The 57671-nt window shown below is 67.0% G+C and carries 43 protein-coding genes (2 of these 43 running past the window's edge); 18 read left to right on the top strand and 25 right to left on the bottom strand.

Annotated elements, in window-relative coordinates:
• From JI745_RS21640 to JI745_RS21570, 15 genes are all read right to left on the bottom strand, one after another.
• A protein-coding gene (locus JI745_RS21640; protein WP_201811696.1) for a glycosyltransferase family 39 protein crosses the window boundary here: on the bottom strand, positions 1–36 show its 5' portion. The gene continues 1260 nt to the left of window position 1, outside the view; only the first 36 of its 1296 coding nucleotides appear in the window; the start codon lies at positions 34–36; the stop codon falls past the left edge of the window.
• Between the two features lie 29 nt (positions 37–65).
• Positions 66–1502 (bottom strand): UbiA family prenyltransferase, encoded by a 1437-nt coding sequence (locus tag JI745_RS21635; RefSeq protein ID WP_201811694.1) that lies wholly within the window; start codon positions 1500–1502, stop codon positions 66–68.
• A complete protein-coding gene (locus JI745_RS21630) occupies positions 1499–1876 on the bottom strand; it encodes an EamA family transporter (protein ID WP_236675084.1) in 378 nt (125 codons plus the stop codon). The genes JI745_RS21635 and JI745_RS21630 overlap by 4 nt, the downstream gene beginning before the upstream one ends.
• Positions 1877–1881: 5 nt before the next feature.
• Positions 1882–2889, bottom strand: a complete 1008-nt coding sequence (locus JI745_RS21625; RefSeq protein ID WP_236675083.1) for a glycosyltransferase family 2 protein — start codon at positions 2887–2889, stop codon at positions 1882–1884.
• Positions 2886–3749, bottom strand: a complete 864-nt coding sequence (locus tag JI745_RS21620) for a polysaccharide deacetylase family protein (RefSeq protein ID WP_201811690.1) — start codon at positions 3747–3749, stop codon at positions 2886–2888. Before JI745_RS21620 ends, JI745_RS21625 begins: the two co-directional genes overlap by 4 nt.
• Positions 3746–4594 (bottom strand): WecB/TagA/CpsF family glycosyltransferase, encoded by an 849-nt coding sequence (locus tag JI745_RS21615; protein ID WP_201811688.1) that lies wholly within the window; start codon positions 4592–4594, stop codon positions 3746–3748. The genes JI745_RS21620 and JI745_RS21615 overlap by 4 nt, the downstream gene beginning before the upstream one ends.
• A 5-nt stretch (positions 4595–4599) precedes the next feature.
• The gene (locus JI745_RS21610) at positions 4600–6204 is read right to left on the bottom strand and encodes an amino acid adenylation domain-containing protein (protein WP_201811686.1); all 1605 of its coding nucleotides are present in this window, start codon (positions 6202–6204) and stop codon (positions 4600–4602) included.
• On the bottom strand, positions 6204–6455 hold the full coding sequence (locus JI745_RS21605; protein ID WP_201811684.1) for a hypothetical protein: 252 nt from the start codon (positions 6453–6455) through the stop codon (positions 6204–6206). Before JI745_RS21605 ends, JI745_RS21610 begins: the two co-directional genes overlap by 1 nt.
• Positions 6456–6484: 29 nt before the next feature.
• Positions 6485–7348 (bottom strand): diiron oxygenase, encoded by an 864-nt coding sequence (locus tag JI745_RS21600; protein WP_201811682.1) that lies wholly within the window; start codon positions 7346–7348, stop codon positions 6485–6487.
• 81 nt (positions 7349–7429) lie between these two features.
• A complete protein-coding gene (locus tag JI745_RS21595; protein ID WP_201811680.1) occupies positions 7430–8554 on the bottom strand; it encodes a hypothetical protein in 1125 nt (374 codons plus the stop codon).
• Positions 8523–9560, bottom strand: a complete 1038-nt coding sequence (locus JI745_RS21590) for a glycosyltransferase family 2 protein (protein ID WP_201811679.1) — start codon at positions 9558–9560, stop codon at positions 8523–8525. The genes JI745_RS21595 and JI745_RS21590 overlap by 32 nt, the downstream gene beginning before the upstream one ends.
• Positions 9557–10555, bottom strand: a complete 999-nt coding sequence (locus JI745_RS21585; protein WP_201811677.1) for a glycosyltransferase family 2 protein — start codon at positions 10553–10555, stop codon at positions 9557–9559. Before JI745_RS21585 ends, JI745_RS21590 begins: the two co-directional genes overlap by 4 nt.
• Positions 10552–11787, bottom strand: a complete 1236-nt coding sequence (gene ccrA, locus JI745_RS21580; RefSeq protein WP_201811675.1) for a crotonyl-CoA carboxylase/reductase — start codon at positions 11785–11787, stop codon at positions 10552–10554. The genes JI745_RS21585 and ccrA overlap by 4 nt, the downstream gene beginning before the upstream one ends.
• A complete protein-coding gene (locus JI745_RS21575; RefSeq protein WP_201811673.1) occupies positions 11784–18302 on the bottom strand; it encodes a type I polyketide synthase in 6519 nt (2172 codons plus the stop codon). The genes ccrA and JI745_RS21575 overlap by 4 nt, the downstream gene beginning before the upstream one ends.
• A 70-nt stretch (positions 18303–18372) precedes the next feature.
• Positions 18373–23055, bottom strand: coding sequence for a MupA/Atu3671 family FMN-dependent luciferase-like monooxygenase (locus JI745_RS21570; protein WP_201811671.1), 4683 nt, complete (start codon positions 23053–23055; stop codon positions 18373–18375).
• A gap of 318 nt (positions 23056–23373) precedes the next feature.
• Between JI745_RS21570 and JI745_RS21565 the strand changes: the two genes are divergently transcribed.
• Positions 23374–24345 (top strand): hypothetical protein, encoded by a 972-nt coding sequence (locus tag JI745_RS21565; protein ID WP_201811669.1) that lies wholly within the window; start codon positions 23374–23376, stop codon positions 24343–24345.
• Between the two features lie 10 nt (positions 24346–24355).
• Here the strand turns inward: JI745_RS21565 and JI745_RS21560 are convergent, their stop codons facing one another.
• On the bottom strand, positions 24356–25225 hold the full coding sequence (locus tag JI745_RS21560) for a sialate O-acetylesterase (RefSeq protein WP_201811666.1): 870 nt from the start codon (positions 25223–25225) through the stop codon (positions 24356–24358).
• Position 25226: 1 nt separating this feature from the next.
• Positions 25227–26315, bottom strand: a complete 1089-nt coding sequence (locus tag JI745_RS21555) for an acyltransferase (RefSeq protein ID WP_201811664.1) — start codon at positions 26313–26315, stop codon at positions 25227–25229.
• A 203-nt stretch (positions 26316–26518) separates the two neighbouring features.
• Here JI745_RS21555 and JI745_RS21550 point away from each other — a divergent pair, with 203 nt between their 5' ends.
• Positions 26519–28477: an acyltransferase family protein gene (locus tag JI745_RS21550; protein ID WP_201811662.1), complete on the top strand. Its 1959-nt coding sequence runs from the start codon at positions 26519–26521 to the stop codon at positions 28475–28477.
• Positions 28478–28484: 7 nt separating this feature from the next.
• On the opposite strand, the gene JI745_RS21545 is transcribed toward JI745_RS21550, so the two are convergent.
• Together JI745_RS21545 and JI745_RS21540 are read right to left on the bottom strand one after the other, a co-directional pair.
• On the bottom strand, positions 28485–29756 hold the full coding sequence (locus JI745_RS21545; RefSeq protein ID WP_201811660.1) for a right-handed parallel beta-helix repeat-containing protein: 1272 nt from the start codon (positions 29754–29756) through the stop codon (positions 28485–28487).
• Positions 29757–29878: 122 nt separating this feature from the next.
• Positions 29879–31648, bottom strand: coding sequence for a right-handed parallel beta-helix repeat-containing protein (locus JI745_RS21540; RefSeq protein WP_201811658.1), 1770 nt, complete (start codon positions 31646–31648; stop codon positions 29879–29881).
• A 547-nt stretch (positions 31649–32195) separates the two neighbouring features.
• On the opposite strand from JI745_RS21540, the gene epsI reads away from it, so the two are divergent.
• The 13 genes from epsI (at position 32196) to JI745_RS21475 (ending at position 46976) form a co-directional block, all read left to right on the top strand.
• Positions 32196–32888 carry an exosortase-associated protein EpsI, B-type gene (gene epsI, locus JI745_RS21535; protein ID WP_201811656.1) on the top strand — a complete coding sequence of 231 codons (693 nt, stop codon included), beginning with the start codon at positions 32196–32198 and terminating at the stop codon, positions 32886–32888.
• A 190-nt stretch (positions 32889–33078) separates the two neighbouring features.
• A complete protein-coding gene (locus JI745_RS21530) occupies positions 33079–33999 on the top strand; it encodes an EpsD family peptidyl-prolyl cis-trans isomerase (RefSeq protein WP_201811654.1) in 921 nt (306 codons plus the stop codon).
• The gene (gene epsE / locus JI745_RS21525) at positions 33996–34841 is read left to right on the top strand and encodes a polysaccharide export protein EpsE (RefSeq protein WP_201811652.1); all 846 of its coding nucleotides are present in this window, start codon (positions 33996–33998) and stop codon (positions 34839–34841) included. Before JI745_RS21530 ends, epsE begins: the two co-directional genes overlap by 4 nt.
• A 6-nt stretch (positions 34842–34847) precedes the next feature.
• Positions 34848–36296: a chain length determinant protein EpsF gene (epsF, locus tag JI745_RS21520; RefSeq protein WP_201811650.1), complete on the top strand. Its 1449-nt coding sequence runs from the start codon at positions 34848–34850 to the stop codon at positions 36294–36296.
• Positions 36296–37198: a chain length determinant protein tyrosine kinase EpsG gene (gene epsG / locus JI745_RS21515; protein ID WP_201811648.1), complete on the top strand. Its 903-nt coding sequence runs from the start codon at positions 36296–36298 to the stop codon at positions 37196–37198. The genes epsF and epsG overlap by 1 nt, the downstream gene beginning before the upstream one ends.
• Positions 37195–38091 (top strand): exosortase B, encoded by an 897-nt coding sequence (xrtB, locus tag JI745_RS21510; RefSeq protein WP_201811646.1) that lies wholly within the window; start codon positions 37195–37197, stop codon positions 38089–38091. Before epsG ends, xrtB begins: the two co-directional genes overlap by 4 nt.
• Positions 38092–38093: 2 nt before the next feature.
• The gene (locus JI745_RS21505; protein WP_201811644.1) at positions 38094–39668 is read left to right on the top strand and encodes an O-antigen ligase; all 1575 of its coding nucleotides are present in this window, start codon (positions 38094–38096) and stop codon (positions 39666–39668) included.
• A 22-nt stretch (positions 39669–39690) separates the two neighbouring features.
• On the top strand, positions 39691–41055 hold the full coding sequence (locus JI745_RS21500) for an oligosaccharide flippase family protein (RefSeq protein WP_201811642.1): 1365 nt from the start codon (positions 39691–39693) through the stop codon (positions 41053–41055).
• A 16-nt stretch (positions 41056–41071) separates the two neighbouring features.
• Positions 41072–41956, top strand: a complete 885-nt coding sequence (locus JI745_RS21495) for a DUF5672 family protein (protein ID WP_201811640.1) — start codon at positions 41072–41074, stop codon at positions 41954–41956.
• A 14-nt stretch (positions 41957–41970) separates the two neighbouring features.
• Positions 41971–43074, top strand: coding sequence for an acyltransferase family protein (locus JI745_RS21490; RefSeq protein ID WP_201811638.1), 1104 nt, complete (start codon positions 41971–41973; stop codon positions 43072–43074).
• A 163-nt stretch (positions 43075–43237) separates the two neighbouring features.
• Complete coding sequence (locus JI745_RS21485) at positions 43238–44653, top strand: MBOAT family protein (protein ID WP_201811636.1); 1416 nt, start codon at positions 43238–43240, stop codon at positions 44651–44653.
• 2 nt (positions 44654–44655) lie between these two features.
• The gene (locus JI745_RS21480; protein WP_201811634.1) at positions 44656–45777 is read left to right on the top strand and encodes a hypothetical protein; all 1122 of its coding nucleotides are present in this window, start codon (positions 44656–44658) and stop codon (positions 45775–45777) included.
• 17 nt (positions 45778–45794) lie between these two features.
• Entirely contained in the window at positions 45795–46976 is a 1182-nt protein-coding gene (locus JI745_RS21475; RefSeq protein ID WP_201811632.1) for a glycosyltransferase family 4 protein, read from the top strand.
• Between the two features lie 64 nt (positions 46977–47040).
• Here the strand turns inward: JI745_RS21475 and JI745_RS21470 are convergent, their stop codons facing one another.
• Together JI745_RS21470 and JI745_RS21465 are read right to left on the bottom strand one after the other, a co-directional pair.
• Positions 47041–48411, bottom strand: coding sequence for a right-handed parallel beta-helix repeat-containing protein (locus JI745_RS21470; RefSeq protein ID WP_201811630.1), 1371 nt, complete (start codon positions 48409–48411; stop codon positions 47041–47043).
• A 247-nt stretch (positions 48412–48658) separates the two neighbouring features.
• A complete protein-coding gene (locus tag JI745_RS21465; protein WP_201811628.1) occupies positions 48659–49588 on the bottom strand; it encodes a glycosyltransferase family 2 protein in 930 nt (309 codons plus the stop codon).
• Between the two features lie 234 nt (positions 49589–49822).
• Here JI745_RS21465 and JI745_RS21460 point away from each other — a divergent pair, with 234 nt between their 5' ends.
• Complete coding sequence (locus JI745_RS21460; protein WP_201811626.1) at positions 49823–51169, top strand: UDP-glucose/GDP-mannose dehydrogenase family protein; 1347 nt, start codon at positions 49823–49825, stop codon at positions 51167–51169.
• 3 nt (positions 51170–51172) lie between these two features.
• On the opposite strand, the gene ubiE is transcribed toward JI745_RS21460, so the two are convergent.
• Both ubiE and JI745_RS21450 read right to left on the bottom strand, forming a co-directional pair.
• A complete protein-coding gene (gene ubiE / locus JI745_RS21455; protein ID WP_201811624.1) occupies positions 51173–51904 on the bottom strand; it encodes a bifunctional demethylmenaquinone methyltransferase/2-methoxy-6-polyprenyl-1,4-benzoquinol methylase UbiE in 732 nt (243 codons plus the stop codon).
• Positions 51905–51918: 14 nt separating this feature from the next.
• Entirely contained in the window at positions 51919–52320 is a 402-nt protein-coding gene (locus tag JI745_RS21450; RefSeq protein ID WP_201811622.1) for a gamma-butyrobetaine hydroxylase-like domain-containing protein, read from the bottom strand.
• Between the two features lie 101 nt (positions 52321–52421).
• On the opposite strand from JI745_RS21450, the gene JI745_RS21445 reads away from it, so the two are divergent.
• Positions 52422–53603, top strand: a complete 1182-nt coding sequence (locus JI745_RS21445; RefSeq protein WP_201811620.1) for a serine hydrolase — start codon at positions 52422–52424, stop codon at positions 53601–53603.
• Here the strand turns inward: JI745_RS21445 and JI745_RS21440 are convergent, their stop codons facing one another.
• Entirely contained in the window at positions 53604–54077 is a 474-nt protein-coding gene (locus JI745_RS21440) for an HIT family protein (RefSeq protein WP_201811618.1), read from the bottom strand.
• A 62-nt stretch (positions 54078–54139) separates the two neighbouring features.
• On the opposite strand from JI745_RS21440, the gene JI745_RS21435 reads away from it, so the two are divergent.
• Positions 54140–55117 carry a tripartite tricarboxylate transporter substrate binding protein gene (locus tag JI745_RS21435; RefSeq protein ID WP_201811616.1) on the top strand — a complete coding sequence of 326 codons (978 nt, stop codon included), beginning with the start codon at positions 54140–54142 and terminating at the stop codon, positions 55115–55117.
• Here the strand turns inward: JI745_RS21435 and JI745_RS21430 are convergent, their stop codons facing one another.
• Positions 55118–57671, bottom strand: partial view of a DUF3683 domain-containing protein gene (locus JI745_RS21430; RefSeq protein WP_201811614.1) — the 3' portion only. Its footprint extends 1334 nt past the window's final position; only the last 2554 of its 3888 coding nucleotides appear in the window; its start codon lies off the right edge, out of view; the stop codon is at positions 55118–55120.

Raw genomic sequence — 57671 nt, 5'->3', positions numbered from 1 at the left:
GGCGGGAAAGGCGATGGGCGTCGAAGAGGCGGACATGGGGCGGTGGCGTGGTTGTTCGTGGTGGTTCAGTGCAGCGTGGCGACCCAGAGCACGGCGGCCAGCACGAGCGCGACACACCAGCTCTGGCGGTCGGTGGCGGCAAACACCACCGGGTCGTCGTGCAACTCGCCGCGGTGGGCCTTCATCCACACGCGGCTGATCCAGTACAGCATGGGCGGCAGGATCATCCACAGCGCCCAGACGTTCGAGTAGAGGCTGCCGAGGTCGGGGCTGTTGACGTACAGCGCCAGGATCAGGATGGCGTTGAAGCCGGACGCCGAGCCGAGCGCGAGCAGCACCGGCATGTCGCTCGTGTAGTAGCCGCGGCCGGCGGCCTGCTGCTTGTTGTTCTGCACGGCCACGAGCATCTCGGAGTAGCGCTTGACGATCGCCAGGCTCAGGAAAATGAACATCGAGAACGCCAGCAGCCAGAACGACGGCACGATGGCCGTGGCCGCCGCCCCCGCGATGATGCGCATGGTGTACAGCGAGGTGAGCATCATCACGTCGACCACCACCTGGTTCTTGAGCCAGAACGAGTAGAGGCAGGTGAGCAGGAAGTAGCACGCGAGGGCCAGCGCAAAAAGGATCGGCAGCTGGGTGCACAGCAGCGCCGAGCCCAGCAGCAGCACCGGCACCATCACCACGCCTTGCCAGATCGGGATCACGCCCGACGCGAAGGGCCGGTTGCGTTTGCGGGCGTGCAAGCGGTCGGACGGGAGGTCCAGCAGGTCGTTGATGACGTAGACCGCCGAGGCACACAGGCCGAAGGCAAAGAAGGCCAGCACCGCGGCCAGCGTTTCGCCACCTGCCGACACCTTGTGCGCCGCCAGCAGCGGCACGAACACCAGCAGGTTCTTGAGCCACTGGTGCAGGCGGATGGCCTTCACGTACGACTTCAGCGTCGCCGCACCCGGCCGGATGCTTTGCACGAGAGGCGCGCGCTTGGCGGCGGCCTCGTTGAGCGAATCGGAATTGCTGACGACCACCGCGCCGCCGCTCGCCGCCCACACCGGCAGGTCGGTCGTGCTGTTGCCCGCATAGACGAACCCGGCGCGACCGTAGATCTTCTCGAGGTGCTCGGCCTTGTGCTGGCCCGACAGGTTGACCTCATCATCGGTCGCTTCGACCCGGTCGAAGAGCCCGACGTGCTCGGCCACCTGTTCGGCCTGGCGCCGCGGCGACGCGGTCACCAGCACCGTGGTCCGCCCTTCCGCACGCGCCTGGCGGACGAGGCTGATCACTTCATCGTTGTACGGCAGGCGCGATGCGTCGAGCTGCACACGCTCCGACAGCCGCTGTTTCAGGTAGGCCTTGCCCCGCAGCAGCCAGAACGGCAGACGAAACACGGTCAGCCACGACGACTTCAGCAGCAGGAAGACCGATTCGTGCAGCAGGTCGCTGCGGATCAGCGTGCCGTCGCAGTCGACGCACAGCGGAAGCGGGGCCTGCGCGGCGCTCATCCGCCCCTCGCCACCAGCGCGACACCCGCCGTGATCAGCAAGGTGCCCATCACCCGCTGCACGTTCAGTGCGTCGTTGAGGAACCACCACCCCAGCAGCATCGTGATCACGAAGCCGAGCCCGACGAAGGGGTAGGCCAGGCTCAGTTCGACCTTGGCCAGCACCAGCAGCCACACCGCAGCGCCGAGCACGTAGAGCGACAGCCCGGTCACCACCCAGGGGTTCACGACCAGTTGCTGCACGAGGCTGCCCCACTGGCGCCCTTCGACTGCAGCACGGACGGCGGCATGGCTCATGCCGAGCTTCAGCAACAACTGGGCAGAGGTGGCCATGGCCACGCTGCTGAGGATGAGGAAAAAGGTACCGAGGGACATGTACTTCATTTGTATTCAATCAAGCGGGCGGTGCGGCCGGACAGCCGCAGGCCCACGAATTTCAACTGGCCCGCGGCTTCGGCGAACTTGCCCATCACCATGAACGCGGCACGTGCGGCCCGTGCGCGGAACGGGCCCTGGAAACCGGCATACAGCCTCAACACCTGCAGCGGGTAGACGAGCAGGATCAGCAGCAGCCACGGGCTCACCACCAAGGCACCGAGCACGGCGGCGATCGGCAGCGCAAGGCCCCAGATCCAGGCGCGGCGTGACTCGACCACGCGGTGGCGCTCAGGCGGCCGCCCATGCAGGTGGACGCCTTCGGCAAAGGTGTAGCCCGCGCGCATGGAACGCTTCCACCACTGCCCGATGCGCATCATCGCGGCGTCGTGCAGCGTCATTTCGGCATCGAGCCGCCACACCTTCCAGCCTTGTGCACGAAGCCGCACGCACAGCTCGGGCTCTTCGCCGGCGATGAGGCGGGGGTTGTAGCCACCCACCGCCGCAAGCGGAGCGGCACGCATCATCACGTCGCCACCGCAGGCCTTGGTCTGACCCGGTGCGGCGGCACCCCATTCGAGGTCGCAGAGCTGGTTGTAGATGGAGCGCTCGGGGTAGCGCTCACGCCGCCGACCGCAGACGGCCGCGACGTCGGGCCGGCTCACCAGGAAGTCACGCGCGGTCTGCAACCACGCCGGGTCGACCGCGCAGTCACCATCGACGAACTGCACGAATTCGATGTGCGGTGCCAGCTCCAGCACGTGGCGCCAGCCCGCGTTGCGTGCCAGCGCCGCGGTGAAGACCACGTCGCTCGGGAGCACCACCACGTGCACGCCGAGAGCCTTGGCCATCGCCACCGAATCGTCGGTGGAACCGGAATCGACATAGACCACGCACTCGGCCGACTGGACCACCGAATGCAGGCAGGCGCGCAAGCGTTCACCTTCGTTGCGGCCGATCGCGACGACGGCCACGCCGGGCAGGCCAGCGGTCTCTGGGGTCGCCATGGTCATGCCCGCTGTTCTGCCGCCGCCGGGCGCTGCAGTTTCCACAGCGTGTCGTCGACGAGCTTCCAGCCGTCCATGCCGCCGCGGCACAGCAGTTTGAACATCCACATGCGGTCGCCGCCTTCGACCTTCACGCGCGGCAGGCGCGCGAGCGGCGCACCTTTGCGAAGGATGCCGTGCTGCGCGATGAAGATGCTGTGGTAGCCGCACTCCGACAGCACGCGCGCCGTGGTCTCGCTCTCGTCGGTGCGCATGCCGAAGGGGTAGGCAAACGACTTCACCGGCACGCCGACGTGCTGCTCCAGCAGCGCCTTCGAGCGGCTGCCTTCTTCGCGGATCTCCTCAGGCGTGAGCTTGGCGATCGAGCGGTGCATGTGGGCATGCGAGCCGATCGTGAGACCGGCCTTCGACAGCTTGGCCACCTCGTCCCAGGTGAGGTAAGGCTCGCCCGAGATGCTGGTCGTGCCCACGAAGCTCGTCGTCACGTAGGCCACTGCAGGAATGCCATGGCGCTGGAGGATGGGTGCGGCGATGTGCAGCCAGCTGCTGAAGCCATCGTCCATCGTGACCAGCACCGATCCATTGGGCAGGTCGATCTCGCCACGCGCGAAACGCTCCACCTGCTCGAGCGACACAGCGAGCTTGTGCTCGGCCAGCCAGCGCATCTGTTCTTCGAAGGCGGCCGCGCTCACGCACCATGGGTCGCGCACGGCATCACCGAAGCGGTGGTAGGTGATCACGCGGATGGTCGTGGTGCCGCGGCCGGCCAGGCGGCGCAGCGCGAGTGAGCCACTGACAAAACTGCCCAGCACCATCGCGGTCCGGGCAGTCTTCTTGACGATCCAGCGGAGCGTGGAGATGGTCATGGGAGTCGTGTGCGGTCGTGGCGCTTGTCATGGCGGAAAAGCCAGCTGCGCACGATGCGGCCGAGGAACTTCGGGTTGCCGATCAGGTAACGGCCCGCCTTGTGCGGCTGGCGGCTCAGCAGATGCAGCCACTCGTAGCCCAGCTTGCGCACCCACTTGGGCGCACGCACCAGGTCACCCACCCAGTAGTCGAAGAGGCCACCGGTCGCGAGGCACAGCGGTACCGTCAGCTGGTCGAGGTGGTCGTGGATCCACTGCTCCTGCTTCGGGTTGCCCATGCCGACGAGCATCAGGTCGGCGCCCGAGGCGTTGATCTTCTCGATCACCTTGGCGTGGTCGTCCGGGCCGAGGTAGCCGGTGTGATAACCCGCGAGCGTCCAGCCCGGGAACATTTCCTGGGCGCGCTTCGCGGCAATGGCGATGCGCTCAGGTGTGTTGCCCAGCAGGAAGTAGCGCAGCCCTCGGTTGGCCCAGCGCGAGAACATCAGCGGCACGAGGTCGGTGCCGTTGACGTTGTCCTTCAGCGTCACGCCATGCAGGATGCGCGAGGCCCAGCGCACTCCGGTGCCGTCGCCGAACACACGGTCGGCCGACTGCAGCACGTGGCGGTAGCCGGGGTTGTCGCAGGCGTTGTTGAGGGTGTGCGCGTTGACGAAGTAGACCGAATGCGCGCGACGCGGCTGCTCGTAGAGCATGTTCTGCAGGAGGCCGAGCGCATGCTCCATCGTCACGTCGGTCACGGGCACCCCGAGCACCGGCAGGATGCTGCTCTCGGCCGGCGGCGGCGCCGGCACGAAGACCGGTGACAGCGCACCGGGCACCGTGGCGATGTCGTGGGGGCTCATCGGGTTCATGCGACGGCGGCCGGTTGTGCGAGCGAAGCCAACAGCGCCTTGCGGTCGACCTTGCCGTTCGCGTTGAGCGGGAATTCGGAGACCAGCCGCAGCTCGCTCGGGTGCATGTAGGGCGGCAGGCGCGAGATCACGCGCTCGCGGATGGCGTCGACGTCGGCACTGTCTGCGCCAAGGAAGCCGACGACGCCATCGGCACCGCTCGCGTTCACCGGCCAGCCGATGGCGATCGCCACGTCGACACCGGCCTCCTGCCGCATCACGGCTTCGATCTCGCCGAGCTCCACACGGTAGCCCTGGATCTTGATCTGGTTGTCGATGCGGCCGAAGTAGACGAGCGGCTGGCCCGGCTGCGGGCGGCGCACGCGGTCGCCGGTGCGGTAATAGACCTCGCTCTGGCCTGGCGGCACGACGAAGGCGGCGGCCGTGCGGTCGGCGTCCTTGTAATAGCCGAGCGTGAGTTGCGGGCCCGTCATCAGCAGCTCGCCGGCAACGCCTTCGGCCACTTCGCGCAGCTGCTCGTCGGCCACCAGCACCTTCATGCCGGGATACGGCTCGCCGATGGGCACGACGCCCATCTCGGCCTGCGCGGGAGACGTCTCGTTGTTCCAGCGATAGAGCGTGCAGGCGATCGTGAGCTCGGTCGGGCCGTAAAGGTTCTCGAGGATCGATTGCGGCGCAGCCTCGGCCCACTTCTGCACGATCTCGACCGGCAGCGCCTCGCCGCAGAAGAGGCTGAAGCGCAGGCCCGGGTACTTGCCGGGCTTGAGCATCTTGAGCTTATTCATGAGCACCGCGGTCGACGGCACCGAGAACCACATCGTGATGCCGCAGTCGGTGATGTACTTGCCCGGGAACATCTTCTGGCCGTTCGTCGGCGCGCACAGGCAGGCACCGCGCTCCCAGCAGACGAACATGTCGTGCACCGAGAGGTCGAAGGTCAGGTCGAAGGTCTGCGAGAAGCGGTCGTGCTCGGTGACGCCGTAGCGCTCGACCATCGCATCGACATACGGCACCGCGTTGCGGTGCGCCACCATCACGCCCTTGGGCTGGCCGGTGCTGCCCGAGGTGAAGAGCAGGTAGGCGATGCCGTTGGGGTCGACCGGCCCTTCGGTCCAGCCTTTGCCATCGACCAGGTCGGCCTTGCCGAGGAAGCAGTGCTGCGGCCACAGCGCGGCGAGCGCGCTCACGTCGTCATGCTCGGGCAGCAGCAGCACCAGCGGGCGCTCCACGCCTTGCAGCACCTCGCCGAGCTGCGCCGCGCCATGCGTGTCGACGATCAGGCTCTGGCATTCCGAGCGGATCAGCATGCCGCGGGTGCGGTCGGTCGGGAAGCCGGGGTTGAGCGGCACATAGCCGTGGCCGCGAAAGAGGCCGCCAAGCACGCCCGCATAGGCCGTGATCGAGCGGTGTGCGAACACGGCCGTCAACGCAGGTTCGCCGGCCGGCGCATGCTTCTGCAGCGTCTGCGCCAGCGAGGCCGCACGCGCCCGCAGCTCGGCGTAGCTCAGCACCACCCCGTCGAGCTGCAGCGCCGGCCGGTCGCCGTGCTGGTCAGCCGACCGGAGGAAGCCGCTGCGGAGGCTGCGTGCGTCGTGGGGCATCAGGCCACCTGGGTGAAGAACGCCGTGTACAGCGTGTTGATGCTGGTGAAGACGGCCGGCTCGATGTCGTCGGTGTCGATGTCTTCGCCGCGCAGGCTTTCGATGAAGAGCACGAACTCGACGATGTCGAGCGACGACAGGATGCCCTCCTCGAGGATCTTGGTGTCGTCGCTGAAGTTCGCCTTGCCCTGGGCCTTGGAGTGCTTGACGATCCAGTCGCGCAGCTTGGCCCTGACTTCTTGTTCTTGCATGTGCTTGAGGTCTGTTGACGTGGCCGCGTTCAGAACGCCGGCTCTTCGGCCAGCAGGCCGTTCTTGATGAAGTAGTTGACGACCTTCGACGAGGCCTTGCGGCGGAACTCGGCGCACACCGGGTGGCTCATGGCCATCTGGCGCAGCTCGTAGGAGTCGGCCAGGCCGGCATCGCGGTACATCGTCGGGTTGTAGTAGTCGCCCCAGGAGGCGCGCAGGTAGTCGCCCAGCCACTGGCGGAAGCCGGCCAGCGTCTCGGCCGACCAGGCGGGTGCGAACTTGTTGAAGAGCTCGGCCAGCTGCACGCGGCCGAAGGCCAGGTGGCGCGCTTCGTCGATGTGGTGCACCTTGTTGATCTCGCGCACCAGCGGGTCGCAGCGCTCGTCTTTCTCGATCGCGAGGTTGTAGAAGTCGCCGAGCTCCTCGACGACCATCACCTTGCAGTAGAAGGCCACCTCTTCCTCGCCCTTGGCGTACTCGCGCGGCAGCACGATCTTCTTCTCGGGGTACACCTTGCCGACGTAGCGGTTGCAGAACTCGCCGAACATCACCATGTGCTTGTTCTCTTCGTCGACGAAGTGGTGCAGGTACTCGTTGACGGAGGTGGTGTTGCCCTTGGCGTAGAGGCGGTCGACCAGGCCCGCCACGAGCGGGCGCTCCCCCTGCAGGACCAGGCTGAAGAAATTGCCGAGTTCGTAGAGGCTCAGGCGCTTCTGCTGTTCTTCGGTGAGGGATTCCCACGCGGGCGTGCCGTAGATGGAGATCAGCTCGGGCGGCATGTACCAGACGTCGGCCTGCAAGGCCTCGGGCCATTCGACGAAGTTGTAGACGTCCCAGAACTTCTTGCGCGAGGCCTTGGTCAGGCGGACAGCGAGTTCAGATGCGGTTTCCATGACAGCGTCTCGGGTAACAAAATTTGAGCCGAAAGTATCGGCACGAAGTCAAGTCAAAAGCAATCCCGCGAAGCCGGGACGCTACAGGGCCATCGGCCCGTGACCGTCCATATTTGTCAGATGCAGGCCCTTTGACACTTCCGTGAAAGGGGCCAGGGCTTCCTGGAGCTGGGGAGACATCGCAAAGAGGCGTTTGTCGGGCAACACGGCGTAGCCATTCTGGGCAAAGCCCTTGGCCCACTCGGGATGGGCCTGGTTGGAGACCACGATGTCGACCCCCTTGGCCACCAGGTGCCGGGTCGCAGCGTGCACCACCTCGCCAGCCTGGGACGGCAGCGCCAGGGTGTCGACGATGGAGCCGACGTGCAGGTCGCCGAAACGGTGCTCGCCCTGCATGCGGGTGTCCATGACGAGCGCCCAGCCGATGACCTGGCCGTCGCGCTCGACCTTCAGCCGGGTGACCGGCGGCCAGGCCCCCTCGGGCGCCAGGGCGTTCATCGACGCCGCGTCGCGTACTGCAATCGCCTTGTAGCTGCCTTTGCAACGTTCCCACAGCGCATCTGCCCAGGGGCCAAAGTTGGGGACTTCCATCGCCCTGGACTTGAAGCCGCCGCCACCGGCGCGCAGCTTCAGCCCCAGGTGAAGGAGCTTCAGGCCCAGCCAGCCGAGGCCGGTCCAGGCGCCGAGGTCGAGGAGCAAACGGCGGGCCGGGGTCTGGCGCAGGAGGGCATTGAGACGCAGGAAGCGGAACGGCTTGGCCACCAGCAGGCAGAACGGCGTGGGGTGCAGCAGCCAGTTCATCTTGCGCAGCATCTGCACCACCGGCTGGTCGTCGCCGCCATGGCCCCAGCTGTAGAGCAGCGGGCGCTTCTTCAGCATGTCGCGGATCATGCGCAGCCCCAGCATGCCGTGCCGGGGGTCGATCACGCCTTCGGAAAACGGGCCCTGCCAATCGGTCACGACCTGGACCTGGCCGTTGATCAGCCAGTCCTGCGGCTTCAGCGCAAAGCAGCCCCGCACCGCTTCACCGTCTTCCACCGCCAGGTGGTACTCACGCCAGACGTTCTGGCCGTCGCGCGGCGGGATCCAGTCGGGCACCGGGTCGACGTAGAAGCTCCAGCCGGAACCGCCCGCTCGCATGCGCTCGTTGAAGGCTTCGACGGCATTGCGCCACTCAGCGCTGTGGGGAACGATCTGGATGGCCATGGTCGGGAGACGGCGAAACGGCCGCGTTGAAGGGCAGGCCGCGGTGGAACAGGGCGGAATGGCGCAGGAAGTCGCCGAGGAAGTGCGGAGGGTACTCGCCCGATTTGCGCTGGACGACGCTGCGCAGCTTGTAGGTGAGGAAAGCCAGCACCCAGAGCAGGTCGGTCGCCGCCGCGTAGAACCAGCCGTGGTTCTTGACCCAGTAGCGGCGGCGCGACTCGAACCAGTAGGACGGGCGGCGCTTCTTCGCCGCATGGTGGCCACTCACCTGCGTGCTCTGGCCCACGAGGTGCAGCACCACGCTTGCCGGCACGTGCCAGGTCTGCCAGCCGGCGCGGCGGGCTGCAAGGCAGAAATCAGTCTCCTCGAAGTAGAGGAAGTAGCCCTCGTCCATCAGGCCGATGGTCTGGAAGACCTCGCGGCGTACCAGCAGGCTGGCGCCGGGAAGCCAATCGGCCTCGGCCGGCGTGTCGCCCATCGGCCGCAGGCCGGCGCGGTGCTTCAGCAGGCGGGCGACCAGGCTCAGGCGCAGGCCGCCCGCGAGTTCGCTCCAGATGCTGGGAAAATGGAAGGCGTAAGGCCAGGGTTCGCCGTTTTCGAGCAGGAAGCGGCTGCCGGCGATGCCGGCTTTGGGATGGGCGTCGAGGAAGTCGACCAGGGTGCGCAGGGCACCCGGCCTGATGCGGGTGTCGGGGTTGAGCAGCCAGTAGTAGGCCGGGCCGTTGGCGTCGTTCAGCGTCGGCCGCACCGCGTAGTTGTTGCCGTAGGAGAAGCCGCCGTTGACCGGGGCCGGCAGCAACCGGGCCCAGGACGACCAGCCTTCGGCTTCGATCGCCTGGCCGATCACCTCGACCGAATCGTCCCCAGAACGGTTGTCGACCACCGTGACGACGGTGCCCGGCACCGCGGCCACCTCGTCGACCAGCGAGCGCAGGCAGTCGACCGCAAGCGGGCCGGTTCTGTAGTTGACGATGACGACCTGCACCCGCACGGGCTGCGTCGTCATGTTTCCGCTCGCCGCAGCTGGAGCGGCCCGGGTTCACCCTTCACGACCGCGCTGTGGCGCACGAAGTCGGCGATGAAATGCGGCGCGTGGCGATTCGGCTTGCGACGCAGCGCATCCAGCAGGCGGCCGATCGGATAGGCGAGCACGACCCCGATGTCGGCCAGCGCCGTGTACAAGCGCCCGTGGTGCAGCACGAAGTAGCGCCGACGCGAATCGAACCAGTAGCCTGGCACCCGCTTCTTCGGCGCATTGCGCACCGTCACGCCGCTCGACTGGCCGACCAGGTGCACGATGCGCGCCTGCGGCACGTGCCACACCTCCCAGCCCGCCAGTTTGGCGCGGCGGGTGTAGTCGGTCTCTTCGAAATAGAGGAAGTAGGTTTCGTCCATCAGGCCGATCTGGTCGATGACCGCCTTGCGGATCAGCATGAACGCGCCCGAGACCCAATCGACCGGCACCGGCTGCTGCGGGATGCCGATGCGCGTGAGACGCTTGGCGAAGAGCCGGTCGAGCGCGCCGATGCCGAGATAGCCCAGCACCTCGTTCACCGCGTTGGGGAAACGGAAGCAGCACATCTGCGGCGTGGCATCGAGGTCTTCACTGCGGCCGCCGGCGATGCCGACCTTGGGGTGCGCCTCGATGAAGTCGAGCAGCGTGCGCAAGGCGCCGGGCCGCACGAGGGTGTCGGGGTTGAGCAGCAGCACGTGATCGGCGTCCTGCCGCTCGCGAATCGCGATGTTGTTGCCGGCGGCGAAACCGTGGTTGCCGGGAGCGCGGATCAGCGTCGCCCAGGCGCCCCAGCCGTTTTCGGCAATCGCCTGCGCCACCCGATCGGCCGCGCCGTCGGGTGAAGCGTTGTCGACCACGAGCACCCGCATGCCGGGCACCGAGGGCAGCTCGGGCTCGATCGAGCGCAAACAGTCGATGGTGAGATCGGCGCCCTTGTAGGCCACGATCGACACCAGGAACTTCGGTGTGGCAGCGCTCCCGCTCATGCCCGCGCGTTGACCCGGATCGCCAGGTTTCCCGACGGGTGGGTGTTGGTGTGCAGCAGCTGGTGCGCCTTGCCCACTTCGTCGAATTCGAACACCCGCGCCAGCGCCGGATCGACCAGCCCGTCGATCACCATGTCGTTCAGCGCCTTGCACTGCTCGGTGTTGGCGAAGTGCGAGCCCTGCAGGCGCTTCTGGCGCATCCAGAGATAGCGCAGGTCCACGTCGGCGTTGTAGCCGGAGGTGCCGGCGCAGATCACGACCATGCCCGCGTTGTCGCACACGAGGATGGAGGTCGGGATGGTCGACTCGCCCGGGTGCTCGAGCACGATGCGCGGGCCCTGGCGCGAGCCGAGCACCTCCGACCACTTCTTGCGGAAGGCGTTGGCGCCCTTCATCCACTCGGCATAGGCCGTCGCATCGGCGGTGTCGGGCAGGCGGCCCCAGTGGGTGAACGCCGGGTCGGTGCGGTTGATCACGCCGTGCGCGCCGAGCTTGCGGCAGTGCTCCATGCGGCTTTCCGACGAGACCACGGCGATCGGGATGCCGCCCTTGGCCTTGACGATCTGGATCGCCATCGAACCGAGCCCGCCCGAGCCGCCCCAGATCAGCACCGGGTCGCCCGGCTTCACGTCGTGCGGCGCCCAGCCCATCAGCTGGCGGTAGGCGGTGGCGCCCACCAGCATGTAGGCGGCTGCAGCCTCCCACGAGAGCTTGGGCGGCTTCTTGAAGCACTGGTAGTCGTCGACGCGGGTGAACTGCGCGAACGAGCCCCAGTTCTCCTCGTAGCCCCAGATCTTGCAGCTGGTGGAGGTGATGGGGTCGGCACCCGCCTGGATGTCGGCGGCGTTCTCGTCCCACATGGCACACGAGAGCACCACCTCGTCGCCCACGCGCACGTTGGTCACGCCGTCGCCCACCGCCCACACGATGCCCGAGGCATCGGAGCCGCCGATGTGGAACGGTTCGGCGGCCGGATTCTGCTTGCGGCGCGCCGCGATCACGTCGACCGGGGTGCCGAGCGCGGCCCACACGTTGTTGTAGTTGATGCCCGCGGCCATCACGTAGACCAGCACCTGCCGAGGGCCGGGCTTCGGGGTGTCGACCACCTCGACCTCGAAGGCCTGCTCGGGCTCGCCGTAGCGCTCGGGGCGGATGAGGCTCGCATACATCCTGGCCGGCACGTGGCCGAGCGGCGGCATCTCGCCAAGTTCGTACAGGTCCTTGGTGCTCATGCGGTCACTCCCTTTCTCTCGTCCTGGCTGGAGCCCTTGCTCAGGCCCTCGATCACCCGCCGCAACAAGGACACCAGCACCCGCACGTTGGGCTCGAGCACCATGTTGTCGTGGTTGCCCGGCACCTCGAACACCTGCAGGTGGCCGACATGCGGCGTCCAGAAGTTGTCTTCACGGACGTAGTTGCGGTAGGAATCGACCAGCCGTCCTCCCGACAGCCGGAACTTCACATCCAGCTTGGGGCGGAACACCGCCACCTTCACCGGGACCTTCGGAATCTTGTACTTGGCCAGCGCCCGCAGGAAGGCATCGCCGATGCGGCGCGACTGGAAGTTGGCGGTGTTGGCCTCCGCAGCAGCAGCGTTGCCGTTGTTCGCAGCACGCTCCTCCTGGCGACGGCGCTTCTCCTTCTCCCACTCGATGCGGGCCGCGATCTTCTTGCCGACGATGCCGAGGCCCTCTCGCTGTGCGCTCTGCACCAGCATCGCGAGCTTGTCGCTGATGCTGAAGTTCGGGATCTCGCGCGCCGGGGTGTCGAGCATCAGCACGCCCTGCACTTCTTCGCCCTTGGCCATCAGCTGGCGTGCCATCTCGTAGGCGATCAGGCCGCCACCCGAGAAGCCACCCAGCAGGTAAGGGCCCTGCGGCTGGATCTGCACGATCTCGGCGATGTAGTCGGTCGCCGCTTCCTCGAAGCTCTCGTGCGGCTCCACGTCGCCATACAGGCCACGCGCCTGCAGCGCGTAGAACGGCCGGTCTTCGCCGAGCAGGTGCGCGAGGTGGCTGAGGTTGAGCACGTTGCCGAACATGCCGGCCACCACGAAGAGCGGCGTGCGGCCGGCCACCGGCCCGGTGTGCATCGGCACCACGTGGCGGAAACGCAGCTCGGCCTTCTGGCGCGGTGCGGCGGCGGCGCCGTTCTCGGCTTCGGCCGCGGCGGCTTCGTCGCTGTAGGCATCGCCCCGCACAAGGGTGGCGAGGCCTTCGATGGTCGGCGACTGCATCAGCACCGACATCGGCAGGTCGACCTCGAACTTGTCGGCGATCTCGTTGAAGAGGCGCACTGCGATCAGCGAGTGGCCACCCAGGTCGAAGAAGCTGTCGCGGATGCCCACGCCTTCCACGCCGAGCAGCTTGCCCCACAGCTCGGCCAGGCCCTTTTCGAAGCTGTCGCGCGGCGGCGCAAAGTCGCTGTCGAGCTCGGGGCGCGAGAAGCGCGCTTCGCCGGTGCTGAGCGCGGCGCGGCTGAGCGACTCGGCCTGCGCGATCAGCTCGTCGATCTTCATCGAGCTCACGATCACCTCGGACGGCATGTCGCCGCGCAGGATGCGGTCGAGTGCCTTCAAGCCATCGGCCGGCGCGATGCCCTGGCTCACGTTGTGGCGCAGCGCGATCTCCCCGGGGGAGAGGGTCTTGCTGCGGGCCGCCGGTTCGGTGGCGCCCTCACCGACCGAATCGACGCCCGCTTCGGGCTTGGGTGCGTGCCACGGGCCGTCGAGGCGGCGCAGCGTGAGGCGGTCGACTTCGGCCAGCACCGTGCCCTGCGCATCGGTGAGCGTCACGTCGAAGGCGGCGAAGTCGCTCGCCACGGAGCCGTCGCTCGCCAGGCGCACCCAGCTGTGGATGTCGCCCGTCAGCGGCGCGATGAAGCGCAGGCCGCGATAGGAGATCGGCGCCCAGAGGTTCTGCACCACGTCCTGGTCGGCGTAGCCTGGGATCAGGTCCATCGCATAACCGGTGGCGATGTCGAGCAGGCCGGGGTGCAGGCCGTTCGTCGCGAGGTCGCCGTGGAACTCGGCCGGCAACTGCAGGTGCGCGATGGCTTCCTTCTGGCCGAGCTGCAGGCGCTTCAGCACACGCCAGCGCGGGCCGAACTTGATGTGGCTTTCCTGCCGCGTGCGCAGCGCGCCGGAGCCGGCAGCGACTTCGCTCTTGCCGGTGCAGCGGGCTTCGATGCCGGCAATGTGGACTTGCGCCGGCACATCGCCCTTGGCTTGCGTGACGCGCGCGGTGGCGCAGCGCACGAAGCGGCCCTCACGTTCGCCGGCGGCGAGGATCTCCACGTCCCAGCGCTGCTCGTCGCCGCGCAGGCGCACGCGGAACGCACGCTCGCTGCCGTCCTCGACAAAGAGCGGGTTCTCGAACACGAGGTTGCTCAGCTGCCAGCCCGTGGTCTGGCCCAGCTCGGCGAGTGCGGCGCGCACCAGCTCGAGGTAGCCGGTGCCGGGCAGCAGCGCTTCGCCGCTGCCGAGGCGGTGCTCGTCGATCACCCAGTCGGTGCTCTTCAGCACGCCGGTGAAGAGCTCGAGTTGCGCCAGGCCGTCACGGGCCGAGAAACGCTTGTCGAAATGCGGATTGCCGACCGGCAGGGGCTCGCCCTGGGTGATGCCGGCGTCGTCCTTCGCGGCGTCGGTCGGGGCGCCCAATTGGCCCACCATGCCGACGTCCTTCCAGATGCCCCAGGCGATCGAGGTGACGGGGTACGACCGGGCACCGCGGCACGACTCGGCGAACGCGTTGACGAAGGCGCTTGCGCCCACGTAGTCGATCTGGCCGCTCGGCGCGATGTAGGCGCTGGTCGACGAGAAGAGCACCATGAAGTCGAGTGCTTGCTCGCGGAAGATCTCGTCCAGCACCAGCGTGCCGTAGACCTTGGCTGAGAACACGTCTTCGATGTCGCGCGGGCTCTTCACCTGGATCAGGCTGTCGCGGATCGTGCCGGCCGCGTGGAACACGCCGTGGATCTGCTTGAACGCGGCCCGCGCCTCGTCCACCACTTCCTTCATGCGGTCGGCCACGGCCACGTCGGCCGACAGCGGCAGCACGGTGGCGCCCAGCGATTCGAGCTGGCGCACCTTGCGGATGCCTTGGGCGATGGAGTCGCCGGCGTCGTGCTCGGCGAGCCACGCGTCCCACTCGTTGCGCTCCGGCAACGGGGTGCGGCCCAGCAGCACGAGCTTGGCCTTGTACTCGCGCGCCAGCCACTCGGCCATCAGGCCACCGATGCCGCCCAGGCCGCCGGTGATCAGGTAGACGCCGCCTTCGCGGAGCTTGGTCACAGGCAGGTCACCGGCCGGCGACTTGACGTGGCTCAGGTGGCGCTCCCAGCGCACACCGTTGCGCCACGCGATCACGCGTGTGCCGGGCTCGGCCAGCAGCTCGCCGCTCACGTCGGCCGCCATCTTGGCGAGCGCCAGGTCGTTCTGCGAGGTGCGCTTGGTCCCGGCACGGGGTGCGCCCAGGTCGACGTCGACAAACGCGCAGCTCACGTTCGGGAACTCGCGCGGGATGACGGCGCAGGGGCCGAGCGCGGTCGCCTTGTCGGGGAACAGCAAGGCCTCGTCGCCCACGCGCAGAGCGCCGTTGGAGACGACCGTCATGTGCAGGCCACGGTCGGCGAGGCCGGCCTTGGCGAGCGCCCGCGCCAGGTGGAACAGCGAATAGAAGCCGTGTTCCTGGTTGCGGTGGAAGAAGGTCGAGCCGGGGCGGAAGTTGCGGTCGAGCGTGACGAGCCAGGTGTGCAGCACACGCTCGGGCACGATGCCGCGCTCTTCCAGCGACTGCAGCAATTCGGGATAGCCGACGCCGCCGGCTTCGGCAGCGATGGTGTAGGTGTTGTCGTCGACCTGGGCGTAGGTGTCGCCCGGCAGCACCGAGATCACGGTGTGGCCGTCTTCGCGCAGGCCCGAGACCATGGCGAGCGACAGCGGCTCGCGGCCGTGGAAGGCGAGCCAGGTCTTCGGTTCTTCGTCCGACTCGAGGATGCCCTGCTGCACCCAGCGGGGCTTCTTGAACCAGTCGGCCATGTCGGCCTGGCGCAGCGGGCGCTCGGCATCGGCGCGGCCCGCGCCGAGCTTGCCGGTGCCGGGCTCGATCCAGTAGTGGCCGTGCTGGAAGGCGTAGCTCGGCAGCGTGACGCGATGGCGGTTCTTGCCCCACAGGCGCGTCACGTCGAAGTCGACGCCCAGCGCCCACAGCCGGCCCATCACGGTGCGGAAGTACACGTGGTCGGGCAGCGGGTCGTTCGGGTGACGCATCGACGACAGCACGCGCTGCGTCGGCGAGCGCGGGTTCTGGCGCACGAAGGAGCCGAGCATGTTGCCCGGACCCACTTCGAGGAAGACCAGGTTGTCGTTCTCGAGCAGCGTGTCCACGCCGTCGGCGAAGAGAATGGAATTGCGGAAATGCTGCACCCAGTATTCCGGGTCGCGCGCCTTGCCGGGCTCCAGCCACTGGCCGGTGCGGTTGGAGACGATCTTGAGCTTGGGCTCGTGCAGCTGGATGCTCTGCAGGTACTGGCGGAAGCGCGGCAGGATGCCGTCGAGCAGGCGCGAATGCGCCGCCACGTCCACCTTCACGCGCTGGCTGTCCACGTCCATCGCGCTCAGCCTGGCGGCCAGCGCTTCCAGCGGCTCGGGCGGCCCCGAGGCCACCGACAGCTGCGGGCTGTTCGACGCGGCGAGGTCGAGCTCGCTGCCGAGCAGCGGCATCAGGTCCTTGGCGGCCATCGGCACGCTGATCATCGAGCCGCGCGGCGTCTGCTCGACCAGCTGGCCGCGCAGCAGCAGGAGGCCCAGGCCGTCTTCGAACGAGAACACGCCCGCGATGCAGGCCGCGGCGTTCTCGCCCATGCTGTGGCCGATCACCATGTCGGGCTTGACGCCGTAGGACTCCCACAACTTCGTCAGCGCGATCTCGACCAGGAACGTCAGCGGCAGCTGAGCCGACGGCTTGGCGATGGCCTCGACGAGCTCGGGCGTGACCTCTTTCGCCAGCAGCACCGGCGCGAGGTCGGCATTGAAGCGGTTCTTCAGGATCGCGAGGCCCTTGTCGACCCACTCGCGGAAGACGGGCTCCTTCTCGTAGAGGCCGGCGCCCATGCGCACGTACTGTGCGCCGCCACCCGGGAACATGAACACCACCTGCGGGTGCTCCAGCTCCTTGGTGTGGTTGAACACACGCTTGGCGTCGTTCCCTTCCAGCAGGGCGATGGCTTCGTCGCGGCTGGTGGCGGCAAGCACACGGCGCTGCTCGAAGCCGCGGCGGCCGACGCGCAGCGTGTAGGCCACGTCGGCCAAGGGCTGTTCGGGATGCTGGCGCAACCAAGTGGCCAGACGCTTGGCGTTGTCGTCGAGGGCCTTGCGGTTGCGGGCCGACAGCACCAGCAGCTGCGTGCTCTCGTCGATCGCGCTCGGCTTGCGGGCCGGCGGCTCCTGCAGCACCACGAAGGCGTTGGTGCCGCCCACGCCGAGCGAGTTGACGCCGGCGCGGCGCGGGCCGCCATCGGTCGTCCAGTCGGCGAGCTTGGCGGCCACGGTGAAGGGGCTGCCCTCGAAGCCGATGCGCGGGTTGGGCGCTTCGAAGTTGAGCGAGGGAGGGATCTGCTTGTGTTCGAGCGCGAGCGTGGCCTTGATCAGGCTCGCCACACCGGCAGCCGTATCGAGGTGGCCGATGTTGGTCTTGACCGAGCCGACCTTGCAGTAGCCGACCTTGTCGGTGGTGTCGCGGAAGGCCTGCGTGAGCGCGGCAATCTCGATCGGGTCACCGACCGGCGTGGCGGTGCCGTGGCACTCGACGTAGGTGAGCGTGTCGGCCGTCACGTCGGACACCGCCAGCGCTTCCGTGATGCACGCTGCCTGGCCGTCGACGCTGGGCGCGAGATAACCGACCTTGCGCGCGCCGTCGTTGTTGACCGCACTGCCCTTGATCACCGCATGGATGTGGTCGCCATCGCGCAGCGCGTCTTCCAGACGGCGCAGCACCACGACGCCAGCGCCGCTGCCGAACACCGTGCCTTTGGAGCGGTGGTCGAAGGTACGGCAATGGCCGTCGGGCGAGAGCACCTCGCCCTCCTTGTAGTGGTAGCCCACGCCGTGCGGCACTTCGATGGTCACGCCACCGGCGAGCGCCATGTCGCACTCGCGCGAGAGCAGGCTCTGCACCGCCATGTGCGTGGCGACGAGCGAGGTCGAGCAGGCGGTCTGCACGTTGACGCAAGGGCCGTGCAGGTTGAAGGCGTAGGACACGCGGGTCGACAGGAAGTCCTTGTCGTTGCCGGTGTGGCGCAGCAGGAAGAGGCCCACCGAATCGACCAGCTCAGGGTTGGAGAGCAGGTTGAAGGTGAAGTACGCGCCCATGCCGCAGCCGGCGAAGAGACCGACGGCGCCTTCGAAGGTCTCGGGCGGGTGGCCGGCGCGTTCGAGCGCCTCCCAGCAGATCTCGTAGAACTGGCGGTGCTGCGGGTCGAGGATCGCCGCTTCCTTCTGGCTGAAGCCGAAGAACTCGGGGTCGAAGGCGTCGAGGTCCTGCAGCTGGATGCCGGCCTTCACGTAGTTGGGGTCGGCCAGCGTGCTCTGCGACACGCCCTTGGCAAGCAGCTCTTCGTCGGTGTACGGCCGCGTGGCTTCCACGCCGTTGCGCAGGTTGGCCCAGAACTCTTCGGGGTTCGAAGCCCCCGGCACGCGGATCGCCATGCCCACGATGGCGATGTCAGTCTCGTTCACCTCGTCGGTCATGCGTTCTTTCCCTGCGGGCAGCCTGCCTCTGTCGAGCGGTTCATCGGTGGTCGGATATCGGTTTTTTCGGTCAGACGCGCGAGGCTTGGCGGCGCTGTTGCAGCACGGCACGGCGGCCTTGCGCGCGCGCATTGCCGGCCTTCGCGCCGGCGTCGTCCACACCACCTTCGCCCAGGTAGGCACTCAGGCTCTGGATGGTGGGGAAGCGGAAGATGTCGGTGATCGAGATGTCGCGCTGCAGGGTGTCGCGCAGGCGGCGGTGCGCCTGCACGGCCAGCAGCGAGTGGCCGCCGAGGTCGAAGAAGTTGTCGCGTGCGCCGACCTGCGGCAGCTTGAGGACGTCCTTCCAGATGGCGGCGATCTGCTCTTCGAGGTCGCTCGCCGGGGCCACGAAGGCTTCGGTCGCGACGGGTGCCTTGCTCGCTTCGGGCGCAGGCAGCTGCTTGCGGTCAATCTTGCCGTTGGGCGTCTGCGGCAGCGCGTCGAGCGTGACGAAGTGCGCCGGCACCATGAAGTCGGGCATGCGGGCGCGCAGGTGCTCCTTCAGCTCGGCGGCAGGTGCGCTGTCTTTCGCCGACGGCACGATGTAGGCCACCAGGCGCACGTCGCCCGGCGTGTCTTCGCGTGCGACCACCACCGTCTCGCGCACGCCGGTGTGGCTCAGCAGCGAGGCTTCGATCTCGCCCAGCTCGATGCGGTAGCCGCGCACCTTCACCTGGTGGTCGAAGCGGCCGAGGAATTCGATCGAGCCGTCGTCGCGCAGGCGCGCCAGGTCGCCGGTGCGGTAGACACGGCCACCGGCGGCGCCCTTGAGCGGGTGCGGCAGGAAGCGCTCGGCGGTCAGCTCGGGGCGGTGCAGGTAGCCGCGCACGACGCCCTTGCCGCCGATCACGAGCTCGCCCGGCACGCCCACCGGCGTGGGCTGCTGGCGCGTGTCGAGGATGTAGATGGCCTGGTTGGCGAGCGGCTTGCCGAGCGGCACGATGCCGTCGACGGTGTCGACCCGGTGCACCGACGACCAGATGGTCGTCTCGGTCGGGCCGTACATGTTCATCAGATGGCCGTTGCTGGCGATCGCGCCCTTCAGCTCGCGGGCGAGCGGCGCCTGCAGCGCTTCGCCGCCGACCATCATGCGCTTGAGGCCGCGCAGGCCGTCGGCCGCCGCCGGGTCGAGCAGCAGCATGCGCGCCATCGACGGCGTGCACTGCAGGTGCGTGGCCTGGTGGCGCTTGAGCAGCGTGGGGATGGAGTAGTCGGTGTTGACGGTCGCGGCCGCGCGGCGAGGCGTGGCGTTCTTGCGCAGCTCGTTCAGGTATTCGAGGTGCGCCAGCACCGACGGCGAGTCGACGCCGAAGTCGATCAGGCAGGCCACTTCGTCGACACCGATCGCCTTGATCGCATCGACCTGCTTCAGGCAGCTCTCGGGCGTGCCGAAGAGGCCGCTGGTCTCGTAGTAGCGGTTGAACGAGTGCTCCATCAGCCCTTGCATCTCCTCGTCGCTGAGGCTTTGCAGGTCGAGGCTGGCGGTGGAGTTGGGGCCATCCATGCCCTCGCGCTTCTTGAACGCGGGGAAGGACCAGGCGTATTGCTTGACGAGGTTGAGCGAGGTCTTCAGGTAGTCGATCAGCGGCTGCTTGACCTTGGCGCGCACCTCGGCTTCGTCGGGTCCGACGAAGGTGTGCAGCATCAGCGTCACGTAGCCCTCGCCCGGGTGGCCGGCGTCCTTCCAGGCCTTGCGGTAGGCGGCGAGCTTGCCGTCGAGTTCTTCCACCGTCTGGCCCAGCAGGTGGGTCAGAACGTTGGCGCCGAGCTTGCCGGCGGCAATGAAGGTCTCGGGGTTGCCGGCGGAGGTGACCCAGAACGGCAGGTCCTTCTGCACCGGGCGCGGCAGGATGCCCACCTCGACCTCGTTGCCGGTGGCACCGGGGAAGCTGCACTTCTCGCCGCGCCACAGCTTGCGCACGGTCTCGATGTTGCGCAGCATGATGTTCTTGTTGTCGGCGAAGTTCTCCGGCTTCAGCACGAAGTCGTTGGGCTGCCAGCCCGATGCGAACGAGATGCCGACACGGCCCTTGGAGATGTTGTCGACGACCGACCACTCCTCGGCCACGCGCAGCGGGTGGTGCAGCGGCAGCACGACGCTGCCGGCGCGGATCTTGATGCGCTCGGTGACCGCGGCAATCGCGGCACCGGCCACGGCGGGGTTCGGGTACAGGCCACCGAAGGCGTGGAAGTGGCGCTCCGGCGTCCACACGGCCGAGAAGCCGTGCTGGTCGCCGTACTTGGCGCCTTCGAGCAGCAGCTTGTACTTGTCGTGCTTCTCCTGGCCCTCGCCTTCGGCTTCGTTGGCCGAGAAGTAGAAGAGGCTGAAGTCGAGCGGGCGGGCGGCGGCCGCACCCCGCGGCGCGGCGCCGGAGCGTTCTTCGCCGGTCGCGATGACGACGTGGAAGCCGCGGGTGAGCGTCCAGCAGAGTTCGAGCACCGAGATGTCGAAGCTCAGGCTGGTGACGGCGACCCACGTGCCGGCACGGTCTTCACCGAGGTGGTGATCCATCCCCGCGAAGAAGTTGACGACGTTGCGGTGCTCGACCATCACGCCCTTGGGCTTGCCGGTCGAACCCGAGGTGTAGATCACGTAGGCCAGGTGCTGCGGCTCGGCGCCTCCGTCGAAGGGTTCGGCCGATTCGGTGGCGATCGAGGCCCAGTCGGTGTCGAGCTTGATGACCTTGGCGCTGTGCTTGGGCAACTCCACGCGGTCCTGCGTCAGCAGCACCGGCACCTTGGAGTCTTCGACCATGTAGGCGATGCGGTCCTTCGGGTAGCTCGGGTCCAGCGGCACGTAGGCGCCGCCGGCCTTGTGGATGGCGATCAGGCCCACCATCATTTCGACCGAACGCTCGGCGCACAGGCCCACCAGCACGTCGGGGCCGACGCCCAGCGACTTGAGGCGGCGCGCGAGCTGGTTGGCGCGGCGGTTGAGTTCGTCGTAGGTGAGCGACTGGTCTTCGCAGGTCACGGCCGTGGCGTTCGGCGTGCGGGCGGCCTGCTCTTCGAAGAGGCGGTGCACGCAGGCATCGGTGCGCGCCGGCGCGTCGGTGGCGTTCCACTGGTCGAGCACGCGGCTGCGCTCGGCGGCGTCCCACAGGGGCAGCTCGGCGAGGGCGCGCGAGGCATCGGCCTCGGCCGCCTTCAGCAGCTCGGCGGCTTGCTGCTGCATCGCCGATACGGTGCCGCGCGCCAGCTTGGCCGCGTCGAAGATCCAGCGGCTTTGCGTGCCATCGGCGGTGATAGCGATGGTGAGTTCGCTGCCGGGCAGCGCGACCGCATCGTCGAGCTGGTCGACGATCAGCAGCGCCACGGGCTGGACCCGCGGGTCTTTCTGGGCGGCCGCCGTGCGCAGCTCGGGCGAGCGGGCGACGATGTCGCTGGCATAACCCACACGCTTGCGCAGCGTGGTGAGTTCGTCGGCAACGGCCTTGCGCAACGCATCGAAGCCGCGCGAGAAGTCGAGCGCGACACGCAGCTGCACCTGTTGTGCGAACCAGGCCGGCGCTGCACCCACGGCGCGACGCAACGCGGGGTCGGCGAAGCCGAGGTCGAAGCCATCCTTGTCCGTGAGGCGTGCAAGGTAGCCCACGAGGGCGGCGATGCGCGCATCGGCGTCACCCGCCGGCAACGCGGCGTCGAGTTGCTGCCATTGCGTGGCGACCGGCGCGGCACTGCGGTCGATGTAGGGCAGCTCGAGCGAGGTCTGGGTTTCGAGGCGGCGCAGCCAGAAGGTTTCGTGCGAGGCCAGCGATGCGTTGATGGCGCTCAGCTGGTCGGCTGCCGCCGCATCGAGCACCTCGAAGCGGGCGCCGCTGCGCAGGTTCAGCACCGGGCAGTTGAGGAAGCGCGGCTTGCCGTCGAGCGTCTCGAGGCGGGGGATCTGCACATCGAAGTCACCCGTCGCGACGACCAGCGCCGCGTCGTTGACCGACACGATGGTGCCGGCCGGCAGGCCCGAGCGGTCTTCCAGCAGCTTGAGCTCCGGCACGAGCAGGAGTTGGCCGTTGTAGAGCGCCTTGGCCGCACCGATCGGGTTGGCGTAGGTGCCGAAGTCGAGCGCGCGCACGAGCGTCGCGATCTTCGACGCAGGCTGGTCCCAGCGGATGGCGCAAGCCGCTTCAGGGCGGTCCTTGCGGCCGAAGTACTTCAGCACGCCTTCGGTCTGCGGGCGGCCTTGCAGCGTGCCGTCGGCGAGGCCCTTCACCAGTTCCTCGAAGCTTTCCATGCCGGCTTCGAAGCACTTGGTGTTGAGCGTGAGTGCGGTCTCGCCTTCGGACAGATCGAAGCGGCGCTGCACGAGGATGTCGCCCTGGTCGACCTTGTCGGTCATCACATGCCAGGTGATGCCGTGACGGCCTTCGCCGTTGAGCATGGCCCAGACGGGCGTGTTGAGACCAGCGTACTCGGGCAGCGGGCCGTCGTGGAAGTTGATCGCGGCGCGCGTGGGCATCGCAATGACTTCGGGCGACAGCACCGAGAGGTTGGTGATCGAGAAGAGGTAGTCGAAGGGGCGGATGTCTTGTGCGGCGAGCAGCGCGGCCGAGTCGGCCAGCACGCGGATGCCCTTTTCGGCGGCCCAGCGGCGGATGGCGGCGCGCGTCGTGACCACGGCCACGATCTGGTGGCCTGCCTGCTCGAGGACCTGACCGCACTGGATCAGCAGAGATTCAGACCCGATGAGGACGCTACGCACTGAGTTCGCCATGTTTTCTCGACGTGATGACCTGCTTGGAGGAGGGTTGCACCGCGCTCGTGCTTGACGTGAATCGATCGCGTGAATGCGTTCGCTGGTGAGCCCAAGCTACGCAAAAACCCGAGGAATTATGTGCGGCAACCAGCATGCCCCGGACCCCCTAGATAAGCGTGTGAAACGCTGCACGCTACCAATGAAACACAGCACACGTGCCATATTTCGCACGCCCGGCGGGGCCCCCGTGAAGCGCCTTCGCAACCCCGATGCGCAAGCGCACGAACCCGCATCTCCGGGGAGGCCGAGGCTGGGGGCGCTTCCTAGAATCCGCGGATGGCCCACGTCCGTTTCACCCACCTGCTGAACCCGTTCACCGCCAAGCCCGGCACCGAACACGACATCGCGCAGCGCATGACCTTCCAGGCCCTGCGCAACGCACAGGAAGAATCAGGTCGGCATGGCCTCGGCGTGGAAGTGCTGGCGCTGGTGGAGCCGCGCGATCTGCCCTCGGTGGAGGCGCCCGCCCGCGCCGTGCCGGCCATCACGCGCACCATCCAGGACGTGCACCCGATGACGCCACCGCGCACCTTCCCGCTCGTGGCCGACCTGCTCAACGCGGCGCATGAGCACGGGCGTGGCGACTACATCGTCTTCACCAACGTCGACATCAGCCCGCAACCCTTCCTCTACCGCGTGCTCGACGATCTGATGCGCCGCGACCCGTCTCGCGCCGTGATCGTCAATCGGCGCACCATCCCGAAGGTCACGTCGGAGCCTGCCCAGATCTCGCTCGCCTACCAGCACCCGGGCAAGTCACACCACGGACATGACTGCTTCGTGTTCCCCCGCGCCTGGATCCCGCAGCTGATCCTGAACGACGTGTGCATCGGCGCACCGTGGTGGGACTACGCCCTGCTCGCGAACCTCGATGCCTTGAGCGGCTTTCGCATGTTCACCTACCTGCACCAGCGGCTCACCTTCCACCTGGGGGACGACCGGGCCTGGACGGCACTGTCGGAGTACGACGTCTTCAACCAGAAGCAGGTGCTGGGCGTGATCGAGGCCCTGGAGCAGCGCCACGGCAAGGCCCCGGCCGACAGCCGTTTCGCCTGGGTCGCGCAGCGCACCCGCCAGCAACCGGCGAGCCAGCGCACGCTGGCCATCAAGGTGAAACGCAAGCTGCGCGCCCTGCATGAATTGACTGTGCTGATGCGCGCACGCGGCATGGCCAAAGGCTCGCCGTTCTATTCGGGCACGGAGTACGTGCCGCCAGCGGCTCCGCCGCAAGCCGTGGTCGCCGGATAAGCGCCGCGGCTCAGCGCAAGACGCCCAACCACCGCTCGGCCATCTCGGCCTGCCCAGCAGCCGACAGGTGGCAGTCGTCGAATCGGTGCGCGTCAGCCCACACCGCATCGGCGTCGGGGCCGGGCAGGATGCGAAGCGCGGCGTCGGGCGCGGCGCGCTGCGCCTGGGCCACGGGGTTGTCGGCACGCCATGCCGAGAGCAGGCATCGCGACGCCACGGCCACGTGGAACGGTGCCTCGATCCCCTTTGAACGCACACCGAGCACCAGGGCCTTCAAGGCATCGGCATAGGTCGTCTGCGTCGTGCCCAGCAGGAAATCGGATTCACCCTGGTGCCACAACACCTGTGACGGACGATAGACCGCGCGCAGCTGCCCGAGCATCGCCAGGAACGGTGCATGGAGCTCGCCCCCTGGCTGCCACCGCTCGATCCGGGTGCCGTTGACCGAGAACGGCGCCAGCACCACCTGACGTGCCTTGCCCTCGTCGATGAGCCGGTCGGCGAGGAGCGTCCAGTACTCGCCGCTGCGTCCATCGGCGCCCAACAGAGGAGACGCCGCCACGAAGCAGCGACCGTCCAGGAAATTGACGACGCGAGACCCGTGGCGCGACGTGTGGCGAAGCGCACCGCTGTTGGCGGCGTTGGATTGCCCGGCGACGATGAGCACGACCGTCGACTCGTCTTGAACGGGGCATGCCACCGCCTGCTTGCCGGGATAGGCCAGCAGCCGGCCCCAAGGGTCGGTCGTCAGCGGCTCGGGCGGAAACACCTGCCGTGGGGGGCCGCCCGATGACCGCTTCCAGACATACGCACCGGCCAGCGCAGTCGCTGCCAGCAACGCTGCCAAGGCCAGCAGCCATGCACGCGGGATCCGCCGCACGTCACCCCTGGGCGTTCTGAAGCCGACCCGGCCGGCTCGGCACCGAGTCCTTCAGGGCCAGCGCCGGTTTCTCGATGAGATGCCACGACAGGAACGCCAGCACCAGCGTCCCCACCGACGACACCGCAAAGAGTTGCCAGGGCCCGATGCCCGGGATCAGCGCCACCGAGATCTGCTGCACTGGCCACGCATAGATGTACAGGCCATAGGAGACGTCGCCCATCCGGTTGAAGCCGCGCACCGCACCACCCGGCACGAAGGCGAGGAACATCACCATGTACGGCAAGGTGACCATGTAGAAGTAGAAGAAGACACGCTGGTCGAGCGACGCGACGAGGGTCACCGCGAGCGCCACCCAGAACGCGGCCCCCACCATCGGGATGCGGTCCTTGTAGGCGTACATCGCGCTGCCGATGAAGAACATCGCCGTGAGCTGCGGCCCGGCGGTGAGCTGGCTCTGGCCACGCGTCGTGAAGTGCCAGGCGAGTGCGAGCACGGCCACGAGCACGGAGACGCGACCCATCCAGACGCGCCGGTGGTTCTTGAGGAACGACAACGCGAGCCAGAGCACCGCCAGGGTGGCGTACATCCGGACCTCGTAGGGCAGCGTCCACAACGAGCCGTTGACCACCTGCGCCCAGGGCAGGTTGGGGAAGGAGCCTGGCAGGTGGAACGAGGTGCCGCGCGGCGAGATCAAGGTGGTGTTGCGGAACACGTGCGACCAGGTGTCGCGCATCCACAGGAACTCGCCGAAGGGGTAGGTGGTGAAGAAGAGGCCGACGACGAGCGTGGTGGCGAGCACGGCCACGATGAGGCCGGGGTAGATGCGCAGCGCCCGCGCAGCGAGGAACTGGATCACGCTGCCACGTGCCAGCAGGCTGCCGGTCACGAGAAAGCCGCTGGTGATGAAGAACACGTCGACCGCGATGGAGCCCGGCGTCATGCCGAGCCAGGCGCGCAGCGGTTCGGTCTTCGCATCGCCGGTGGACAGCGCGAACGAGTGGCTGAACAGCACCAGGAACGCCGCCGTGAACCGCAGGAGATTGAAGTTGTTGTCTCGGCCACCGACGTAGGTGCTCAAGAGCTGCATGGCCGATCCTAAGAGGCTGATTGCGAGCGAGGCTCAAGTCTAGGTGACGCCCCAGTCGCGATTGCTCCCTTGCTTGAGGGGATGTTGGCGCGCAAGCATTGACCAATCAGGCGGCGCACCAAACACTAGCCCCTTTGCTGAACGCGCAGGGCACTGGAAAGAGGCGGATGGGGGATTTGCGGGCATCGTCACACGGTTCGAACGTGTCCTATCGGCCCGACATCGATGGCTTGAGGGCCATCGCGGTGCTGCTGGTGGTGGTCTTCCACTTCCACCTCACCTCCGAAGCCAAGAGCGGCTTCGTCGGCGTCGACGTCTTCTTCGTCATCTCCGGCTTCCTCATCACCTGGATCGTGCGCGAGCAGATCGAGGCGCAGCGCTTCTCGCTGGCCGACTTCTGGGTGCGACGGCTGCGGCGCCTGGCGCCGGCGCTCTTCGTCGTGCTGGTGGGCGTGATGGCCTGGGGCGCGCTGCGCCTGCTGCAGGCCGACTTCTCACAGCTGATGCACGAGGTGCTGGCCGCCCAGTTCTACTACGCCAACATCTACTTCTGGCAGAACGTCAACTACTTCGGGCTGCAGGCCGGCAACATCTATCTGCTGCACACCTGGTCGCTCGCGGTGGAAGAGCAGTTCTACATCGTCTACCCGATCGCTCTGGTGCTGGTCTATCGCTACGCGCGCCGCTTCGTGTTCTGGATCGTTCTGGCGGCGGCGATCGTCTCGTTCGGCCTCAACCTCGCCTTCGTCGGCTCGAAGGCGCAGGCCACCTTCTACCTGATGCCCACCCGCGCCTGGGAGCTTCTGATCGGCGCGCTTCTGACCTGGGCCCCGCCCTTGCGCAAGGCCAGCCATGCGAATGCACTCGGCTTCACCGGTGCCTTGCTGGTGGTGCTTTCGGTCGCCGCGTACGACGAGGACACCCCCTTCCCGGGCAGCTTCGCGCTGCTGCCCACGCTGGGCGCGGCATGCCTGCTCTACGCCGGCACCCAAGGTCGCAACGTCACCACGCGCCTGCTCTCGACGGCGCCGATGGTCGCCATCGGTCGCATCTCGTATTCGCTCTACCTCGTGCACTGGCCGGTGAACGTGTTTGCCTCGCAGGAGCTCGGCGAGAACTACACGCTGCCGTGGCGGCTGGCGATGGTGGGCTTGTGCTTCGTGCTCTCGGCCCTGCTCTATCGCTTCGTCGAGACACCCTTGCGCCACGGGCAGTGGCTCGCCCGCACGCGCAGCTTCGTGGCGACCTACGGGATCGGCCTCCTGGCCAGCGTCGCCTTTGCCAGCATCGTGATCGCGCAGGACGGTTTGCCGGGCCGGCTTCCAGCCGAGGTCGCGCGCATCGCCGCGTTTTCCAAGGACATGCCCGACGAGCGCTGCGCCGAGTACCCGCCCAAGGGCACCGTCGCACAGCCGCCGCTGTGCGCCCTGGGTGCGCCCGGCAAGTCGGCAGAGTGGCTGATCTGGGGTGACTCCCACGCCTGGGCTGCGCAAGGCGCCCTCGACACATGGCTCAAGGCGTCGGGCCAGGCGGGCCGCATCGCGTTCCTCAACTCGTGCCCGCCACTGCAAGGCATCCATCTCTACCGCGGCGGATCTGCCTGCCAGGCGTTCAACCAACAGATGCTCGCCGTGGCACAGGGCGACCCGGCGGTGAAGAAGGTGTTCCTCGTGTCGACCTGGCGCCAGGCCATCGAAGGCAAGCTCACCGCAGCGCCGGGCGAGCGGCCGAGCACCGAATCGTCAGTCGGCCTTTTCCAGCGCCAGTTCGACACCACCGTGCAGCAACTGCGGGCCCTCGGCAAGGAGGTCTACATCTGGGAGCCCCTGCCGGCCGCGCGCGACCACGTGCCGCGCCGCCTGGCCGCCGCGACGCTGCGCGGGCAGAGCGTGAACCTCGACTTCACCCGCGACGACTACCAGCGCGAGTACGCCTTCTTCTTCGATGCGCTGGCCCGCAACCGGCCCCAGCTTGCCGCGAGCTTTTCGACGGGCGAGGTCCTGTGCAAGACGGGTGTTTGCGTGTCGGTCGTGGACGGCAAGCCTGTCTACTTCGACAACAGCCACCTCGCGCATTCGGGCAGCGCGTTCTGGGCGGCCGCCCTGGCGGCGCAACTCGACGGCCGCACCACGGTCGCCCGGAGCTCCCGCCCGGCGCCCTGAGACGCGTTCAGCGAGCCGAAGCGACCGGCCGCGTACACGCTCCGCCGGCCGCGGCCGCACCCGTCAGCGTGTTGTTGGCGGTGGACTGAGCACCCTGGAAGGAGATGGCAGCCAGCTTCTGGTTGCCGCGGCTTTCCTTGAAGCAGGCCGTGTTGTTGCGGATCACCACGTTGGCATTGGGCGCGTCGTTCGGCTGCTCGGTGTTGCGGATCAGGATCGCGTAATGCCATCGGTCGTGGTCCTGGAACACGCGGTTGCCCTCGACCACGAAGTTCTGCACCGCATCGGCGCAGATCGCGCAGCCGCCGACGTTGATGACGGTGTTGTTGCGCACCGTGAAGTTGCGGAACCACTCCGGCGTGTTGTAGCCCGTCGTGATCGAGAAGCCGAAGCACCCGTCGGAGGCCTTGGCCTGCGAGATGAGGTTGTCCTCGATCAGCATGGTGTCCATCTGGCCGTGCATGGTGACGTTGCCGCCGCGGCACTCGCCGTTGACCACCGAGTTGTTGAGGAAGAGGTTGCCCTTGATCTTGTTGCGATTGCCGCCGCTCAGGTAGAGCGCATGGCTGAAGGTGCTGCCTCTGGCGTTGTTCTCGACGAACTGGTTGCCCTCGAACACTGAATCGTTGAAGTGGCCGAGCACGCCCATGTCGTGGTTGCGCACGATCTTGGAATTGCGAACGGTGATGTGGCTGATCGGGTCGCCGCCTTGGGAGTTGATGGCGATCGCGAAGCCGGTGATCTCGGTGTTCTCGATCACCACGTCGCGCAAGGCGCCGCGCAACCAGAAGCCCCACTCGGCCGTGCCCTGCCCGTCGAGCTTGAGGTTGCGGAAGACGTAGCCGCCGTCGAGTTCGGTGTTCTGCCAGGTGCCGAATTCGAAGGCGTAGGTTTTGGCCACCTTGAACACCGGGGCCGGCCCGTCGCCGTAGGCGTCGAGTACCAGCGGCTGCTCAGCGCTGACCCGGCGGTTGTCGATCCGGACCAGGCTGTGATTCCACACGCCACCGCGCGCGAACAGCAGCTTGCTGCCTGCCGGCAGGCCGTTGATGTTGAAGCCGGCGAGCGTCTGCTTCGGGGCGTCAGGGCGGGTGCCGGAGTTGCCGTTGTTGCCCGGCACGCAGCCCGGCGCGGCACCGGCCTGGCAATCCGAGAAGTAGTACGTCGGCGACGCACCGGCGGTCTGCGCGCACGCGGTCAGGTTGCCGGCGAGGAGCACCAGCGCGGCGACGCCCAGGGCACGCAGCCGGCTGATGGAAGGGAGGGGATGACGGTCCATGGCGCGGGGTGGGAGTGACCGCGCGATTGTTCACCAAGTCATACCGCCATAGAAAAAGCCCCCGGGGATCTGCGATCCGCCGGGGGCCAGGAGGGAGACGGTGTTGTCAGGCGTCGCCGTGTTTAGCGGGCGCAGGCGTCCGTCGAGGCGGCGGCGCCGGTCCGGGTCAGGTTGCCCGTGATCGTGCTGCCGGACGGTGCCGTGAAGCTGCCGCTGCCCGAGGTGTAGCAGGCCAGGTTGTTGCGCACCGTGGCGGGGCCGCGCAGGTCGCCGTCAGACGTCTCTTCCGACTCGTTCAGGCGGATGGTCGACTGGCCGCGAGCGAAGTTGAGCCACGACTTGTTGCCTTCGACGATGGCACCCGGAGCGGCCGTCACGCAAACCGCGCAGTTGCCGACGTTGACGATGTTGTTGTTGCGCACCACCAGGCTGGAGAAGCCCTGGTTGGCGTACGTCGCATACGGGCTGATCGAGATGCCCCAGCAGCCTTCGCTGGCGTTGTCCTGCAGGATGGTGTTGCCCTCGATGGTCAGGCCGTTGACACGACCGTGCACCGTCAGGTTGCCGCCCGTGCAGATGCCGCCAACGATCGAGTTGCGCACGAACCGGTTGTTGCGGAAGACGACGTTGCTGATGGCGCCGTTGCCGCTCGACAGGTACACGCCATGCACGAAGGTGCTGCCGACCGCGTTGTTGTTTTCGAAGGTGTTGCCCTCGAACAGGCTGTCGGACGCGTTGCCGATGATGCCGTTGCCACGGTTGCGGTGGATGTTGTTGTTGCGGACGGTGATGTGGCTGATCGGGTCGTTGCCTTGCAGTTCGATCGCGGTGTAGAAGCCGGTGATCTCGACGTTCTCGATGATCACGTCGCGCAGCATGCCGCGCAGCCAGAAGCCCCATTGGCCGGTACCGACACCGTCGAGCTTGATGTTGCGGAAGGTGTAGCCACGGTCGTCGTCACGGTTGCCGAAGCCGCCGAACTCGAAGCCGAAGTTGGCCGGAGTGCGGAAGACGGGCAGGTTGCCGCTGCCGTACGAATCGAAGGTCAGCGGTGCCGCGGCGGTCACGTTGCGGTTGTCGAGGCGGATGGTGGAGTGATTCCACGAGCCGCCGCGGGCGAACAGCAGGCGGGTGCCGGCCGGCAGCGCGTTCACGTTGATGCCAGCCAGGTTCTGCTTCGGGTACTGAGCGCTGGTGCCGACGTTGGCATTGCTGCCGGGCAAGCAGCCGGTGGCTGCGCCGGTCTGGCAGTCGGAGAAGTAGTAGGTCGGGGCGCCGCCAGGAGCCGGGGCGGGAGCAGGTGCCGGGGCCGGGGCCGGGGCCGGGGCCGGAGCCGGGGCCGGGGCCGGGGCCGGAGCCGGGGCGGGAGCAGGTGCCGGGGCCGGGGCCGGGGCGGGAGCAGGGGCCGGAGCAGGTGCGGGAGCAGGTGCCGGGGCCGGAGCAGGTGCCGGGGCCGGGGCGGGAGCAGGAGCCGTCGCCGGGCGGGTCAGGTTGACCGTTTCCATCGTCCAGCTGCCGTTGGCGTCTTCAGCCACGAACTTGATGACGTTGGCGCCCACTGCGAGAGGAATCGAGGTGGCCACCCAGGTGTAGCCGGAGGCCGTGCCGCTCAGCGTGGCTTGGCCGATGCCGCCACGATCGTTGAACCAGGTGATGCGGGTCACGCCGCGATCGTCACGGGCCGTACCGCGAATGGTGACAGTCGCCGTGCCGGTGTAGGAAGGGGCGGTCACGAGCAGAACCGGGGCGCTTTGGCCGGAGGCGGCCCAGCTGTAGGCAAGCGCCGTTTCGCGGCGGGCGCTGTCGAGGATCTCGCTCGACGAATCGGAGGACAGGCTTTCACCGGTCGTCGAGGTGCCATCGCTGCCACCGCAGGCAGCAAGGGCCAGCACCAGCGCAGACAGAGGAAGTAACTTGAGACGGGATTCTTTCGAGATGGACATTTTCAGTTTCCGGGGTGCGTGCGAGTCCGGACAAGAACACGGCGTCGCTCGCTTCGTTGCTACATCAATGAGAGAGTCGACGTCGGCTCGCACTGTGTTGGTGCGGCGGCAGAAGATCGATTCCTCGGTCTAGCCAGCCAGTTAGTCGGCTTGGTGCCTGGACTGCAGGTTTGGTGTGTGAGCAGTTTCGGCGCGCCCCGCCGAGGGCCTGTAAGTCGAACTGACAACACGTATCAGCCAGGGTCTATGTCCCAGGTTCGCTAGCACCCCCTCACCCCCCTGAAACAAGGGGGTGCAGGCACTTCGCGTGGCGCGAGGGAGATGCAAAAGAACTTACTTGCCCCTGCTTTTGTTACAGACTCACACGCTCGAGCCGGGGGGTGCGGGTCGTCCAAGTGCCAACTTTTTCACTCCCGCGAAAACCCTCGGATGGTGCGAACGCCCCAAAGCAAGGCCCAACCCTAGAATTTGGAGCTCCTACGCACCCCATTTGCCCATGGCCGCCCTCCGCACCGCAATCGCGCTCAGCGCCCTGATGTGCTCGGCTTCGGTCATTGCCACCCTCGGACAAGTCGCACCCACGCAAGAGGCCGCGCCGGCTTCCATCCAGCTCGAATCGGCTGTCCCCGCGCAGTTCGGCTCCTGGCGCATGGACCCGGGCACTACCCTGGTGGTCAACCCGCAGACCCAGCAGGTGCTGGACAAGCTCTACGGCCAGGTGCTCACCCGTTCCTACACCGACTCGCGCGGCTACCGTGTCATGCTGTCCGTGGCCTACGGCAGCGACCAGCGCGGCGCATTGCAGGCGCACAAGCCGGAGGTCTGCTACGTGGCGCAGGGCTTCAGCCTGCTCAGCACCGACCCCGTCGACATCGACACTCCGTTCGGCAGCATCAGCGGCCAGCGCGTGAGGACACAGCTCGGCCCCCGCCTGGAGCCGATCACCTACTGGTTCACCATCGGCGACCAAGCGGTGCGCAGCCGCTTCGAGCGCCGGGTGGCCGAAGTGCGCATCGGCCTCACGGGCCGCGTCCCGGATGGGCTTCTCTTCCGCGTCTCGTCCATCGACCCCGAACCCGGCCGCGCGTGGCGCGAGCACGATCGCTTCGTGAACGACTTGCTCGCGGCCGTTCAGGCGAGCGACCGGCTCCGCCTGAGTGGCCTCGGCGGCATCGCGGCGGCGCAGTGAAATAGGGCGGGCGCGTGAAGTTTCCACACGCCTGAGAGAACAGCGCGAGTGCCCCCTTACTCGGGGTGAAGGGCGTGGGCGACCCCGCCGCTACACTCGCTTGCCTCAGTTTTACGAGTGTCCACCGTCGAGCAAGACGGTCTTGCACACCGAAGTTGTTCCCATGACGACAGCGCCCGGAGACTCTTGGATGAATACGATTCGACAACCCGGCGCCTCGAGCGTGCGCAGGGCCGGGGTCTTGAGCGCAGCGGTGGTGGCGACCTTGCTTGCTGCTGCGTGCAGCAAGTCGGCCGACAAGCCCGCCTCGCAGGTCGCGGCCAAGGTCAACAAACAGGAAATCACGGTCCACCAGCTCAACCACGCGCTCCAATCGCAGCGCACGCAATCGCCCGAGCAGGCGCAGCAGCTGCGCAAGCAGACGCTGGAGCGTCTCATCGACCAGGAACTGGCGGTGCAGAAGGCCTCCGAACTCAAGCTCGACCGCGAGCCCCGCGTGATGCAGCAGATCGAGGCGGCACGTCGCGAGATCATTGCCCGCAACTATTTCGACAGGGTGGCCGAAGGCGCCGGCAAGCCGTCTGATTCGGCCATCAGCCAGTACTACGCCGAGAACCCTGCCCTCTTTGCAGAGCGCCGCGTGTACCAATTGCAGGAGTGGGTGGTCGAGGTGAGCGGTGCGCAGGCCGACGACGTGCGCGCCAAGGCGCAGGCGATCAAGGACCCGGCCGAGTTCAGCGGCTACCTGCGGGCCCAGAACCTGCGATTCGAATACAACCAGGCGGTGCGGCCAGCGGAACAGCTGCCGCTCGCGAGCCTGCCAGCCTTCGCGAAGATGAAGGACGGCGACACGATGGTGAACGCAAGGCCCAACGGCCTGCAGGTGGTCGCCCTGGTGCACGCCCGCTCCGAGCCGGTCGAACCGGCGCGCGCACGGCCCGCCGTCGAGCAGTTCCTCCTCAACCGCCAGAAGGCCCAGATCGTCAGCGACGACATCAAGGCCCTTCGGACCGCTGCAACCGTGCAGTACCTCGGCGAGTTTGCAGCGGCGGCCGGTGTCGCACCGCCGGCCAGCGATGCAGCTTCCCAACGCGAGGCCAACCCGAAATGATCTTCACGCGTCGGTATCTCGACATCGTCGTCCTCGCCTCGGCCCTGTGGGCCGCGGCCGCGCTTCCAGGCGTCGCCCAGACGACATCCGCGCCTCAAACCGCTGGCACGGCAAGCCCGCAGTACCGCCTGGCGACCGGCGACGTCATCCGCATCACCGTGTTCCAGAACGCCGACCTCTCACTCGAAGCGCGCGTGAGCGAAACGGGACACATCTCCTTCCCGTTGCTGGGCGTTGTCAGCGTCGGCGGCATGACCTTGCCGCAGGCAGAAAAGCGCATCGCAGACGGTTTGCGCGACGGCAACTTCGTCAAGCAGCCGCAGGTGTCGATCCTCGTCACGCAGGTGCGCGGGCACCAGGTGTCGGTGCTCGGCAACGTGGGCCGGCCCGGCCGCTTTCCCCTCGAGCAAGCGGACACCCGCCTCACCGACGTGCTGGCCAATGCCGGCGGCATCAGCTCGGGCGGCTCGGACACGGTGGTGGTGATCGGCCGCCGCAACGGCCGCCCGTACCGCACCGAGTTCGACCTGCCCTCCATCTTTGCCCCCGACCGGCGCGGCGAGGACATCGTTCTCCAGAACGGAGACGTGGTGTGGGTGGAACGCGCGCCCGTCGTCTATCTCTATGGAGAGGTGGCGCGTCCCGGCTCGTTGCGGCTGGAGCGCGGCATGAGCGTCATGCAGGCGTTGGCGACTGCGGGCGGTGTCACGCAGCGCGGAACGGAACGCGGATTGCGGGTGCACCGTCGCAACGCTGAAGGCAAGGTTGAGGTCCTCGAAGTCAAAATGACGGACACCCTTCGTCCGGATGACGTGGTGTACGTCCGCGAATCGATCTTCTGAACCACCATGGGCAACAGCCTTTCTCCTCGTCAGATCCTCCTCATCCTCCGGCTGCGCTGGCCGGTGGTGGTCAGCATCTTCCTGCTCATCCTGGCCGCGGCCTTCCTGGTCTCGATGCGGATGCCGAAGAAGTACACCGCCGAGACCTCGCTCCTGCTCGACGTGCGCGCCGACCCGCTGGTCGCGACGCTGATGCCATCGATCGCATCGCGCGAATTCCTGGGCACGCAGGTCGAGATCATCCAGAGCGACCGCCTCGCCGGCCGCGTGGTGAAGATGCTCGGCCTGACTGAAGGCCCGGCCGCCGTGGCCCGCTGGCGCCAGGCGACGCAAGGGCGCGTGCCGATCGAGACCTTCTACGGCTTCATGCTGCGCAGCGGCCTGACGGTGACCCCCGCTCGCGGCACCAACCTCATCGACATCTCGTTCACCGGCTCCGACCCGCGCTTCGTGGCCGAGGTGGCCAACGCCTTTGCCCGCGCCTACATCGAGTTCAGCGTCGAGTTGCGCCTCGAGCCAACCCGGCAGTACGGCACCTTCTTCGACGAGCGTCAGAAGGTCCTTCGTGCCCAGTTCGAGGAAGCGCAGCGCAAGCTGTCGACCTTCCAGCGCGAGCGCGGCATCGTGGCCACCGATGAACGTGTCGACGTCGAGAGCTCGAAGCTCAACGCCATCATGTCGCAGCTCGCCTCCGCCCAGGCGGAGCTCGCCGACACCTCCAGCCGCCAGCGCAACACCGGCACCGAGACCTCACCCGACGTGCAAAGCAGCACCGTGGTGCAAGGCCTCAAGTCCGAACTGGCCCGTGCCGAGACCAAGCTGAGCGAGATCAGCAGCATCGTCGGGTCGCAGCACCCGCAGCGCCTGCAACTCGAGGCCCAGATCGCCACGCTGAACCAGCAGATCACCTCCGAGATGCGCCGTGTGTCTGGCGTCACCGCCACGGTGAACCGGGTCACCACGCAGAAGATTTCGCAGCTCAACGCCGACCTCGAAACCCAGAAGCGCGTCGTGCTCTCGCTGCGCGCCCAACGCGACGAAATGGCGCTGCTGCAGCGCGACCTCGAAACTGCGCAGCGCGCCTACGAGGCCGTGGCCACCCGTCGCAGCCAGGTCTCGCTCGAAAGCCAGGCCGACCAAGCAAGCGCGCGTGTGCTCACGCCGGCCGTCGAACCGCTGTCCCACTCGGCCCCCAACATTCCCAAGAACATGATGGCCGCGGTGGCCATCGGCCTGCTGCTGGCCATCGGTGCAGCGCTGGGCTGGGAGCTGGTCGACCGGCGTGTGCGCAGCACCGATGACCTGGCCATCGTCGAAGGCGTGCCGGTGCTCGGCGTGATCTCGCCACGGGCTGACCGTGGGCGTGGGCGCCGCGCGCACTACCGCGCGGGCGCGCCGCTCGCACTCGGCCGAGCCCCCATGAAACCGCAGCTCACCTTGGACGAGGGCACCTGATGGCCACCATGTCCTCGGGCAAGGCGCGCGAGGCCGACCGATCCATCGGAGCGATCCTCGTCAATTCGGGCCGGCTCGCGTTGGCAGACGTCGAGCGCATCATCAACTTCCAGAAGGAGCATGAGCTGCGCTTCGGCGATGCCGGCATGCAGCTTGGCCTGCTGAGCGAAGCCGACATCTTCTACGCGCTGTCGCTCCAGTTCGACTATCCATACCTGAGCGGCCCGGGTCACCCGGTGAGCGACGAGGTGGTGGTGGCCTACCGGCCTTTCAGCCCGGAAGGCGAACGCCTGCGGTCGCTGCGCAGCCAGCTGCAGCTGCGCTGGTTCAAGGAAGGCACGTCGCGCGCTGCACTGGCCGTGGTCGGCACACGCCCCGGCGAGGGCCGCAGCCTGCTGGCCGCCAACCTGGCCGTGACCTTTGCCCAGGCCAAGGAACGCACGCTGCTGATCGACGGCGACCTGCGCAACCCGCGGCAGAACCTGCTCTTCAAGATCGAGAACCAGACGGGCCTGTCGAACCTGCTGACCGGACGCACCCAGGACCAGGTCATCAAGCTCGTGCCGGGCATCCCGGGGCTGGCCGTGCTGCCCTCGGGTCCGATTCCGCCCAACCCGGAAGAACTGCTCGGGCGCTCGTCGTTCGACCGCATCCTCGAGCAAAGCATGTCGGCGTTCGACGTCGTCATCATCGACACGCCCGCCATGACCACCGGCGCCGACGTGACGCTGCTGGCCCGCTTCGCCGGCGCGGCGCTCGTGGTCGCGCGCAACAACATGACCCGCACGTCCGAGTTCCAGGAGCTGGTCGACCTGATGCAGGACGCCGGGGTGAAGGTGGTGGGCTCGGTGCTGGTGGACGCGCCTTTCGTCAAGGACAAGAAGTCCGGGTCGCGTTCGTGAGCCAGGTGGGTATGCCAGGGGCCGACGTGGCGGCGATCCACAGCCGTTCAGCGCTGCCCTGGCGCGTGCTCCTGATCGGTCTGGCCGCGATGTACCTGCCGGTCTACTGGTCGGCGAGTCAGGAACTCTGGCAGAGCGACGAGCTGGCGCACGGCCCCATCATCCTGGCACTCACGGCCTGGCTCTTCTGGCGCTCGCGCGACCGGATCCTGGCGGCCGCCACGACGTCGTCGCCCGGGCTCGGCTGGCCGCTCTTCGTGGCGGGCATGCTGATCTATGGGCTGGGGCGCACCTTCTCGGTCGCGAGCATGGAGTTCTTCTCGCAGCCGCTGGTGCTGGCCGGAAGCCTTGCGCTGCTCGGCGGGCGGCCAACGTTGCGCGCGGCCTGGTTCCCGCTCTTTTATCTGCTGTTCATGGTGCCGCTGCCCGCGAGCCTGGTCGATGCGCTCACCGGCCCGCTGAAGAACTGGATCTCGGTCCTGGTGGTGGAGCTCCTCTACCGCGTCGGCTACCCGATCGCCCGTGAAGGCGTGATGATCTCGATCGGTCCTTACCAGTTGCTCGTGGCAGATGCCTGCTCCGGCCTCAACTCGATGTTCAGCCTGGCCGCGGTCGGGGCGCTCTTCATCCACCTGAAGCCGGCGGTCTCGCGTCTGCATGCGGGGATCATGGTGGCGGCCATCCTGCCGATCGCCTTCGTGGCCAACATCGTCCGCGTGATCACGCTCGTGCTCGTGACGTACCACGTGAGCGACGAGGCCGGTCAGGGCTTCCTGCACGGTGCGGCAGGGCTGGTCCTGATGCTGGCGGCGCTGGCCTTCCTGTTCGGACTCGACGCACTGCTCACCGCGGTGACGCAACGCCGTCACATGGCCGGTGGCCGGGATGCCTGACCATGTCGTCGCACCTCAAGGCCTTGGTGGTGTTGCTGTTCTTCGCGGTGGCGGTGCTGGTGCTGTCACGGCCGCTTGCCACCGAGCGGGCGATCCGGCCCGAGGACTACAAGCGCCGGGCCTTGCTCTGGGTGGCGATCACGCTGGCCGCCTTCCTCTCGCGCAACTACTGGCTGTATGCGGCGATCAGCGCGGCGCTGATCCTCTTCGTCGCCCACAAGGACGCCAACCGCTTCGCGCTGTTCTTTTTCATCCTGTTCGTCATCCCGCCGTTTCCGGTCTCGGTGCCGGGCTTCGGCATCTTCGGTGCGACGCTGGTCCTCATCGACCATGTGTTCTGGCTGTCGCTGCTGCTGCTGCTGCCCCTGTGGTGGAAGCTGCGCCGCGAGCCGGGCGTGCCGGCCCTGGGCAGCACCACCGCCGACAAGTTCGTGCTGGCCTTCACCCTGCTGCAGCTCGTGCTGCAGTTCATGGAGACAAGTTTCACCAATGTGCTGCGGCTGGCGTCGTACTCGATCGCCGGGGCGGTGCTGCCCTACTACGTGGGCAGTCGCATCCGCAACCTCGCCGAGTACCGCGATGTGCTGATGTCGTTCGTGGTGGCCGCCTGCATCATGGCGCCGGTGTCGTTCTTCGAGATGATTCGCCACTGGCTGCTCTATTCGACCGTGCCGCAGATGCTCGCGCAGCCGTACTGGGGCCTGACCAACAACCTGTCGCGCGGCGGCGAGCTGCTGCGGGCGGTGGCCACCGCCGGCCAGCCGATCGTGCTCGGCTACGTGATGGCCGTGGCGATCTGTCTGCTGGCCTTCCTGCGACGCTCGACGACCAAGACCGTCTGGCTGGCGCTCGGCTTCCTCTGCCTGCTGGCCGGCCTCATCGGCCCGTTGTCGCGCGGCCCCTGGGTGGGCGCGGCGGCTGGCCTGGCGTTCCTGCTCGTCACCGGCCCCAATGTGGGCGGCAAGCTGAGCAAGACCCTCATCATCGGCGTGCTGGCCCTGCCCTTCCTGGCCATGACACCCCAAGCCGCCAAGATGATCGACTACCTGCCGTTCGTGGGCACGGTCGACGCCGGCACGGTCGATTTCCGCTCGCGGCTGCTCGACGTGTCGCTCGGCGTGATCGGCCACTACCCGTGGTTCGGCTCGCTCGGCCTGCATGCCGACATGGAACAGATGCGCGGCAGCGACGGCATCATCGACGTGGTCAACACCTACATCTTCGTGGCGCTGCGCAGCGGCCTGGTGGGACTGACACTCTTCCTCATGCCCTTCGTGATCGCCATCCTCGGCATGCTGCGCAGCCTGTTCGTGCTCGACAGCCAGAGCGAGCTGCACCTGCTGGGGCGCGCGCTCCTCGCGGCGGTCATCAGCATCCTGGTGACGATCGGCACGGTCTCGTCCATCGTCTTCATCCCCATCCTGTACTGGTCGGTCCTGGGCATGTGCATGGGCTACCTGCGACTGGTGGCCCAACAGGAAGCGGCACCGTCGCGACGCCCGGGCGTCTCGTCCAACCTCGAGCCCCAAGCGATGCGCCCGATGGGCAAACCGCACAGCCCGCGCGCCGCCCGATGAGCCATTCGTCCTGCAACCGTCCATGAAGATCGCAAGCTCACTTCGCCGTCGCAGCCTGCGGGCCGGCGCCTGGTCTGGCGGCGGCCACATCACGGGGCAGGTGCTGCGCCTGGCGGGCAACCTCGTGCTCACGCGCCTGCTGATGCCCGAGGCCTTCGGCCTGATGGCGGTGATCGCCGCGCTGCAGCTGACGCTCAACCTCGTCTTCGACGTGGGCAGCGGCCAGGTCATCGTGCAGAGCAAGCGCGGCCACGAGAAGGCGTTTCTCAACACCGCGTGGACGCTTCAGATCATCCGCGGCCTGGTGATCTGGGTGTTCTCGATGGTCATGGCGGCCGGCGTGGCGATCGGCCAGGCCCACCACGTCTTCAAGGAAGGCTCGGTCTACGACGATGCGCGCCTGCCGTGGCTGATCGTCGCCACCACCTTCGCCATGGTGCTGATCGGTTTCGGTTCGGTGAACGGCAAGCTCGCCGAGCGCAACCTCAACCTGCGCAAGGTCGCGACCATCGACTTCGGGGCGCAGCTCTTCTCGACGCTCGCGATGATCGTGGCCGCCTACCTCACCCGCTCGGTGTGGGCCCTGGTGCTGGGCAGCATCGTCGCCGCCGGCTTCCGCTGCGTGCTGAGCCACATCTTCCTCGACGGGCCGCGTGCCAAGCTGATGCTCGAAAAGGAAGCTTTCGACGAGCTGATCCGCAAGGGCAAGTGGGTGATGATGTCATCCATCATCAGCCTCGTCGCACTGGCGGGTGACCGGCTGCTGCTCAGCGGCCTCTTCGACAGCACGACGCTCGGCCTGTATTCGATCGCGTTCGGGCTCGCCGGCATGGCCCAGGCGGCGCTGTCCACGCTGCTCGCCCAGGTCATGCTGCCGACCTTCAGCGAGATCGTGCGCGACCGTCCGGAGCAGCTGCCTTCGGTGTACCGGAAGTTCCAGCAACTCACCGACCTGTGCATCGGCTCGCTGGCCGGCTTCATCTTCCTCGCCAGCGACGTGATCATCGAAGTCATGTACGACCCGCGCTACCAGGGCGCGGCGCACATCTTCGCGCTGCTGGCGATCGGCTCCATCGGTGCCCGCTTCCTCGTGGCCGAGCAGATCTACATCGCCATGGGCCGTACCGAGCTCCTGCCGATGGCCAACTTCCCCCGCGTCGTCGTCTTGCTGGTCGGGTTGCCGCTCGGCCACGAGCTGGCCGGGTTGAACGGCGCCCTCTGGGCCATCGTCGCAAGCTCCTTCGTGCACTGGCCGATCGCGATCTGGTTCCGCAGCAAGAACGGCCTGAACAGCCTGCGGAACGACATGTACCTTCCCATCGCGCTGGCCGCGGGCCTGGGCCTGGGCTGGGTCGTCAACCACCTCTGGACGATCATCGTCCGCTGACCCGGAGGCCCGTGTCGTGAAGCGCCCGTCACCTGCACCGACCGTCTGCGTGGTCATCCCGTGCTACCAGGCACAGCTGCGCCCCTTCGAGGAAGTCTCGCTGGCCCAATGCCGCAAGGTGCTCGCGGCGCATGACACGGTGCTCGTCAAGCCCGGCTCGCTCGACCTCAGTGACATCTGCAGCCGCTTCGGCATCACCCGGACGGAAAGTTTCGACGATGCCTACTTCCGGGGCATCGCCGGCTACAACCGCCTGATGCTTTCGGATGACTTCTACGCACGCTTCGCGGAATACGACTACATCCTGATCCACCAGCTGGATGCGTTCGTGTTCCGCGACGAGCTGGGCCAGTGGTGCCAAGCCGACTACGACTATGTCGGCGCCCCCTGGCTGCCCGTGCCGGGCGTGCCGACCCGCCTGCGTGAGGTCTACATCCGCGCGCGCCAGTATTACTATCGCTGGACCAACCGGATCGACCCGGCGTCGCGCGGGGCGCACAAGGGGCAGTACATGTATGCCGTCGGTAACGGTGGCTTCTCCTTGCGTCGCGTCAAAGCCATGAGAAGTGTGCTGAAACGCATGGCCACCACCGTGAATGAGTATTGCGCAGAGGACGGAAAAGTCCATCATGAAGATCTGTTCTTCAGCATCGAGGCTAACCGTTATCTGCCACGTGTAAAAGTACCGTCTTTCCGAGAGGCAGCGGGCTTTGCCTGGGAGATGTTCCCGGCCACGGCCCAGCAACTCAACCAAGGCCGGCTTCCCTTCGGATGCCACGCCTGGCAAAAGCTGCACCCGGAGGAATGGAGGCCGATCTTTTCGGGCCTGGGCATTTCGCTCGACGCGCTGGTCAAGCCGGCCGCAGCGACCGCCCAGACGTCCGGATCGATCGCGACGTAGCGAGGAAAACCGTGATGAAACCAACCCTCACGCTCAGGAGCTCGGTCAGCAGCCCGATGGCCAGCACCACCCTGGCCAAGACGACAGAGAGCCCGGCCTCGGTGAGCGACGGCGGTGCTTCCAAATCCGGCAGCCGCAACCTGCCGATCGACACGCTGCGCGGACTGGCGTGTCTGCTGCTGGCCACCTATCACGTGATCGGGCACGACGCTGGCGCGGGCCTGAAGGTTCCCCATGGCGACCCGCTTCGCATCTTCAACGAACTGCTGGTGTTCGCACGCATGCCGCTGTTCGCATTCCTGTCCGGCTTCGTGTACGCGTGGCGGCCCTACAAGGGCAATGCAACCGAATTCGTCGGCAGCAAGATCCGGCGCCTGCTGGTGCCGATGCTGCTCGTCGGAACGGCCTACGCGCTGATCCAGATCAACACCCCGGGGGTCAACACCACCGAGGTGATCCACTGGAAGCTGCTGCACGTCATCCCGGTCTCGCACTACTGGTTCCTGGAGTCGCTGTTCTTCGTCTTCCTCGGCATCATGATTGTCGAGACGCTCGGGCTGATGTCGACCGAAGCGGGCTTTCTTGCGATCTTCGCTGGCGCCGTCACGCTTCACCTCCTGCACCCGCTGCCGATCTATTTCGGCCTGCAGGGGTCTGGCTACCTGCTGCCCTACTTCCTGCTGGGCGTGTGGGCGAACCGATTCGACGGCAATCAGCGCCACCCGTGGGTCGTGCCTGCGCTCCTGGTGTCGAGCGCCGCGGCCATCATCTACCTGAGACTCGCCAAGCAGCCCATGCCCGCCCCGTTCAGCGCCTATGAGCTGCTGTTCGGCGCGACGATCTGTGTGACCCTGCTGCGTCTGAACCTGCGGGTGGGTTGGCTGGCCTGGATCGGCTACTACTCCTTCGCCATCTACCTGTTCCACAGCATGTTCTCGGCCGCCACGCGTCTGGCGCTGCAGAAGGTGTGGGCCGCGCCTGTCTGGTTCCTGCTCCTGACAGGTGTCGCCGCGGCGATCCTCGGGCCGATCCTCCTCCAGCCGTGGATCCAGCGCATTCCCATCGTGGGGGCCTGGATCCTGGGCGAGAAGTCCAAGCGCACGAGCAGCGCAAGCTGAGATCGCGACCACTGGCGAGCCCTCTGCGCCGCACCGCGCTGCGGCGCGCCGCGCCCCCCTAGACCAGGGTTCAAAGCCCTGAGTGAACACGAGATACTGCGGCCCGCTTGGGTCGTCGCAGTCGTCGGCGAGTTTGCCCGGCAAACTGCCCCTTGCCCCGGCCATGAACTTTGCCTCGCTCCAGTTCGCGTACTTCCTGATCTTCGGCTTCGCTCTCTATGCGCTGCTGAGCAAGCGCCTGGAACTGCAGAACGCCCTGCTGCTCGTCGGCAGCTACTACTTCTACGCGTGCTGGGATGTGCGCTTCCTGCTGCTGATCTGGCTCATCACCGGCGCTAGCTACCTGACCGGCAGGCTCATCGCGCAGCAGCAAGATCCCGCGCAGCGCAAACGCTCGATCGCGGTCTACACCGTCTTCGCGCTGTGCGTGCTGGGCTACTTCAAGTACTTCAACTTCTTCATCGACTCGGCACAGACGCTGCTCCTCGGGCTGGGCTTTGAAGTCCGACGCGTCTACCTCGACATCGTGCTGCCGCCGGCGATCTCGTTCTACGTGTTCGAGTCACTGAGCTACGTGATCGAGATCCACCACCGGCACATGCCGGGCACGACCAAGTTCCGCCACTACGCACTCTTCATCGCGTATTTCCCGAAGCTCGTGGCCGGCCCGATCGAACGGCCGGCGGTCCTGATTCCGCAGATCGAGCAGCCGCGCTTCATCACCGAAGAGAACATCACCCGCGGCTCGTTCCTCATCCTGCTCGGCCTGTTCAAGAAGATCGTGATCGCCGACGGCATGGCGCCGACGGTCGACTCGGTCTTCAACAGCGCACAGACGCCGAATGCCTGGGCCATCGCGCTCGGCACCTATGCCTTTGCCCTGCAGATCTACTGCGACTTCTCCGGCTACACCGACATCGCCCGCGGCGTGTCGAAGCTCCTGGGCATCGAGCTGAGCCAGAACTTCCGCTTCCCCTACTTCTCGTCGAACCCGAGCGAGTTCTGGCGGCGCTGGCACATGTCGCTGTCATCATGGCTGCGCGACTACCTCTACATCCCCTTGGGGGGCAACCGCGTCGGCGCCGTGCGCACCAAGGTCAACCTCATGCTCACCATGCTGCTGGGCGGCCTGTGGCACGGGGCGGCCTGGAACTTCATCCTCTGGGGCGGCTACCAGGGCCTGCTGCTGGTGGTGAACAGCTTCATCAAGCCGCCGGTGTTCAAGGGCACCGCCGCACTCGTGAGCCGGGTCGTCGCGACCGTCGTCTTCTTCCAATTCGTCTGCTACGGCTGGCTGCTCTTTCGCGCGAACTCGTTCGAGCAGATCCGCAACTTCACGGTGGAACTCCTGACACTTTCGCAGCCGCTTGCGGCCACGGTCGCACGGCCCCCGCTCGCCGCGCTGCTGGGTGTTGCCGTCCTGGCCTTGTATGACCTGGCGGCCTATCGAAGCGGGCGCGCGACCTTCTACCGTGACTGGCCCGCGCCGCTGCGTGCCGGCCTCTATGCCGTGCTGGTGTTCCTCACGCTGATGGGCCTGGCGAGCGCTCGCAGCGCCTTCATCTACTTCCAGTTCTGAGCATGGGCACGACGCGCCTGAAGCACATCCTCTTCGGCCCCAGCGCCCGCGTGCTGGGGTGGGTCATCGTCTGGCTTGCGATCTTCGACCTCGGCGTGAGCCTGAGCTTCGGTTCACGGGCGGGCAGCAAGACCTCACTCGGCCGCTACTTCGAATACGGGCGCTCGGTCGAAGGCAAGCTCGAGCGCTCTATGGCAGCCGACCCGAAGAGCGAGGGCCAGATCCTGAGTGCCGGCTGGCTCAGCCAGGAAGAGTTGCGTCAGCGGCCGAGCCGGCCGGCGGACGGCACAGACCTGCTGGTCGCGGTGTATGGCCAGTCGTTCGCGATGCATGCGGCCCACGAGGCCGCCGCCATCGACAAGCGCATCACCATCCGCGGCATCGGTGGGCCGGCAGCACCGCCCTCGCATTCGTACGCGGGCTACAAGGCCGATGTCGAGAACCGGAAGGCCGACGTGGTCGTCTTCGGCATCCTCTCGGCGAGCGTTCCGGACATGGGCTCGATGTCGGGCCTCATCTGGCACTTCGAGAACCCGGCGCCGTTCACCTTCCCGCGCTACCGCGTGCAGGCAGGGCAGTTGACCGAGGAGCAGCCCGTCATCCGCACCGAGGCGCAGTTCAAGCAGGCCTTCAGCACCCGCTCCGCGGAGTGGGATCGCTTCAAGGCGCAGCTGCGCACGAGCGACCGCGGCTACGACCGCTTCACCTTCGAGCAGTCGCCGGCCGACGCGTCATCCATCGTTCGCCTTGTGCGCCGTGGCTGGGTGGCGCACGACGATGGCTACGAGCGCGGCGTCTACGACCCGCAGCGAGGCTTCGATCCGCAATCGGAAGACCTGCAGGCGCTCAAGGCCATGCTGGCCGACCTCGGCGAACGCACCCGCGCACGAGGCGAACGCCTGATCGTCCTGCTGATGCACGCCAAGGGGCAGTCCGATCACCTCCATGCCGCGCTAGCCCCGTCGCTGGAACAGGCGGGCATCGAGTTCATCAGCACGCACGCGATCTTCTCCGCCAACGATCCGACCAACTTCCTGCCCGACAGCCACTACGTGCCTGCCGTCAACCACCGTTTGGCGCAGGCGCTTGCCGAGCGCATCCGTCGACCCGCTCCGGTTCGCTGAATCAGATGAGACCGACCATGGCCCACTCCGCACCCACCTTGCTCTACATCGCGCCCGGCGATCCCTGGGACCGCTGGACCAACTCCGGCACGACGATCAAGCTGATCGAGGGCTTGCAGCAGCACGGGCGCTTGTACGGCGCGCTCAGCCGCTTCGACACCGACCTGAAGGAACTGCATGGCCGCAGTGCACTGCGGCACCTCGGCCGCCGCCTTCGTCGAAAGTTGGGCATGAAGCCGCCCGGCCACGTCGACGGTGGCGCGCCGATGACGATTGACGAACGCGGCGAACTTCTCGGGCCGGTGCTGCGCAAGCTGCCGGAAGGCAGCTGGGTGATGTACCACTACGCGATCCCTGTCATCGACCGCTCGCTGCCGATCCGCCGCGTCCTGTTCCAGGACATGACCGTCGACGACGCCGTGCGTGCCGGCGGCTTCGGCTGGGGTTCGCTCAGCACGCAGGAAATCGACGCGCATCGGTCGCTCATCCGCCAGGCCAACCATGACGCCGACGCGATCGTCTCCTTCGCCGGTTTCGTGGCCGACACGATGCACGAGCAGTACGGCATTCCCAAGGAGAAAGTCTTTGCGCTCGGCGGCGGGCCGATGCGCCGGTGGGACCAGCCGGTGCCGGCCGAAATCGAGCGCTACCGCAGACGCCAGATCCTCTTCTGCGGACGCGCGTGGGAGCGCAAGGGCGGCCCGGTGCTGATCGAAGCGTTCCGCAAGGTGCGGCGCGAGTTGCCCGATGCGAAGTTGACGGTGGTGAGTGCCGGTGCGCCACCCCTGAACGAGCCGGGCGTCGAACAGTTCGGCCATGCCAGCGACGAGAAGCTTCACGAGCTCTATCGCACCAGCTCGTTGTTCTGCATGCCCAGCATCTGCGAGTCCTGGGGCCTCGTGTACGTGGAAGCCGCTGCCCATGGGTGCCCCACCGCCAACTGGAGCAACTGGGCGCTGCCCGACATCGTCGATCGCGGCGTCACCGGGGTGCTGAGCGACCGCCACGACGCAGACGGCCTGGCCGAGGCCATCGTGGAGGCGTTGCGCGACCCGCAGCACCTGATGGAAATGGGGCAGAACGCGGTGAAGCGGGTGCGCGACGTGCTGGATTGGCCGCATTGCGTCGACCGGCTGCTGGCCGCCACGATGCCGGACGCGCTCGAAGGCCGGCAACCGGTGTGGATGCGCCCGCGATAGGCACCCAAGAAAAAAGCCCCGAGCGTCTTGAAACGCCCGGGGCTTCTCGGAAGAGTTCAGGGAATCAGCGAGCGCAGACGCCGGTGGTCGCATCCGCCCCGGTGCGCGTCACGTTGTTGAACAGAAGCTGCAGCGCTGTCTGGATGCTCAGGAACGTGCCCGATGCGCTGCTGGTCCCTCCGTAGCAGCCCACGTTGTCGCGAACGATCTCGCCGCCGCCGACCAGGTCATTCGGCTGTTCGGTGAGCTGCACGCTGATGCCCAGGTGCCAGCGGTTCTGGTCCTGGATGATCTTGTTCCCCTCGATCACCGCACCAGGGGCCATGCTGACGCAGATGCCGCAGCCGCCGAGGTTGACCACCGTGTTGTTGCGCACCACGAGGTTGCGGAACCCTTCGGGGGTGTTGTAGCCCGGCATCATCGAGATGCCGTAGCAGCCATCGGCCGAGGCGTCCTGGACGATGGTGTTGCCCTCGATCGTCAGGCCATTGATCATGCCGTGGGCCGTCACGTTGCCGCCGGTGCACACGCCATTCGTCAGCGAGTTGCGCACGAACTGGTTGTTGCGGATCACGTTGCGGTTGCCACCGGACAGGTAGACCGGGTGCACGGTCGGGGCGCCGCTGCCATTGCCTTCGAACAGGTTGCCTTCGAAGACCGAGTCGTTCATCGTGCCGATGACCCCCATGCCGCGGTTGCGCAGGATCCGCGAATTGCGCACCGTCAGGAAGCTGATCGGGTCATTGCCTTGCAACTCGAACGCGGTGTAGAAGCCAGTGACCTCGACGTTCTCGATCAGCACGTCACGGATCAGGCCGCGCAACCAGAAAGCCCACTGACCGGTGCCCAGGCCATCGAGCTTGAGGTTGCGGAAGACATAGCCGCGGTCGTCGACGGTGTTGGCGAACTCGCCGAACTCGAAGCCGAAGTAGGCGGCGACGCGCAGCGTGGGTGCGGGGCCGGTACCGTAGGCGTCAAAGGTGAGCGGCGCGGCGGCAGTGGTGTTGCGGTTGTCCAGGCGGATCGTGGAGTGGTTCCAGGAACCGCCGCGGGCCAGCAGAAGGCGCGAGCCGGCCGGCAGTGCGTTGATGTTGACGCTGGTCAGCGTGCGTTTCGGGGCAGCAGCGCTCGTGCCGGGATTCGCGTCGTTGCCGGCGACGCAGCCTGCCGCGGCGCCGGTCTGGCAGTCGGAGAAGTAGTAGGTGGCCGCAGTCCCCGGGGCCGGTGCAGGCGACGGAGCCGGTGCTGGCGCAGGGGCTGGGGCCGGTGCAGGTGCCGGAGAAGTCGGCGGAGGAGCAGGAGACGTGACCGGAGGGATCGGAGCCGCGCTGCTTTCGTTGACGTCACCACCGGCACCACAGCCGGCGAGGGACGTGAGAGCAGCAACCGAGAACCAAAGCGTGGTCGTCTTGAGCGCCGTTTTGCGTGCAGTCATATTCTGTGTTTCTCGCAGCCGTCCCGATGCGCGGACGAGTTGCAGATTGCATGCCGGCGTTTTCAGCCTCGAACCGTGACCACTTTGGTCATGACTCGCGGGAAGGGTCGCCAGCCCAGGGCTTATGGGCTGACATTATTCGGGTGGACGGTGACACGCACGCGGCGCAATTGTCGCAAGAGGTAAACGAGCTCGAGTCGAGCCCGGCCCGCGAAAGCCGGCCCTCACATCGCTTCTCAGAAGCTAATCAGGAGAGCGAGGGGTTTCCCGGCAACGCCGTCTGCGCGCATTCTTCCGTTGCGCGCTTCTTGCCCACCAGCAAGGCACGACGCTGGTACGCCCGCAGGAAGGCCCGGAACTCGGGGTCCTGGTAGCGCGGCTTGCCCTGCAGGAAGCTGTAGATCCAGCCCCAGAGAATGGTCAGCTGCCCGAAGACATACGGCTTCTGGTTAAGGCGGGACACGACGCTGGCCGTGAGGAACAGCAGCCCGGTGCCCATGTAGTACTGGCCATAGCCCTGGCGGAACCGGCCGGTGTAGATGCCCTTGTGGCTGGCGCCCATGGTCCGCAGGTGGACGAAACGCAGCTCGGGCTCGTCCCAGCTGGTGGCTGTCCAGCCCTTCATGCGGCACTTGTGGCCGTCGATGCCGTCCCAGCCGACTTCCCGCACGAAGCCACCGATGTCCTTGAAGCACGACACGCGGTAGAACTTGGTCATGCCCAGCGAGTTCTCGTCGCCATGGCGCTCGCTGATCAACTCGCCGTTTTCTTCGAGGTAGGCCTTGCCGCTGCAAGTGCCCAGCCTTGGATTGGCATTCATGCGCTCGATCAGGATCTCGAAGTAGCGCGGGGGCAGGCGCAGATCGAGGTCAAGCTTGCAGACGAAGTCGTAGTCGTCGGGAATGATGGCCGCGTAGCCGCTGTAGAACGCATCGACCACGCCCGGCCCCACGGCACGGTGCCCACGGTCGGCGCGCGTGACGATTTCGATCCACTCGTGCTTGCCGGCGTACTCGGCGAGGATCGCCGGCGTCTCATCGGTCGAGCCGTCGTCGACGATCACCCACTTGGTCGGACGCAGCGACTGTGCCACCACCGTGTCGAGCGTTTGCCGCATGTAGTCGGCTTCATTGCGGCACGGCGAAATCAACACGTACTTGGCGGGCTTCTCACGCATGGCGGCTTTCAAGGGGTGACGTGGACACTCGAATCCCCCTGTACACAGGGGGAAGTCACAGCAAGGGCTTGCTGGCAACATGCCGCATCGCCTGCGACAGTCGGTGTCTCGAAATTGTAGACAGCGCAGGCTGTGCGGCACCCCCGCAACTCGGGCGGTTCCTGCACTTCCAAGCTGCGAAAACAGTGACTTCGCGCACGACAATCGCGACCCCAACCTAGCGGAGTACCAAGAGTGAAAGTAACGATCATCGGGACGGGCTATGTGGGCCTCGTCACGGGCGCCTGCCTGTCGGAGATGGGCAACCACGTGGTGTGCCTCGACGTCGACGCCAAGAAGATCCAGGTGCTCAACGATGGTGGGATCCCGATCTACGAACCGGGCCTGAAGGAAGTCGTCCAGCGCAACGTCAGCGCCGGGCGCCTTCAGTTCACGACCGATGTGCCCTTCGCCGTCAACCACGGCACGCTGCAGTTCATCGGCGTCGGCACACCGCCCGACGAAGACGGCTCGGCCGACCTTCAATACGTGCTGGCCGCGGCGCGCAACATCGGCCGCTACATGACCGACTACAAGGTGGTGGTCGACAAGAGCACCGTCCCTGTCGGCACCGCAGACAAGGTGCGTGCCGCCATCAAGGAAGAACTCGCCAAGCGCGACAAGCAGGTCGACTTCGCCGTCGTCTCCAACCCCGAATTCCTCAAGGAAGGCGCGGCCGTCGAAGACTTCATGCGCCCGGACCGCATCGTGGTCGGCGCCGACGACGAGCGCTCGGTACTGCTGATGCGTGCGCTCTACGCGCCCTACATCCGCAGCCACGAACGCCTGCTGGTGATGGACGTGCGCAGCGCCGAATTCACCAAGTACGCCGCCAACTCGATGCTCGCCACGCGCATCAGCTTCATGAACGAGCTGGCACTGCTCGCCGAGAAGGTCGGCGCAGACATCGAACTCGTGCGCAAGGGCATCGGCAGTGACCCGCGCATCGGCTACCAATTCCTCTACGCCGGCACCGGCTACGGCGGCTCGTGCTTCCCGAAAGACGTGAACGCGCTGATGCGCACCGGCAAGGAGTACGGCATCGACCTGAAGGTGCTCAACGCCGTCGACCGCGCCAACCAGCACCAGAAGACGGTGCTGGTCGAGAAGGTTGTCGCCCGTTTCGGCAACGACCTCACCGGCCGCCGCTTCGCGATGTGGGGCCTGGCCTTCAAGCCCAACACCGACGACATGCGCGACGCACCGAGCCGCGACGTGATCCAGGCCCTCGCCGAGCGCGGCGCCACCATCGTGGCCTACGACCCGGTTGCCGCGCACGAAGCCGAGCGCGTGCTGGGGCACGTGAAATCACTGCAGATCGTCGACAACGTGGCCACCACGCTCGAAGGCGCCGATGCGCTGCTGATCCTCACCGAATGGCGCGAGTTCAAGAGCCCTGACTTCGACCAGATCAAGCGCCTTCTCAAGCAGCCCGTCATCTTCGACGGCCGCAACCTCTACGAGCCGGCACTGATGCGCGACCTGGGCTTCGACTACCTTGGCATCGGCCGCGGCACGGCGCAGCTCAAGCCGGCCGAATAATCCTCAGCACTTGATCCCGACGTGCAGCGCCACCACCCCGGCGCTGAGGTTGTGCACGTCGACGTGGCCGAACCCTGCTGTCTTCATCATGGCCTTGAGCTCCTGCTGGCCCGGGTGCATGCGGATCGACTCGGCCAGGTAGCGGTAGCTGTCGGCGTCGCCCGCCACCAGCTTCCCCAGCACCGGCAGCACCTTGAACGAGTACCAGTCGTAGGGCTTCTGCAGCGGCTCGGCGACTTTCGAAAACTCGAGCACCAGCAGGCGGCCACCGGGGCGCAGCACGCGGCACATTTCGGCCAGGGCCCGATCCTTGTGGGTCATGTTCCGCAAGCCGAAGGCCACGCTCACGAGGTCAAAGCTGCCGGTGGCAAACGGCAGTGATTCGGCGTCGCAGATGGACGTCGGCAATGCGAGCCCCTTGTCGATCAGGCGATCACGGCCCTGGCGGAGCATCGCCTCGTTGATGTCGGTGTGCACCACGGTGCCGCGCTCGCCCACCTTCTTGGCGAACGCCTTGGCCAGATCGCCGGTGCCCCCGGCGATGTCGAGCACCTTGTCGCCTTCGCGGAGCGCCGCCACGGCCACCGTGTAGGCCTTCCAGGCGCGGTGCAGGCCCATCGACATGAGGTCGTTCATCACGTCGTAGCGCGAGGCCACGGAATCGAACACGCCGCGCACCTTGCCGGCTTTCTCGTTTTCGTCGACGGTCTGGTAGCCGAAATGGGTGCTGCTCATGGTTTTGGCTCCAATCAATGGTGATGCCCGCAGCCCGCACCACTGGACGTTGGCATCGGGTCGTCGCGGCCGGCACCTGCCTGGCGCAGCCGCTCCTCGTAGTCGCGCCACAACTGGCTCTCCTGCGAGCCCAGGAAGTACAGGTACTCCCACGAGAAGATGCCTGTGTTGTGGCCGTCTGAAAAGGTCGGCTGCACGGCGTAATTGCCCACTGGCTCCAGGGCCACCACCTCGACCCATCGCTTGCCGGTCTGCAGCGTCTCCTGACCCGGGCCGTGGCCCTTGACCTCGGCCGATGGCGAGTAGACCCGCATCAGCTCGAACGGGATGCGGAACTGCTCCCCGTCGGCAAAACCCACTTCGAGCACCCGCGACTGCTGGTGCACGGTGATGGAGGTCGGTTGCGGGGCGGGCATGGGCAGGTCGGCGGGTCTCGGGAAGGGCAGTGTAGAACAGCCCACTCCCCGCCTGTGCTATAAGGTGATCACCTTAGATTTTCCTTCCTGCAAGACTTGCCATGACCGCCCCCAGCGACTTCCAGCCCCTCCATGCCGCCATGAAACGCTACGTCGACGGCCACCTGCTGGCGGGCGTCTCCTGCGCGGTGCTGCGCGGGCAGGACGTGCTCGACGTGCACCACGTCGGCCTGGCCGACAAGGAAGCCGGCGTGCCGATGCGCGACAACACCATCTTCCGCGCCTTCTCAAACACCAAGCTCATCGCCACGATCGCTGCATTGCAGCTCTACGAGGCCGGGAAGTTCCAGCTCGACGACCCGATCGAGCGCTTCATCCCCGCCCTCGCCAAGCGCCAGGTGCTGCGCCCCGACGCCACCTCGCTCACCGACACGGAGCCGGCCACCCGCCCCATCACCATCCGCCAGCTGATGAGCCACAGCTCCGGCCTCAGCTACGGCCTGCTCGACCCCGGCACGCTGCTCTTCAAGGCCTACTCGGACAAGCAGGTGCTGTCGCCCTTGCTGACCTTGTCGCACATGATGGAAGCCCTGTCGGGCCTGCCGCTCGCAAGCCAGCCTGGCACACGCTGGGAATACTCGGTGGCCAGCGACGTGCTGGCCCGACTGGTCGAGGTGGTGAGCCAGCAGCGCTTCGGCGACTACCTCCAGGCCAAGGTGCTCGACCCGCTGGGCATGGTCGACACCGGCTTCGTCGTGCCGGCGCACGACCTTCCGCGCCTGGCCGCGATGTACAGCGGTGCCGATCCCGCCAGGCCGCTCATCCCCGGCCTGACACGCAACGACGCCTGGCCCTACCCCAAGGCCTTCACCGTGCCCGTGCCCAGCCAGTCCGGCGGCGGCGGGCTCGTCACCACCTTGCCCGACATGGTCGCCCTGATGCGCAGCCTGATGCCGGGCGGCCAGGCGCTGCTCAAGCCCGAGACGATCGCGCTGATGATGAGCAACCAGCTGCCCGACGGCGTCTCGATCCGCTTCCCGACGGTGGGCCCGGTGCCCGGCAAGGTGTTCGGCCTCGGCGGTGCCATCACGGTCAAACCGGGCACCTACGACCCGCCGGGAAGCCTGGGCGAGTACGAATGGGGCGGCATCGGCGGCACGCACTGGTGGATCAACCCGCGGCACAACATCGCGGGCCTGGCGATGACACAGCGCCAGCACGGCTTCTGGCACCCGTTCTCCTTCGAGTTCAAGCGCCTCGCGTACGCGGCGCTGGGGCACTGATCAGGCGTCGGCGAGCGCAGCGGCGACGGCCGCATCCAGAGCGTCGAGCGTGAGCGCGAGCCGCGCCACCGCTGCCGGCACGACCTCGCGCTGGCGCTGGCCCCAGATGGGCTGCGGGAAGTGGCTGTCCCACGCGAAGCGGGCCACCACGTGCCAGTGCAGGTGCGGCACCATATTGCCCAGCGCAGCGAGGTTGACCTTGGTCGGCGCCACGCGCTCGAGCAGCACACGCTCCACCGTCACCACGAGCCGCGTGCAGCGCTCGCGCGCCTCGATCGGCAGGTCGGAGAACTCGCCGACGTGGCGGTTCGACACCACGCGGTAGAAGGCCGGAAAGTCGGCGTCCTCGACCCGGATCACGCGCCAGTCCGCACTACCCCACACGAGCAGGCCGCCGGCCTTCTGGCACAGCTCGCAGGCGGGCAGCGCGCCGGGCGGCGGCACGAACGAGACAGGGTTCGACGGAAGCGACATGCGGCGGATTATCGAGGGCGCCGATAAGATGGCCGCTCCCCTCGCTCACCGCCTTGCCTGCCATGAAGACTTCGCTGACACGCCGCCTGCTCGGCCTCGCTTCGCTTGCCGCCCTGGTCGCCCCCGGACTTGCCGTCGCCGACACCTGGCCGAGCAAACCCGTGCGCTGGGTCGTGGCCTACCCCGCCGGCGGCGGCTCCGACTTCCTCGCCCGCCAGCTTGCACCACAACTCGGCAAGCAGCTCGGCCAGACGCTCGTGATCGACAACCGCCCAGGCGCCGCCGGCATCATCGGCACCGACAACGCGGCCAAGTCAGCCCCCGACGGCTACACCATCGTGACCGGCGACAACGGCGTGATGGTGTTCCACAGCGCCATGTACAAGAAGCTGCCCTACGACCCGAAGGACCTGGTCCCGGTGGGTTTCATGGCGCGCTTTCCGCTGATCCTGGCCGTGAACCCAAGCGCCGGTTTCGCCACCGGCAAGCAACTGCTCGACGACATCAAGAAGAACCCCGGCAAATTCAGCTACGCCTCACCGGGCGTCGGCAGCCCGCACCACCTGGCGATGGAGCTCCTGAAGGACCGCACCAAGAGCTTCGTGGTGCACGTGCCCTACCGCGGCACCGCGCTCGCGGTGCAAGACGTGATCTCCGGCCAGGTGCCGATGATGGTGCTCGACACCGCCGCCGGCCTGCCGCAGATCCGCGGTGGCAAGGTCAAGGCGCTGGCAGTGATGTCGAAGAAGCGCATCCCGTCGCTGCCCGACGTGCCCACGCTCGACGAGCTGGGCGTGAAGGACTTCGAAGTCACCGCCTGGCAAGGCCTCTTCGTCCCGAAGGGCACGCCGGCCGACATCACCTCGCGCCTCACGGCCGAGATGAACAAGGCCATCGCCACGCCCGAGGTGAAATCGCGGCTCGAAGACTTCGGCCTGGAAGTGACGCCGTCGGATGGCCCTGCACTCGCCAGCTTCCTGCAGAAAGAGACCGCCTTCTGGCACGCGCTCATCAAGGAGCGCGGCCTGTCGGCTGAGTGACTAGACGAGAACTCTTTCGATGCCGCCGTCGTTGGCCCGCTCCACGTACTCGGGCATCCAGTCGGGCCCGAGGATCTGGTTGGCCATCTCGACCACGATGTAGTCGGCCTCAAGCAGGCCGTTGTTGAGGTCGTTGCCGTAGCGGCTCAGGCCTTGCAGGCAGCTGGGGCACGAGGTGAGGATCTTCACGTCGGCCTTCGGCGCCACCGCACCCGTCGCCCGCAGCCTGGCCTCGTCCTTGCGCAGTTCCTCTTCCTTGCGGAAGCGCACCTGCGTAGAGATGTCGGGGCGCGTCACGCCCAGCGTGCCGCTTTCGCCGCAGCAGCGTTCGCTCTTGAGCACGTTGTCGCCGACGAGTGCCTTCACGGTCTTCATCGGGTCCTGCAGCTTCATCGGCGTGTGGCAGGGGTCGTGGTACAGGTAGCCGCCGCTGCCGTCGAGCTTGATGGCCTTCTCCAGCAGGTACTCGTGGATGTCGATGATCCGGCAACCCGGAAAGATCTTCTCGAACTGGTAGCCCTGCAGCTGGTCATAGCAGGTGCCGCAGCTCACCACCACGGTCTTGATGTCGAGATAGTTGAGCGTGTTGGCGACGCGGTGGAAGAGCACCCGGTTGTCGGTGATGATCTTCTCGGCCTTGTCGAACTGCCCTGAGCCCTTCTGCGGGTAGCCGCAACACAGGTAACCCGGCGGCAGCACCGTCTGCACGCCGGCATGCCAGAGCATCGCCTGCGTCGCGAGGCCCACCTGCGAGAAGAGGCGCTCGGAGCCGCAGCCCGGGAAATAGAAGACGGCCTCGGTGTCGGCCGAGGTCTTCTTCGGGTCGCGAATGATCGGGACGTAGTTCTTGTCCTCGATGTCGAGCAGCGCGCGCGCCGTCTTCTTCGGCAGGCCGCCCGGCAGCTTTTTGTTGATGAAGTGGATCACCTGCTCCTTGATCGGCGCGGTGCCCACCGTCGACTTCGGCGCAGCGGTCTGCTTCTTCGCCAGACCGCGCAGCAGGTTGTTGGCCGCACGCTGGGCCTTGAAGCCCACGTCGACCATGCCGGCGCGCAAGAGCTTGATCGTCTCCGGGTTGGTGGCATTGAGCATCAGCATCGCCATCTTGTTACCCGGGCGGAAGCTCTTCTTGCCCATCTTGCGCAGCAGGTTGCGCATGTTCATCGACACGTCGCCGAAGTCGATGTTGACCGGGCACGGCGTCACGCACTTGTGGCAAACGGTGCAGTGGTCGGCCACGTCCTCGAACTCTTCCCAGTGCTTGATCGAGACCCCACGGCGCGTCTGCTCTTCGTAGAGGAAGGCCTCCACCAGCAGCGAGGTTGCGAGGATCTTGTTGCGCGGGCTGTACAAGAGATTCGCGCGCGGCACGTGCGTCGCGCACACCGGCTTGCACTTGCCGCAGCGCAGGCAGTCCTTCATCGAGTTGGCGATGTCGCCGATGTCGCTCTGCTGCATGATCAGCGACTCGTGGCCCATCAGGCCGAAGCTCGGCGTGTAGGCGTTCGTCAGGTCGGCCTTCAGCGAAGGATCGCGCAGCAGCTTGCCCTTGTTGAAGCGGCCCTCGGGGTCGACGCGCTGCTTGTAGGCGGTGAAGTCGGCGATCTCCTCGTCGGTGAGGAACTCGAGCTTGGTGATGCCGATGCCGTGCTCGCCCGAGATCACGCCGTTGAGCGAACGTGCGAGCTTCATGATGCGCGCCACGGCCTCGTGCGCCGTCTGCAGCATCTCGTAGTTGTCGCTGTTGACGGGGATGTTGGTGTGCACGTTGCCATCGCCGGCGTGCATGTGCAGCGCCACCCACACGCGGCCGCGCAGCACCTCCTTGTGGATGCGCTGGGCTTCGTCGACGATGGGCTTCAAAGCCGAGCCGGCAAAGATGGCCTGCAAGGGCAAGCGGATTTGCGTCTTCCACGAGGCGCGCAGCGAATGGTCCTGCAGGTCGGCGAAGAACGTGCGGCCGGTCTGCGGGTTGGCGGCGTCGAGGTGGTGCAGCCAGTGGTCCCACAACTCGCGCACCTGGCGCAGCAGCGTGAGCGCCTGCTGCACGCGGTCTTCCAGCAGCTCGGCGCTCGGGATCTCGCCGGCGTCGTCGCTCTTGCCCAGCGGCAGGTTGCCCTTGGCGAAGAACGCTTCCAGCGCATCGACCAGCGCCAGCTTGTTGCGCAGGCTGAGTTCGATGTTGATGCGCTCGATGCCGTTGGTGTACTCGCCCATGCGGGGCAGCGGGATCACCACGTCTTCGTTAACCTTGAAGGCGTTGGTGTGGCGGCTGATGGCCGCCGTGCGCTTGCGGTCGAGCCAGAACTTCTTGCGCGCATCGGCGCTCACGGCCACGAAGCCTTCGCCGGCACGGCCGTTGGCCAGGCGCACCACTTCACTGGTGGCGCGGGCCACGGCATCGGGGTCGTCGCCGGCGATGTCGCCGATCAGCACCATCTTCGGCAAACCACCGCGCTTGCTCTTGGTCGCGTAGCCCACGGCCTTGAGGTAGCGGTCGTCGAGGTGCTCCAGGCCCGCGAGGATCGCACCACCGGGCTTCTTCGCTTCGGCG

It is taken from the genome of Piscinibacter sp. HJYY11 (genome assembly GCF_016735515.1).
In the GTDB taxonomy this organism is placed as follows: domain Bacteria; phylum Pseudomonadota; class Gammaproteobacteria; order Burkholderiales; family Burkholderiaceae_C; genus Rhizobacter.
Note: the sequence above shows the minus strand (reverse complement) of the source record. Positions and strands in the feature narration are given on the sequence as shown.

Bases quoted from the DNA above. Each gene is read 5' to 3' on its own strand.
- JI745_RS21445 (WP_201811620.1), top strand. From the start codon at position 52,422: ATGACCGCCCCCAGCGACTTCCAGCCCCTCCATGCCGCCATGAAACGC.
- JI745_RS21505 (WP_201811644.1), top strand. From the start codon at position 38,094: ATGTCGTCGCACCTCAAGGCCTTGGTGGTGTTGCTGTTCTTCGCGGTG.
- JI745_RS21490 (WP_201811638.1), top strand. From the start codon at position 41,971: ATGAAACCAACCCTCACGCTCAGGAGCTCGGTCAGCAGCCCGATGGCC.
- JI745_RS21530 (WP_201811654.1), top strand. From the start codon at position 33,079: ATGAATACGATTCGACAACCCGGCGCCTCGAGCGTGCGCAGGGCCGGG.
- JI745_RS21440 (WP_201811618.1), bottom strand. From the start codon at position 54,077: ATGTCGCTTCCGTCGAACCCTGTCTCGTTCGTGCCGCCGCCCGGCGCG.
- epsE (WP_201811652.1), top strand. From the start codon at position 33,996: ATGATCTTCACGCGTCGGTATCTCGACATCGTCGTCCTCGCCTCGGCC.
- ccrA (WP_201811675.1), bottom strand. From the start codon at position 11,787: ATGAGCACCAAGGACCTGTACGAACTTGGCGAGATGCCGCCGCTCGGC.
- JI745_RS21485 (WP_201811636.1), top strand. From the start codon at position 43,238: ATGAACTTTGCCTCGCTCCAGTTCGCGTACTTCCTGATCTTCGGCTTC.
- JI745_RS21630 (WP_236675084.1), bottom strand. From the start codon at position 1,876: ATGTCCCTCGGTACCTTTTTCCTCATCCTCAGCAGCGTGGCCATGGCC.
- ubiE (WP_201811624.1), bottom strand. From the start codon at position 51,904: ATGAGCAGCACCCATTTCGGCTACCAGACCGTCGACGAAAACGAGAAA.
- JI745_RS21475 (WP_201811632.1), top strand. From the start codon at position 45,795: ATGGCCCACTCCGCACCCACCTTGCTCTACATCGCGCCCGGCGATCCC.
- JI745_RS21480 (WP_201811634.1), top strand. From the start codon at position 44,656: ATGGGCACGACGCGCCTGAAGCACATCCTCTTCGGCCCCAGCGCCCGC.
- JI745_RS21615 (WP_201811688.1), bottom strand. From the start codon at position 4,594: ATGAGCCCCCACGACATCGCCACGGTGCCCGGTGCGCTGTCACCGGTC.
- JI745_RS21585 (WP_201811677.1), bottom strand. From the start codon at position 10,555: ATGAGCGGGAGCGCTGCCACACCGAAGTTCCTGGTGTCGATCGTGGCC.
- JI745_RS21625 (WP_236675083.1), bottom strand. From the start codon at position 2,889: ATGACCATGGCGACCCCAGAGACCGCTGGCCTGCCCGGCGTGGCCGTC.
- JI745_RS21575 (WP_201811673.1), bottom strand. From the start codon at position 18,302: ATGACCGACGAGGTGAACGAGACTGACATCGCCATCGTGGGCATGGCG.
- JI745_RS21435 (WP_201811616.1), top strand. From the start codon at position 54,140: ATGAAGACTTCGCTGACACGCCGCCTGCTCGGCCTCGCTTCGCTTGCC.
- JI745_RS21465 (WP_201811628.1), bottom strand. From the start codon at position 49,588: ATGCGTGAGAAGCCCGCCAAGTACGTGTTGATTTCGCCGTGCCGCAAT.
- JI745_RS21595 (WP_201811680.1), bottom strand. From the start codon at position 8,554: ATGGCCATCCAGATCGTTCCCCACAGCGCTGAGTGGCGCAATGCCGTC.
- JI745_RS21470 (WP_201811630.1), bottom strand. From the start codon at position 48,411: ATGACTGCACGCAAAACGGCGCTCAAGACGACCACGCTTTGGTTCTCG.
- JI745_RS21570 (WP_201811671.1), bottom strand. From the start codon at position 23,055: ATGGCGAACTCAGTGCGTAGCGTCCTCATCGGGTCTGAATCTCTGCTG.
- JI745_RS21605 (WP_201811684.1), bottom strand. From the start codon at position 6,455: ATGCAAGAACAAGAAGTCAGGGCCAAGCTGCGCGACTGGATCGTCAAG.
- epsI (WP_201811656.1), top strand. From the start codon at position 32,196: ATGGCCGCCCTCCGCACCGCAATCGCGCTCAGCGCCCTGATGTGCTCG.
- JI745_RS21565 (WP_201811669.1), top strand. From the start codon at position 23,374: ATGGCCCACGTCCGTTTCACCCACCTGCTGAACCCGTTCACCGCCAAG.
- JI745_RS21450 (WP_201811622.1), bottom strand. From the start codon at position 52,320: ATGCCCGCCCCGCAACCGACCTCCATCACCGTGCACCAGCAGTCGCGG.
- JI745_RS21610 (WP_201811686.1), bottom strand. From the start codon at position 6,204: ATGCCCCACGACGCACGCAGCCTCCGCAGCGGCTTCCTCCGGTCGGCT.
- JI745_RS21635 (WP_201811694.1), bottom strand. From the start codon at position 1,502: ATGAGCGCCGCGCAGGCCCCGCTTCCGCTGTGCGTCGACTGCGACGGC.
- JI745_RS21500 (WP_201811642.1), top strand. From the start codon at position 39,691: ATGAAGATCGCAAGCTCACTTCGCCGTCGCAGCCTGCGGGCCGGCGCC.
- epsF (WP_201811650.1), top strand. From the start codon at position 34,848: ATGGGCAACAGCCTTTCTCCTCGTCAGATCCTCCTCATCCTCCGGCTG.
- JI745_RS21590 (WP_201811679.1), bottom strand. From the start codon at position 9,560: ATGACGACGCAGCCCGTGCGGGTGCAGGTCGTCATCGTCAACTACAGA.
- JI745_RS21600 (WP_201811682.1), bottom strand. From the start codon at position 7,348: ATGGAAACCGCATCTGAACTCGCTGTCCGCCTGACCAAGGCCTCGCGC.
- epsG (WP_201811648.1), top strand. From the start codon at position 36,296: ATGGCCACCATGTCCTCGGGCAAGGCGCGCGAGGCCGACCGATCCATC.
- JI745_RS21620 (WP_201811690.1), bottom strand. From the start codon at position 3,749: ATGACCATCTCCACGCTCCGCTGGATCGTCAAGAAGACTGCCCGGACC.
- JI745_RS21555 (WP_201811664.1), bottom strand. From the start codon at position 26,315: ATGCAGCTCTTGAGCACCTACGTCGGTGGCCGAGACAACAACTTCAAT.
- JI745_RS21545 (WP_201811660.1), bottom strand. From the start codon at position 29,756: ATGGACCGTCATCCCCTCCCTTCCATCAGCCGGCTGCGTGCCCTGGGC.